The sequence below is a fragment of the Zunongwangia sp. L-65 genome, assembly GCF_056859415.1.
In genome coordinates this window covers 115,343-157,713 of sequence record NZ_JBSXOK010000075.1, presented here as the reverse complement: position 1 = coordinate 157,713, position 42,371 = coordinate 115,343, and the positions used below count along the sequence as shown (strand labels likewise).

Genomic DNA, 42,371 nt, shown 5'->3' with positions numbered 1-42,371 from the left:
TCATTGTACGTTCTGATTCCGTGGTACAACCTGCAAGGCTCTGGCTAACATAATAGCTATAGCTTCCCGAAGAAACATCGGATAGCTCATAATCCGTACCCGTATAGACCGGACTGCCACCACTGGATACAGAATACCACCAATAGGTGGAACCCGGCACAGGGCTTACCACAGATAAAGTCAAATCACCACCAGCACATAATTCCGCAATGCCACCCACAAGGGAAGGGGAAGTTAGCTCGGGTTTTGACGGGCTCTGCCCTATTTCATAAATATTTAAACCACTTAATGTCTCCAATAATCCACGACCAACGCTTATGCGTATCTTATCAAAAGATTGACTTATAGGCACGCTCAAAACTTGCTTATCAGAGCTTCCTCCTAATAAGGATAAACTAACTAACGAACTTCCTAAATCAATATCTGCTAGTTCCTGTCCGTTTAAAAAGGCCTTAATTTCAACTGAGGATGATAATAGACTAAGATCTAATAGCCCAGTAGCCTGACCTTGCAGAACAATCCTCGCTGATTCCCCAGGTAAACTATTTCTATTAAAAGGCACTTCTAAAAAGGCTTCTTCTAACAAGCTTACATTCGCCCTTAGCTCAGCACGTGAATTATCATCTCCATCTATAGCATTTGAAGGATTTCTTACCACATTTAATAAACTAGCTACATCCAGGCCATTCCCACTAACACCATATAATATATCCAAGGCTTCAGGACAACCAGTTTCTCCGGTATATTCATAATAAAAAGCCTCATAAACATTGAAGCTTGCGGCTAGACCTCCTAATGAGATCTTTACCCCATCATACGCTACTGATGGTACAAATGTTATTTCTCTTTGTTGTGGCCCTGATAATAAACTTGCTAAACTGCTTAGGCGAACTTCATTACCAACGGTGTTTCCTGTATTATTTATGGCACTCCCAACACCGTTAACGGCCTGTATAGTTACATTGTCTAACAGGGATAGTAATTGACTCTCTGATCCTACTTTTAGAGTTACCGGAGTACCTGCCGGAAGTTCTTTTCCAAATCTTAAGCGTAATGAAGCCCTTGAAGAACCGGATAAAGATAACAAGGTATTCATTTGAGCATAAGTTTCCAGATTTTGATCTACAGCTGCATTTGCATTCTTTATATCTCTATTTAAAAGTACAGTGCTACTTGCTTGAAAAGTAGTTGCATACTTTCGCTCTTTAATATCTTGTGCAGAGCAAATCGTTGAAAAACTTAGCAGAAATAATAAAAATATAGAATAATAGGCTATTCCATATTGGGTTAGTAGTTTAGTTAATTTCATACACCTGAGATTTTTTTGACGTATTAAAACCCAGATTAGTATGTACATAATATTCCTACCCCAGCTCTAAAACTAAAGCCAAGTATAAAATTGGAACTATCCAATTTATTACCTAAATGAATAAAAACTTAAAGTAATACTAATCTATACCTAATCTATTTAGGAGGTTATAAATTAATCCTCTAGTAGGGTTTAGAGGTTGGAGTTAATAATGGGGAGAAAAATTAACTCAGGTTTTATTAAAAAATAATATGATAACAAATACGTAGAAGTGTTTTTATATTCTTAACATGTAGTCACTTCTATTATTAATCGAACATATTTTTTTCAATTTAAATACTGACTTAAAAATAGATCTTTACTTGTAAAAAGTAAAGAAAACAGCTGCGACAAAAGTACGACCATCATTTAAAAAGCTAATAATCAAAACATTAAAAATAAATATTTGTAAGATTAAACATACATTTAAATATCAATTAAGAACTAAAATTCATGTTCATCGTTAATTTTAGTAAGATAATCGTAGAAGTTTTCTTCAGAAGTTAAGCCCATTTTTTTTCTTAATCTGCTTTTTTTCTTTTGTACAGACCGGTGTTCAATAAAAGTGTATCTAGCAATTTCTTTTGTATCGAATTTTAGGTAAATCATCGCACAAAATTTCTTATCGGAAATAGTTAAATTGGGATGCTGCTTCATAAGGGCTCTATAAAAATCAGAATAGACTTCTTCAAATCTTTTCAAAAAGGTAGAGTCATTATTTTTAGCCATTATTATAACTTCTTCAAAAGCCTGATTGAGTTGATTTTTTAATTGCATCGTTTCTTTTTCTTTTGCTATAGTGATCTTTTTTAAGTTTGCCCTGGTCATCAAAAAGAAATAAAAAAGGAAACCTGTTAAAGCTATAATTACACAACCTAAAAGGTTTTTAGATGTTATATTTGAATCTTTGTTTTCTTCATAGCTTTTAGGGACTTCGGAGACTTTTCTCAACTTATCGAATAAAGCAATTGATCTTTCATTTTTCAATTTTGATATACTATCTAAAACTTCTTCATATTTTTCGCTATGATAGTTTGCCTTTATAGTATCGTTTAATTTGAGGTAAGTTCTACCTAACTGATCATAAATATTTGGATAAAGCGACCAGTTTGCAGTTTGCTTTTCAATAATATCTAAACTTTTAAGATAGTTGGAAAGTGCCAGTTTATAATTCTGTTCTTTAAAATAAAATTCACCCAGATAATAAAAATGAGGAAATTTTTTAATGTAGTCGTTTTCATTGTTTAGACTTGAGTCCAGAAAAATAAGGGCTGAATCCGATTGATGGATGTGCTGATAATATCCTCCTTTTAAAAGAAGATAATCATTATATTCCTTTGTTCTCTGGGGTTTTAAAAGAGAATCTGCATAGCGATCTGCACGTCTCATATATTTCTTTAAAGAATCAAGATTCTTGGTAACACTATAATAATTACCTAAATTCAGAGTAATTCTCATCTTTAATAGATATTTATCATCCATTAATTGAAATGAGTTTAGTGTATCTAAAATATTTTCAGCCTTTTGTAATTCCACAAAATATTGATCTTGCCAACCATTATGCAAGTAATTGATTGCTAAATTTTCTCTGACTTTAACTTCCAGGATCGGGTCGGTTTTAATATAAGTCTCCTGTAACACTTCATTAAAAAAATATAAACTGCTCTTATTCATTTCCAGACTAAACATGGCTCGGCCAATTTTATAATAGCTTTTTGCTTTGAATTCACTATTATTATTGTTATCTGCCCATTGCATCACCTGATAAGCATATGCTATCGATTCCATTTCTTTAGAAAACTCAAATTTTTTGTCGGAAAGTAATAATAAGCTATCCTGTTTTTGAAATACCTCCTGACCATAGAAAGCAGATGACAAGGATAAAACCGAAACTAAAAATAAAAGTATTTTAATATGAGCGCTTTGAAAAAAGTAATCATGTACCATCTGATAAATACAAAATTAAATTTTGATAATAATAACCTGGACCATCTAAGCAAGAGCATTCCTATAGATTTCCGTTTTTGAAAAACTTGTTCTAGGATTGCCTTACTACGATTGATTATCTACAATAAAAAATCCTTTTTTTGTTTAATAATACTTACGTAAAAACCCAGCTGGTGGACTGAGTTTTTTTCGTAATCATCTACTTCTCAAGTAAATAATAATAAAAACACTAAGTGAATAACCTATAGAATGCATAGGTTATAGTTGATATGCATATGGCCAAAAATTATGGATTATCATATAAACATTAATAAAAATCCAATATCCTAATTTTTTTTACTAAAAACAGATCCTGTTTTGCTAAACGTTTATTAATTTTTTCCATTTATTTTCGAATACCCCATTAAATCCCCCAAAATACGGTTAAAATGAACTGTTACTTTTTCTCAATTATTATCAGGTTTTAGGCTATACATAATTGATTCCAGAAGTTATAAACCTATACTCCAAGCCTTTAATCAAAAAAGCTGCTTTAATTAATATTTATTATAAATTGTTGTAGTAGCAATTTTATGTAGTATCTACTATTTTTAAGATTTTAATACCTGCTAAATTTTAAGGTAGCCGTTCTGATTTCTTAAGAATATAAAGCTCAGGTGTAGAAACGCTTAAGTTTATTATTTAAGCGTTTTCATACGTTTTTTAATTGACCGGTTTTTGGTTTCATCTAACAGTAAAATTTTAAAGTTCAAAATAACATCCTTGAAACTTAAAGAAATAAGTCCTCATATACTTTCATTGTAAACTACTCAGGAATAAATTCTTAAAACATTTATTGTTACATGATCTTTTATTTCGAGATTTCTCTGTTCCAAATTCTCAACCACCAAATATGGCAGTTCACACTATCCCTTTTTGCTTATTTTACGAGAGGTTTAATTTTTTAGCATTAATTTATCTTTATATAAAATTTTATGAGCTTCCGTTAGATTGGCAGATGGCTGCATTTTGAATTTATAAGGCGGAAGAGTGTTTTTAGAATGCTTGTATTTTGGGTAAAAAGGATCAGCTTCAAAAAATTAGCCCAACATTGTCCCTATATCAATTCCGGTAGAATAACTAAGCAATAAGGATAATAGAACATCGAATTTTTATTCAGAATGATATCATTTCAGCCAGGCTTTATGTATGTTTGTCATTCTATTCCTTGTTTTAAATTACAGTTCTTGCTGCTAAGACCATACTACAAATTATGAATAAAAATTTATTGCTTTTCGCCTTCTTCCTTACTGCTTTATTTAGTGCCTGCCATAAAAATGATGATCAGGAGCCGCTACCCAATAGTATCGCAAATCGCACCAACCTTATTTATATTGTAGCCGATAACAATTTAAGTGCTTATGCCAGCCGGGATATTGAAGAAATGATTATGGGGTATAAAAATGTAGACCAACCAGAACTTAATAACCTGCTGGTATATATTGATGATTATTCTACCCCCCGCTTACTCCAGATCAAAAAACAGGGTTCAAAGGTAATTACCGATACCATTTATAATTATACCGAGCATAATTCGGTAAGCAAAGCAGTTATGTCTTATGTTATTGGTCAGGTTTTAGAGGAATACGAAGCTAAATCTTACGGGCTGAGCTTTTGGTCGCACGGCGACGGTTGGCTTCCGGCTACTGACCAGGCAGAAACAACGGTTAATTCTAGAGCTTTTGGAGAAGATAGGGATAATAATATGTATGGCGAAGGCAAACGAATGGATATTTTAGACTTAAGGAAAACACTGGAAGAATTTCCTAAATTTGATTTTATTCTTTTTGACGCCTGTGATATGCAAAGTATCGAAGTAGCCTACGAATTAAAAAATACCGCCGATTATTTTATAGCTTCTGTTACTGAAGTTCCCGCCTATGGTGCTAATTACGCAGATATGGTGCCCGCGCTATTTTCTGAGACTAGAACCGCTGAACAAATTGCGGAGGCCTATTATCTGGAATATTACGAAAATTACGATAAGGGTTTGAACGAAGAAGTCCCTAGCCGCAAGTTTGATATTAAAAATTCTGCGGCAACTACGACAAAGACTGTTAGTACCACCAATAAATATCCATATGGCATAGCAATTTCGGTCATTAAAAGTAGTGAATTGGATTTTCTTGCCGAGGCGACAAAAGCAATTATCCAGGCCGAAAAATCTAAAGGACAGCCAATAAATACAAAACAAGTAACTAATTATGATAGTAATTACTATAACTTTTATTATGATTTGGGCAGCTATATTTCCAGCTTAAGTTCTGCAGATCCCGGTATATTTCAGCAATGGGAAGATATTCTGGCAAAGGTCGTTCCGCTTAATCTGCACACTCCTACGGTTTACTCCTCCTATGCCAATGATTATAAAGGAGGAATCATTTCTATCCGAAATTCTTCAGGAATTAGCGTTTTTATTCCCAACAATAATAATTTTGCCGATGCCGTACACTGGGAAAAATATCCTGAACTCACACAGGCCTATCAGGTAGATCGGTTCTATTCATATTACCTGGATTATTACCATAATTACCGTTGGTCTGTAACTATGGGATGGTAAATCAAAAAATTAGGGCTAAGGTGTAAAAGCTATTTTCACTAAGCTTTTCCAAAAGTATAAGCGCAAGAATCCGATAAGCACTGTTGGATTTTTAACGCCTATATTCTATGGTAAAAGATTAAAATACAAGCATAATTTTGTAAAAAATCAAAGTCCGGTTCTTCGATTTTGTTAGTTTTATATAGCATTTCATTAGATGTTAAACTTAAAAAATGATAAATTACCTGCTTAACGCACATAAACCTAAGTACCTACACTCATTTATTCCTCTAAATTTTCATTAATTTAATTATATGATTTTTCCTTAGTTTTATGGGAAGTATCATACCCAAGTACTAATACGCTTATGATGCATTTATTAATAACCGAATTCTAAAAATGATGGATAAAGACATAGACAAAATCTTAACAGCTAAATCTGAGCAGGTAAAAAAACTTCAGGAAATTGTAAAGAAAGCGATTGAGGAAGAAACATTAATCACCAACAACCTGCTAAACCCACCAAAGGAAATACTTACCCGGGGTCAAACAATTTCTGATAAGGTTGCTAAATTTGGAGGCAGCTGGGCATTTATAATTTCTTTTTTTATCGTTCTGGTCGTATGGGTTCTTTTTAACACCTTAACCCCAGCAAGAGATAATTTTGATCCTTATCCATTTATATTAATGAATCTTATTCTTTCCTGTATCGCAGCGCTGCAAGCTCCGGTAATTATGATGAGTCAGAACAGGCAAGAAGAAAAAGACAGAAAAAGAGCTGAAAATGACTATTTGATCAATTTAAAGGCAGAATTAGAGATCAAGGCATTAAACCAAAAGATTGAACTTTTAATACAGGAGCAGGTACAAACTTTATTTGAAAGTCAGGAAGTGCAGTTGGAAATTTTAAAGAAACTTGAACAAAAATTATGACAACATCCTTTTTTACCGATTTTAAAACCGTAATAATAATAGGGATCATTATCGCAATAACCTTCTCTTTAGCGCTGGTTTTTAAATTTTTATCCAGAAAAAAAATAAATAAACTCGTTAAAACAAAGCATATAGACCCAACAAGTTATCTTTTTGCTACAAACTTAATCACCGCAATAATTTTTATTATAGGTATTTCCCTGGCTCTAATTCAAATACCTGAAATGAAAACGCTGGGGCATTCGATTTTAGCGGGAGCAGGTATCATATCGCTTGTCGCGGGCCTGGCTTCTCAGCAGGCCTTAAGCAATATAATGAGCGGGTTTCTTATTGTGTTATTTAAACCTTTTAAAATAAATGATAGAATTACTTTTAACCAAACCTATACCGGAACGGTAGAGGAAATCAATTTAAGGCAAGTGATCCTTAGGGATTTTGAGAATAACAGGATTGTGGTTCCTAATTCCGTAATAAGCTCGAATGTGATCGTGAATTCTAACTTAAATGACACAAAAATCTGTAAAATGATCGAAATTGGTATTGGTTATAGTTCTGATATAGGAAGAGCTCTAAGCATAATGGAAGAGGAGATTAAAAAACATCCGCTCCATATCGATATTAGAACACCAGAGGATATAGAAAACGGCATTCCAGAAGTAACATCCAGGGTTATTGCATTAGCAAACTCGTCCGTTACTTTAAAAGCATGGGCTTACGCAGATAATACGGCCAATGGGTTTAGTATGTATTGTGATTTACTCCGTTCCATCAAAGAACGATTTGATAAGGAAAATATTGAAATACCTTTTAACTACCAAAACCTAATTATAAAAAAAGAGGATTAAAAATAGACTCCTCTCATAGTTATGACTTCCCTTTTTCGTTTAGGAAACATTGTTATAATTAGGACGGATTATCTTTTAAGTTCTTAAGTGACCTGTTTAGACTTCGAACAGAGATTCCCAGATAGGCAGACAGATCTGATTTTGAGATTTCAACATTATTCTGTTTTTGCATTTCAATAATCTTTTTCAGAGAATGTTCAATGGCATATAATTTTTGGTGTGAGGCCTTTTTACTGGTATTGATTATTCTCTCTGCAAACGAATGAATGATTATTTTATTTAGAGCAAAATTTTCATTCAACAGTTTTAAAAAATAGTTTTTGGAAATCTTAAAAGCTTCGACTTCAACGATCGCTTTTACCGAGCATAAACAGGGCTCATCTCTTATGATTTTGAGTTCCCCAAGTATTTCACCGGTACTTAAAAACTCCAGGATATATTCCTTTCCGTTTTCCTCTTCAAAATAGACTTTGCAAATTCCCGATTTTATCAAATACACATTTCTAGTAATCTTATATTGTTCCATTAAAATTTTATCGGCCTTAAAAGAGACCAATTCAATCTCGTCATTATCATTGGTAAGTTTAAAATGATCCTGTATAAATTTTAAAAAATCCTTATTTACCCTAACCATTTTTTCGTGGGACAAATGTCCTTGATTAAAAATTAATTTGAAAAGAAGTTTGCATCTCAAACAAAGATAAGGATGATAATGAATATAGAAACAATAGCCCTGGATGCGGATGATACTTTATGGGTGAATGAGCCCTATTTTCAGGCTACAGAAAAAGAATTTTGTGCTTTATTAAAGGATATCATGCCCGAGGATAAAATTTCAGCGGAACTCCTTAAAACCGAAGTGAAAAATCTCGAGTTGTATGGTTACGGTATTAAAGGTTTTATGCTTTCCATGATCGAAACATTATATAAAATCACCGATGCAAAAACCGATATAAAGCTTGTTCGGAAAGTAATCGATTTGGGCCACGATCTCATTCAACAACCAGTAGAACTTATAGAAGGGGTTGAAGATACATTGGAAAAATTAAGTAAGAAATATAAACTGGTATTGGCTACAAAAGGAGATCTTTTAGATCAGGAAAGAAAATTAAAAGCTTCTAAGCTTGGTAAATGGTTTGTACACATCGAAGTTATGAGCCATAAGACTCCTGATAATTTTCGTAAACTAATTCGTCATTTAGAGATCCTGCCAAAAAACTTTCTTATGGTTGGGAATTCGATACAATCAGATATTATTCCGGTATTAGAAATCAACAGTTATGCTGCACATATCCCCTATAGCATTACCTGGAATCATGAAAAACATGAAAAAGAACTGGAACATCCAAACTTGTTAAAACTAGAAAAAATCGAAGATCTCTTAAACCATTTACTTTAATGAAGAAGCATATCGACCTGGACAACTATGATAGAAAAGAACAGTTTAAATTCTTTAAAGATTTTGAAGAACCTTTTTTTGGACTAACTACTCATTTAAATTGTGAAAACATCTATAATTACTGCAAAAAAAAGAAAATTCCCTTCTTTGCTTATTATTTATATCAAACCAATAAAGCAGTTAATCAAGTTAACAATTTTCGGCAAAGAATTATAAATGATCAAATTTATCAATTTGATGTTATCCATATTTCTACAACTATAGCCAGAAAAAACAAGACTTTTGGTTTTTCGTATCTTAAGCACAGTGAGCACTTTAACGAATTTCTTGATCAATTCGTTAAAGAAAGAAAAAGAATAGAAAACTCTGATTTACTTATGCCGGCAAATATGGATGAGCAAGTAATACATTATTCTGCTATTCCCTGGATTAATTTCAGTTCTATCTCAAATGCAAGAAAATTTTCCATTAACGATACTTGCCCAAAAATTACATTTGGAAAAATCCATAAAAGTAAAGAAGGCCTTATGATGCCAGTTTCAATTCACGCCCATCATGCGCTTGTGGATGGTTATCACGTAGGTCAACTGGTCCAAATAATCCAAAACAATTTTAATAACAATGAATAAGAGGCTATCCCCCTTATCCTTACTGTTTTATGACGTTATTGCTCTAGCTTATTTAAATAAAAAAGACTGCCTTTTTCAGACAGTCTTTTTTGTTTTCAGACGATTATCGTAATTACCACCTATCGATCTCTTTCTTCAATTCTTCTTTGGACTTACCGGTTCTTTCCTGCAGTCTTCCAAGCATTTCATCAAATTTCCCCTCAGAGTAGGTTGCATCGTCATCAGTTACTTTCCCGTACTTCTGCTTAAATTCACCTTTTATCTGTTTCCATTTTCCTTCTAGCTGATCATTATTCATAACATTTGTTTTTATTGGTTAACAATATAAAGTTACAATATCAATCAGCTGATTAATCATAAGAAATCGCCATATTTTACTTAAGCTTTTGTTATTTTTAACCCGAAAAAAATGATGATGAAAAAATTAGCAATATGGGGCCTGACGGGACTATTTTTTTGTTCCTGCGCCACCACCAGAAAAATTGAAGATGACAGATTACAAATTCGTTTTCTGGACGAATATGTTATCGACAAAGATCTTAAAATAGACAACACTAAAGTTGGTGGTCTATCAGGGATCGATTATAAGGATGGTAGCTATTATTTTATTGTCGATACACCATCAGACGCCCGTTTCTATCAAGCCGAAATTAAGCTTTCCGGAAATAAAATTGATACCGTAAACTTTAAAAAGACGGTAATGATCGAAAAGACTGCTGAATTCTTCAAAGATCATACTTTAGATCCTGAAGCCATTAGGTTTTTACCCGAAGAAAATCAAGTGTATATTAGTAGTGAAGGGAGCATTAATAACCAAAAAGATCCTTCTGTTTTTATTTTAGACGAAAGTGGAAATTTTAAGGATGCTTTTGAAATTCCTAAGCATTTTACTGCTCAAGGCGAACAAAAACCCAGACATAACGGGGTTTTTGAAGGTTTGGCGCAGTCTTATGATGGTAACGGATTTTGGGTGGCTACTGAACTTCCGCTGGAAAAAGATGGCCCCAAACCTAAATTATTTCCTACAAAATCATTTACCAGAATTACTTATTTCGACAAAGACATTAAAAAAGCAACCAATCAGTTTGCCTATCGATTGGATGGTATATCAAAAATTCCATGGATGTATTTTGCTGTAAACGGAGTTACCGAGCTGTTAGAGTATAAGGAGGGAAATTTTTTGGTATTAGAACGCGCCTATTCTGCCGGTCATGGCTCACATAGCAACACCGTGAAAATTTTTGATGTTGACACTAAGAGGGCGACAAATATTTTAGAAAAAGAATCACTTAAAAAAGCTAGTTTTTCGCCAGCCAGAAAGCGTTTGGTATTCGATTTTAAATCGGTTAAAGATCAACTAACCGATAAAATCATCGATAATATAGAGGGAATGTGTTTTGGCCCAAAACTCGAAAATGGTAAACAGTCTTTACTACTAATTTCTGATAATAATTTTAATAGCTTCGGGAGACAACTAACACAGCTTATTTTAATGGAAATTGATTTTAAGGATTAACACAATTAGCTTGGTCTAAAATTTAAAAACAAAACGGGAAAAAATCATGACACCAAATATCAAATATCTTTTCTTAAGTCTTATATTAATAGCTATTTCCTGCCAGCAAAGCCCACAAAAAAACCAGGAAAAAGCGGAGCCGAAATTTGATGAAATAAGCACGTATTATTTTATAAGGCATGCTGAAAAAGATACTACCGATAGAGAAAACCGCAATCCTACATTAACTGAAGAAGGGAAGCAACGAGCTGAAAATTGGAAAAATGTTTTTACTGCCGTAGATTTTGATGCTATCTATAGTTCTGATTTTATTAGAACCAAAGCAACGGCTCAACCTACTGCACAAAGTAAAGGACTCAAAATTGAAATCTACGATCATACCAAATTAAATTCCGAAGCATTTAAAGAAGCTACTAAAGGAAAAAAAGTACTGGTGGTGGGACACACCAATACTACCCCCTATTTCGCCAATGCTGTTTATGGAGAAGAATATTTTAATAATGATATTGATGAAACAGAACATGGCAAATTATTTATTGTTCAGGTACATTCAAATGGAAAAAACTCTATTCAGCAGTTAACCATAAACTAATTTGAGTTCAATTTAGAAATCCCTGATGCTGAGTAAATATTGCAAAAGATTTATATCTAAGCTTGCATTTTACTTGTATTCCTTGCAAATTTCGATGAAAATTCACTTGATGAACAAAACACCTGTACTAATAAGCTTAGGCTATAAATTAATTTTAAGTTGTAAATATTTTTGAAAATATTTAGAGTATGGAATTTCGGAATGGCGAAAATAACTGTTATTTAAATGACCGATAATCACTAAAAAAGGGAATTGAAAAGCAAAAAGCCGTGAAAATCAATTCACGGCTTTATCCAACCAATTGCGCCAAAACTAAATTCAGCATCTTAAGTGTTGTTATAAGTGTTTTATCCTTGCAGAATATTAATTGCTTTGGTGTTTACAAATTCTTTGATTCCAAAACCACCATGTTCTCTACCATAACCAGAGTTTTTAACTCCGCCAAAAGGCATATTAGGTTGCGCCACACCAAAAGAATTAATAAAAACCATTCCGGTATCAAAATGCTTTTCAGCTAACTGGATAGCTTTCTTCTCATCCTTAGAGAAAATTCCACCACCAAGACCAAACCTACTATCGTTCGCAATTCTCATCGCATCTTCGTCGTCCTTTGCTTTAATGACAGAGGCTACCGGTCCGAATAATTCATCATCATATGCTGGCTGTCCAGGATTCACATTTGCCAATACAGTTGCTGGGTAAAAGAAGCCATCTCCGTCTGGAATTCCACCGCCACAAAGAACTTTAGCGCCATTTTTCACACTTTCTTCCACCTGCTCATGTAATTTCTCCCTCAAGTCCTTACGTGCCATTGGGCCAATTTGTGTATCCTCTTTTGTTGGATCACCAAATTTTACATTTTTCATTTTTTCTACGAAAGACTCTAGAAAAGCATCGTAATTTTTCTCGGTTACCACAAATCTTTTGGCTGCTACACAAGTTTCTCCGTTATTATAAATTCTACCTTTTACACTCCATTCTACAGCAGTTTCCAGATCTGCATCATCTAATACCAAATACGCATCGTTAGAGCCTAGCTCTAGTACTGTTTTTTTAAGATTTCCTGCGGCTTTTTTAGCCACTGCTCTACCCCCATTAGGACTTCCGGTAAAGGTTACTCCTCTTACAAAATCATTATTGATAATATCATCAGATTGATCATGATCTATAATCAATACGGTAAATAAACCTTTAGGTAAACCGGCTTTCTCAAAGATTTCCTCTAACATCAAACCAGATCCTGTTGTACCCTCAGCATGCTTTAATAATACTCCATTACCAGCCATTAAATTAGCAATAGCGTATCGTACGACCTGGTAAGCAGGGAAATTCCATGGTTGTATTCCGTAGATAACTCCAATAGGAGAATACGTAATGATTCCACGTCCTCCATCAGGAAGTTCACGCTCAGGTTCGTTAGCTAACTCTTTTTGACCATTTCCTGCGGTGTATTCACAAATAGCTGCACAAAGATCAATTTCTTCCTCAGCTTGTGAAACAAGTTTCCCCATTTCGCTGGTCATAAGCTTAGAAAACTCCTCTTTATAATCTTTTAATGTGCTTCCTATTTTTTTAAGCACTTCTGCTCTTTCCGCTAAAGAATATTTTTTCCACTTCACAAAAGCTTCGTGACATTTTTTTACGGCTTCGCTCGCTTCTTCATTGGTCATTAACGGATAATCCTTTAGGCTTTTGCCTGTAGTTGGATTAACAGTTGTAATTGTTTTGTTTTTAATTAATGTACTCATAGCTTTTAATTTTTTTCTAAGGTACATTACCATGAATGGCCTGGCTGATAAATCCCCGTTAAAGCTTTTCGAATTTCAAGTTAATTGAGAATTATTAACAGAAAAATTGTGTTCATTAAATCTTTGTTCACAATAGAGCAAATTAGACTTTATTTTGTTAAATTTATTTTCCATTTCTCAACATTTATGCGAAGATTACTTTCCTTATTTCTGGTATTAAGCGCAATATCCTGTGCTTCTAAAATGAAATTAAGAGGAGAAGCCGTTCAGCAATTTACTCCGCTTCATAACAATGATGCCGTTGTTGTTATAGAAGAATATAAAAAGATACCCGATTCTATTCCTACAAAAACTATTGGGGAGTTTCACTTAAAAGATGGTGGATTAACGGTAGATTGCAGCTACGAACATGTATTGGACCTGGCCAAAAATGAGGCTCGAAAATTTGGCGGCAATGCCATAAAAATTACGGAACATAAATTACCCAATGCATTATCCACCTGTCATCAGCTTAAGTTTAAAATCCTTAAAATGGATGATATTTTTCCTTTTCAAGAAATGCTTATTTGGAGTAGCGAACATTCATTGGACTGGAAATATTTTAAAGGTGCTCCAAAAATAGAACGCCCTTCTTTTCTTTGCGCTACTTTAAATGTAGATTATAAGAATTATAAAATTGGCGGCAAAGGTAGCATTGAAGTCTTACCCATCATTGTTCTTAACTGTAGTTATATTCAGCCTCAATACCAAAACCAGCATCAATTAGAATACAATCAGCTTAAGTTTGATTTACTAGAGCTTTACGCCCGAAAAATGCGTAAGGCTTTTAACGAAGCCAATATCGACTCCCAGATGAAATGGCAAAAGTTCGCTGAAAAAATTTATAATGATATTTTTAACGATTTTGAAACCGAAATCTATTACCTGGAAACCGAAACTAATTTTGGTTTGGAATATACAGAAACCTTACGTTGGAAATATCGTTTAAAAGGAGACCTGGCAGAAACTAGTTCTTTTAGCACCGATACTATTTAATCTTTTTAAAATTAAAAAATGGCGACAAACTGGGATGCGCAATTATATAATACCAAGCATGATTTTGTATTTAATTACGGAAGTGCTTTAATCGAACTATTAAAACCGAAAACAGGGGAACTTATTTTGGATTTGGGCTGTGGTGCGGGTCAGCTTACTGCAAAAATTGCCAGTAGCAGCACCGAAGTTATTGGAATGGATGCATCTGAAAGCATGATTGCAAGTGCTAAAAAGAATTTCCCCGATCTTGATTTTAGAGTAGCTAATGCCGAAAATTTTAATTTTACCGAAAAATTTGATGCTATTTTTTCTAATGCCGCCTTACACTGGATAAAAGATTATAAAGCGGCCGCCATAAATATGCTAAGACATTTAAAGAAAAATGGACGTGTAGTACTGGAATTTGGCGGTAAAGGAAATGTGCAAAAAATTGAAACAACGTTAAAAGAGGTATTATTAGAAAAAGGATATCAAAATCAGGCGAATATTAACTTATGGTATTTCCCATCGGTTGCAGAATATACGACTGTTCTGGAACAAACAGGATTTGACATCCGTTTAGCCGAATTATACGATCGCCCCACCAAATTAGCCGATGCTGAAAGCGGAATTACAGACTGGCTTTCGATGTTTGGAAAGAGATTTTTTGAAGGTATTCCCGATGTTGAGGCTGAAAGTATTAAGAACGAAGTGCAAACAAGATTAAAAACAACACTTTTAAAAGAAGATGGCTGGTATGCCGATTATCGAAGGTTACGAATAATCGCATACAAAAACACATCCAATGGATTTTAAAAATATTGATTATCTAAAATATGGTAGCAATATTCAGCAACTGGCGTATCGTGAACTTTCAGATTTAAAAATCTTTTCAGTTTTACAAGAATTTCAGCCTGTACTTACAGGAACCATTCCGTTAGATATTGCCATTGCTTCCAGCGACCTGGATATTTCCTGTGCGATAAAAAATCATGATGAATTCAAACAAAAACTGTTTGAGTATTATAAAGAGCAACTCCAATTTAGTTGTAGAACGACATCAAGATTCGGGGAAACGGCCAGTATTTGCAGTTTCAAAGGCCAAAATTTCGAAATCGAAATCTTTGGACAAAACCTTCGGGTAGCAGAACAAAATGCCTATCGTCATATGATTATCGAACATAAAATCCTTCAGGAAAACGATGAAAAATTCCGTAGAGATATCATCAAACTTAAAGAAAGAGGACTAAAAACAGAGCCTGCCTTCGCAAAACTGCTTGGGCTGGAAGGTAATCCTTACCAGGCGCTTCTAGATTACAAAGCAAACTTATTCTGAAATATTAACCTTTACGTCTTCAGTAATTATTTCAGAAAACAATTTAAGCTTACCGGCCTCATAGAGTGCATCCAAATTTTCTAGTGGCGTGGAAAGATCATCTTCAGCATAATTTTTATAATCTACAAAACGTAATCCGTTAACTATTCTTGGGTTAAAAGCCGCTCTAAAACGAATTCCGCCAGCATTCACGTGATAACTGTACGCCAGATAATCTACTGTAAAAGTGCTGGTATTTATCCAATATAAATATTCATCCTCATAATCGGTGCCGCCACCATCCTGATTAAATGTCACTTTGATCTCGTAATATTCTTTTCCTTTGATACTGTCCTTGCCCAGTAAATTTTTATTCACAGCATCGCCATTTAAACCATAAGGAAGTTGCACGAAATAATGTACCGAATTTACCGAATTTGAGTATTTACTAGCTATGGAATCAAGCAAACTAAGTTCCATATTATTCCTGTTCCTTGTAAAGCCGCTATTGGTTACTATATCGGTAATTTTATTTCCTAAAGAATCTTCCTGAAGGCGCTCCAAATGAAACCTACCGTTCTTTCGGCTACTTTTATACTGCTTGTCGCGAAAAGTAAATGAGATATTAGCGGAATCATATTTTTCACCTCCGGCAACTTCAATGGCTTTGTTTATAATTTGATCAGCGTCAAGCTCTTTTTCCTGACAGGAAATAACTACCAATAAAATTATGCAGAGTAGGGTAACTTTTTTCATAGCTCAAAAATAGTCGGCAAAGATAATAAATCCTTTCAGGTAGTCCAGATATTATAGAGCGTGATTGAAGTGAAATGGAAATGAATCACTACCTTTGTTTGTTACGATTTCTTTAAAATCCCTCAATAATCTTTTAAAGCTTACTATTTTTGCAGTCTATAAGAGGTACGTCTGGGATTTTATGCTATTATGCTTTAGAACCTCTAACATAGCAGAACATCGAAAATTATGAAATTTCAATGTAAATGAAACAAGCAAATACTATAAATATAAAAAACCGAAAGGCTAAATTTCAATATGAATTCCTGGATAAATATATAGCCGGAATTAAATTAGCCGGAACAGAAATTAAAGCCATACGCCAGGGTAAAGCTTCGATTGCCGAAAGTTTCTGTGAATTTCAGGACGGTGAATTATATGTGATCAATATGCATGTTGAAGAATATTCTCATGCCACACACTTTAACCATAATCCAAAAAGTGAGCGTAAACTTCTTTTACAGAAGCGGGAATTAAGAAAACTGGAAAAAGAGGTGAAAAACGGTGGATTAACGATTATCCCGCTTCGATTATTTATTAACGATCGCGGACTGGCAAAAATACAAATTACGCTAGCCAAGGGTAAGAAACTTTATGATAAGCGAGAAACCATTAAAGATCGGGATAACAAACGTAAATTAGATCGCATAAAAAAGGAGTATAATTAAAAAACTATACTCCTTTTCGTTTGGAAAAAATAATCTAATCTACTTTAACTCCCCGTAATTAAAAGCCTTATCTAAATTGGCTTTAATCGTTTTACGATGAATAAAGAAGTTTTCATCGTTGCTTCTTTTTAGAACTGCAAAAGTTCCTTTATTTGTGTTTTCTATAGAAATTACTTCTACTTCCATTCCATCCAGTTTTTTATAATTTGGTCGTTCCCCCTGCTTCACCAACATATTTAATTTTGGAAGTTTTAAAGAATGGAACTTTAAATTACTACTGGAATTAATCGTAAAAATATCTCCCTCTTTTACATTTTCAGATTGTTTCTGGCCGTAACTTATGCCAGAAATCAATAATCCTATAAAAACTAAAATATTAAATCTCATAGCGTTAATTTTTCTTTTTGATTTACATCAAAATTAAAAGACTCACTTTAGAATATTATTGGATTGAGATTAAAATCTGATTAGAAATCGTTAATACATTAATAATAAAAGTTAAATTTTACGAAAACATCAAAATATGAATTTATTAATTCTCTGAATCTCAGAAAAATAAAAAATTTTAGATATTCACCTTTTTGACAATACCAAAAAAAACCTGTTTGAGTATAATGCTCAAACAGGTTTTTGCTGTTTTGAAATAATCGTAATAACTATTCTTCTTCTCCGCTAGTTTGCGGTTCCTCCTCTTTAGAGAAATCGGTATATCCGTTTTTAGTAAGAAGATTATACCACTGGATAATTTTTTTAATGTCACTCAGGTATACGCGATCTACATCATAATCCGGTAACACTTCAGCAAAATAATCTTCCAGTTGGGCTTTAGAAGATTTGTGGCTAATTGCTTCACCACCATCTTCTTTTTGCTTTATATTTTCCAGTACCTGTCCAAGCGGTACTTCTTCTGTATAGGTATAAATCGCGATCTCGCTAAGAATGCTTACGTTATGACGCATATTAACGGCGATTTTCTTTCCATCCAAGATTGATTTTGCAATAAATCCTCCTCTGGTTTGTGCAGCAAGCTCATACAAACCTGGTTTTCCTGATATTGCTAAAATTTTATCTAATCCCATAGTGTCTTTTGAATTTGGGTGGCAAATATCACACCCCGCTTTAAATTATCAAAAATATTAACGACCTTTTTTTACGCTAGGAAAGCGCATCTTATAATCCACTTTAATCTTACCTGAAGAAATCTTTTTTAAACGCCCTTTAATCAGTCGTTTCTTAAGGCTAGAAATCTTTTCAGTAAAAAGAATTCCTTCCGTATGATCGTATTCGTGTTGTACTACCCGTGCGGCTAAACCAGTAAAAGTTTCCTTTTTGGTTTCAAAATTCTGGTCCTGATACTCGATAGTTACCTCTGGCTTTCTAAAAATATCTTCTCTAACATCGGGAATGCTTAAACAACCTTCAGAAAAAGCCCACTCGTCTCCGGTTTCTTCGATCACTTTGGCATTAATAAACACTCTTTTAAAGCCCTTTAAATATTCCTTTTCTTCCGCAGTTAAATCGTCATCTTCGGCAAAAGGTGCTGCATCGATTACGAATAAACGAATAGGAACCCCCACCTGTGGTGCAGCAAGCCCCACACCGTAGGCATTATACATGGTATCCCACATATTACTTATTAATTCCTCTAACTTCGGATAGTCCTTATCAATTGGTTTTGCCTTCTTTTTCAATACCGGATCACCGTAGGCAACTATTGGTAAAATCATATATCAATCTTTAATCGCTGTTTAAAATGTAATGTATACTGTTTAAATGATAAATGCCTAATGGAAAAGGTATTATATCATCAGTATTCCTTTATTTTTAATGCTTTTACAGTAGCGGAAGCTATCTATAAAACTTCTACCCTTCAATTTTATTATTTTCAAACTTTCTACTTTCTCCCTTTTCAATAAAGATACGACTGCAGGATAATGGTTGCACTTACCTCATCGACCAAAGCTTTGTTTTGTCGTTTTTTCTTTTTGAGTCCGCTATCGATCATCGTCTGAAAAGCCATTTTACTGGTAAAACGCTCATCGACACGAACCAGCTTCATTTCAGGAAATTTTTCGGTAAATTTTTTAAGAAATTCAGCTATAAAAACTTCACTTTGGCTGGCCGAATTGTCTTTTTGCTTTGGCTCTCCCACCACAACCGTTTCTACTTTTTCTTTTTTAAAATAATCCTCAAGAAAATTTAAAAGAGACGAAGTATCAACAGTGGTGAGTCCGCTGGCAATCATCTGAAGCTCATCAGTAACGGCTATCCCCGTTCGCTTTACCCCATAATCTAATGCCATTACTCTTGCCATACTTCAAAATTTATGCAAAGGTAAGGTTTATATCCATAGCTCCCCAAAAATTACATTGAAGCTCTTATATTTGCTAAAAATTAGATGTATGGATCACTTAAAAACAAAAATCGAAGCAGCCTGGGAAAACCGTGAGCTGTTAAAAGATAAAGAAACTACGGATGCCATTAGAGAAGTCATTACTCTTTTGGACGAAGGTAAACTAAGAACAGCAGAGCCGGTTGAAGGTGGATGGCAGGTAAACGAATGGGTAAAAAAAGGAGTGGTTCTTTACTTCCCTATTCAAAAAATGGAAACCCTTGAAGCTGGTATTTTTGAGTATCATGACAAAATGCCTCTAAAAAAAGGCTATAAAGAAAAAGGAATTCGTGTAGTACCAAACGCAGTAGCCAGACATGGTGCTTACATTTCCAGCGGTGTGATTATGATGCCAAGTTATGTAAATATAGGTGCATATGTAGACGAAGGTACAATGGTGGATACCTGGGCCACAGTTGGTAGTTGTGCACAAATTGGTAAAAACGTTCACCTTAGTGGTGGTGTTGGTATTGGTGGTGTTTTAGAACCATTGCAAGCCTCTCCTGTAATTATAGAGGATAATGCATTCTTAGGATCTCGAAGCATCGTAGTAGAAGGTGTACGTGTCGAAAAAGAAGCAGTACTTGGTGCTAATGTTGTACTTACGGCATCTACAAAAATTATTGATGTAACCGGGGATGAACCCGTAGAAATGAAGGGGATTGTTCCGGCAAGATCTGTTGTAATTCCTGGTAGTTATACCAAAAAATTCCCGGCAGGAGAATTTAATGTACCCTGCGCATTGATTATAGGAAAACGTAAAGAAAGTACCAATAAAAAAACGTCTCTAAACGATGCGCTTAGAGAATATGATGTAGCGGTATAAATGAAAATTCTGGTAATACAACAAAAAATGATTGGGGACGTGCTTACGTCCTCAATCTTATTTGAAGCACTTCGGAAAGCCTATCCCGAAGCGCAATTGCATTACCTTATTTATCCTCATACCAAAGCGGTTGTAGAAAACAATCCGTTTATCGATAAGTTGATAATCGGTAAAAATGAGCTTCCTTTTTATAGATTACTGAAGCAAATTAGATCTGAAAATTACTACGCTATTATCGATGCATATTCTACGGTACAAACATCGATTCTTACCAGTTTATCTGGGGCGAAATATAAAATTGGATTCGATAAAAAATATACCCGCCCATTCTACACTCATGTTTTTAGCCGAAAAATTCAGGCGAAAACAAATGCAGGTGCAGCGATCGAAAAGCGAATGCGCTTACTTACTCCGCTTATTAAAAATGCTCCGCTTCAGCTAAAACCAAAAATCTTTTTGAGTGATGCTGAACGTGAAAAAGCTAAAAGAATTTTGATTGAAGGCGGCGTAGATCTTTCAGATTCTATTTATATGATTGGGGCTTTAGGAAGTTCAGAAAAGAAAACCTATCCGCTCCCCTATTTGGCCAAGCTTTTAGACCAGATGGCAGCCAAAGAAAACACGGCTATTTTATTCAATTATATCCCAAACCAAAAAGAGCAAATTTCAACTTTAATTGGCTATTGCAATGCACAAACCAAGCAGAAAATTTATCTTGATATCTACGGAAAAAATCTCAGGGAATTTTTAGCGCTTACCAGTTTTTGTGATGCGATCATTGGGAATGAAGGTGGCGCTATAAACATGGCAAAAGCTTTAAACATCCCATCTTTTGCGATTTTTTCACCTCCTTTAAACAAAGCGAACTGGAATATTTATGAAGACGGAAAGCAGAATGTTTCAGTTCATTTAAAAGATTTTTCTCCGGAATTATTTGCTGAAAAAAGTCAGGACGATTTGCACAAAGATGTATTTGAGCTTTACGAGAAATTTTTACCAGCTTATATTGAAGAACCACTAGACCAATTCCTAAAATTGAACACTAAATGACCTATCGCTTTTTAATTTATATAAGTCATACTTATGCGTTGCCGATTGGTTTACCGCTTCAGGAAGAAATTAGGAAAAGAAACTACGAGGTAAAATGGTTTACAGAGTTGGATCCTCCCAGATCCTATTTCCCTGAAAATGGGGATTTGATCGAAACAATTGAAGACGCGATAGATTACAATCCAGATATCGTGTTATGCATTACAGATGTTGTTGCCGATTTTCTACCGGGATTAAAAGTGCAGATTTTTCATGGATTTTTAGCCAATAAGCATAGCGACAAAAAGGGTCATTTTAGAATTCGTGGTTTATTTGATCTTTATTGTACGCAAGGACCATCGACGACCATTCCATTTAATGAAATTCAGCAAAAAAAGAATCATTTTTTAGTAAGAGAAACCGGTTGGTCTAAAGTAGATCCTTTGTTTAAGATTGAAGAAAATAAGCGCGAAAAACCTACAATATTGCTTTCTTCTACCTTTTCTCCAAAATACAGCTGGTTGTATAATGAAGAGGTGATCACTGAAATAAAAAGATTATCGAAAACTGGCGAATTTGAGTTTCTGGCTGTGCTGCATCCAAAAATGGATAAAGAGAAAATTGAGATCGTTAAAAAAATGCAGCACGAAAACTTCAAATATTACGATACCACAGATATTATTCCGCTATTTCGCCAGGCAGATATCATGTTTTCAGACACCACATCTGCAATTACCGAGTTTATACTTCAGAAAAAACCGGTAGTGACTTTTAGAAATAATAAACCTGCCAATCATCTTATCAATATTTCTAATGCTGAAGAAATTGAAAGCGCCATTAGAGCAGCTTTTTCACCTTCAGAAAAACTGTTGAAAAACATCGAATCTTACATTTACGACACGCATCCTTATTTTGATGGCAAAAGCAGCGAGCGCGTAATTTCTACCTGTATTGATGTTTTACACACTGATAAATCTGAATTATCCAGTAAACCTTTAAACCTGGTAAGACGCTATCAATTAAGAAAAAAACTGAATTATTTTACTTTAAAAAGCTATAGAAAACCTTTTACTCGATAGTCGAAATTCGATAAAAACGGGAGATATTTTTATGGGTTTAGGAAATTACTTTTTCCAGAATTTAAGCTTTTTCTTTAGCCTTTTTTTCCTCAAAAATTTCTCCTGAAATTCCTGAGTGTAGCCCCACATGGTTTCAAAAACTTCATTTTCGTTCCAGGCTGTAATTATAGCATATTCGTTAGCCATAATCTTGATCATTTCCTTATTTGGCGTAAGGCGAGCGAAATTTTTCATGCGCTGTTTAAAATCCAGTCGCTTAAAATTCATTCGGTTTAAATCGACCAAAAAGAACTCAAATTGATCGCCATCGATTTGTATTAACGTGTTTCCTGGAGAGTGATCTAAAAACTCAATATTTTTTTCATGAAGCTCGTAAGTAAAGCGTGTAAAAGCCCTTAAAACCGATTCTTTTTGTGCTTCATCTTCAAATTTCTCGATATCTCTAAAGGTAAAATCGTATTCTAAATGGTCACAAATGTAATAACTGCGGCCAAAGGTGATCCACTTACACTCTTCAGCATAAGCAACAGGAAAAGGAGTCCCCACCTCTCTGGATAAAAGATATTCAGCATAACTAAAACTACGCGCAGCTTTCGATTTTCTAAAAAAACGATAAACAATTTTATTGATCAGGTTTGGGATCCTAAACGATTTCACATTCACCTGCCTACCATTAAGATCGAAGGTTTTAATGATATTTCGGCCACTGCTAAGCGTTTTCCCTTTCTCTGAAAAATCAGCTAAAATCTGATCTATTTTTCCAGCCTGGTCTTTAAAAGCGTCTGCGTATACGATTTTCATGTTGCAAAATTACGATTATAGAAACTTAAAGACTAATGAAAATATGAATAGTATTATGACCTTATAAAAAACTTAGGAGTTCTTAGGCTAAAAGTCAAATTTTGGTATTTTAGACACGTTTTGCAATCTAAGTTTAATATAAATCAGGATTATCAGTTTTAAACGTTTTTTAGAACATATTTCAAAAAAAACATCTCTAAATCTCTAATATGAGCATCGCTATAAGTTGTATTATCGTAAATTATAACACTGCTAAATTTACACTAGATTGCGTGGCTTCGATTTTTGAAACCCATAAAAACACAGAAGCGATAGAAGTTATAGTGGTAGATAATGCTTCAGAAAAAGAGGATTATTTACTTTTAGAAAGTGAGCTTCAGCAAAAAAACTTTCCGAACACAAAGCTTATAAGAAGCAAACAAAATTTTGGCTTTGGGGCAGGAAATATGATTGGCGTTAATGCTGCCTCGAATTGCAAATATTATGCGTTTATCAATAACGATACGCTACAGCTTACCAATAATTGTCTTTGGGTTTTAAAAGATTTTATGGATGCTACGCCAGATGCCGGTGTATGCTCGCCACAAATGCTGGATGAAGACAAAAATTTTAGAAGTACTATAGATCACTTTTCTTCACTTAGCAGGGAAATTCTAAAACGTGGATTTCTGGAAAAAGTAAATCCCAAAAAATATCCCAGTCGGAAAAAATTCTTTGACAAACCTACAGCCGTAAATTATGTTCAGGGATCGTTTATGTTTTTTAATGCTGAAGATTTTAATAAAATTGGAGGTTTTGACACTAATTTATTTCTATACTACGAAGAATCAGATCTTGGGATACGACTTTTAAGAGAGCGAAAAAAATATGCTTATATTTTTCCTGAAGCGCAATACATTCATTTTAAAAGCGTAAGTATTAAAAAGAGTGTAAATATACTTATTAAACGAGAATTAAAGATCTCCTTACTTTACCATACTCGTAAACATTATAGCTTTTTAGCACATCAATTCTTACTTAATTTTCTACGCATTCGGTATGGTTTAACCTGTGTCGTAAAACCCAAATATTTCCCGTTGTTTAGACTTTTACTTGGCGGCGCCAGTCTTTCTAAATCACTTAAACAAAAACAATCGATTAAAGAGATTTAAAAAAGATCGTCCAATTTTAAGGAATTTCGACTTAAAACTGGTTTCATAAATTTTCTGAAGTATCTTTGCAGGTCGTTAGCAAGGTAACTATGGAAGATAAAAAGACTGAAATTCAAAATTGTTTAGCCGTTCTTAAAAAAGGCGGACTTATTCTTTATCCTACCGATACGGTTTGGGGAATTGGCTGTGATGCCACCAATGCAGATGCCATTGATAAGATTTTTGCACTTAAGAAAAGAGCAGAAAGCAAATCGATGATCTGTTTGGTTTCAGATTTTAAAATGCTGAATGAATATGTAGAAGAAGTTCCAGAAGTTGCTTACGACATTCTAAAATATGCTGCCAAACCAACGTCTATTATTTACGATGATCCGATAAGAGTGGCTGAAAATGTAATTGCTGAAGACAACACCCTTGCGATACGAGTTACCAAAGATCCTTTTTGTAAAGAATTGACCAGAAGATTACGCCGACCTTTAGTGTCAACTTCTGCTAATATTAGCGGGCAACCAACACCGGGTTCTTTTTCCCAAATTAGCCCTGAAATTTTAAAAGGTGTGGACTATGTAGTAAATTTGCACCAGTCTAAAAAATCTTCAAAACCATCGGCTATTATTAAACTTAGTAACGACGGAACGGTTAAAGTAATACGTAAATAGATTGCTAAACCACGAATAAGGTTTTATAAAATTAGCCAAATTTCATAGGTTTTTTTAGACTTTAAAATGAGCGTTTTATAGGTATCTGTATTCGTGGCGAAAAATTAATGTAGTGAAGAATTATAGCGAAGCTTTAGATCATCAAATTTTTAAGGTAATTTCTCAGGCAACCGAAGAACTTCAACTAGACAGTTACGTTATTGGCGGATTTGTAAGAGACTTTATCCTGCAACGTGGCAATGCTAAAGATATTGATATTGTTGCTGTGGGCAGTGGGATCGATTTGGCTCTAAAGGTTTCACAACTTCTTCCTCATAAACCAAAAGTACAGGTTTTTAAAAACTATGGTACTGCTATGCTGCGAGCGTTTGATATGGACATCGAATTTGTAGGCGCCAGGAAAGAAAGTTACGCTGAAGATAGTAGAAACCCTGTGGTTGAAAATGGTACGCTGGAAGATGATCAGAATCGTCGTGATTTTACAATAAATGCCTTAGCCTTAAGTTTAAATACCTCAAATTATGGTGATTTACTGGATCCTTTTGGCGGACTGGCAGACCTAAAATCGCAGTTAATAAGAACACCCCTTGAACCCGGAGTAACCTATTCTGACGATCCGCTTCGTATGCTAAGAGCGATACGTTTTGCTTCCCAGCTAAATTTTGTTATAGAAAAAAAATCCTTAGATGCTATCAAAGAGCATCATAAGCGTATAAAAATCATATCGAAAGAGCGAATTACAGAAGAATTACATAAAATCTTATTATCTAACCGGCCTTCTAAAGGCTTTGCGCTTTTACATAAAACAAAACTTTTAAAAATAATTCTTCCTGAACTTACCGCTTTGGAGGGTATAGACGAAATTGAAGGACAGCGCCATAAGGATAACTTTTGGCATACCCTTGAAGTTGTCGATAATATTAGCCAAAATACTGATAATCTTTGGTTGCGATGGGCTGCTTTACTTCATGATATTGGTAAAGCACCAACCAAGAAATTTCATAAAAAGATTGGATGGACCTTCCATGGACATGAATTTGTAGGATCTAAAATGGTTTTTAAATTGTTTAAACGACTTAAAATGCCATTAAATGATAAAATGAAGCTTGTCCAGAAAATGGTATTAATGAGTTCACGGCCAATCGCAGTGGTCGACGATGATGTAACCGACTCGGCCGTGAGGCGATTAATATTTGATGCCGGTGAAAACATCGATGATCTAATGATCTTGTGCGAGGCAGATATTACCACTAAAAATCCACGTCGCTACAAGAAATATCATAATAATTTTAAGATCGTAAGGCAAAAGATGAAGGAGGTTGAAGAACGTGATCACGTTCGTAATTTCCAGCCGCCTGTTAGCGGGGAAGAGATTATGGAAACCTTCAACATCAAACCCTGTCGAGAAGTGGGTATTATAAAAGATGCCATTAAAGAAGCGATCCTGGAAGGTGATATTCCAAATGAACATGCAGCTGCAAGAGAACTTATGCTAAGCAGGGGTAAAAAACTTGGACTAAAAGAAGTATCAAAGCAAGATTAAAACATCAGGAAATTCCCAATAATTCACTTTAAAAATTTAAATTGTGTATCGAAATTCGGTAAAAATTGCACTTATTTTAGTGTACCTGGTCATCGTAGCAGGTGCCGTAGTAAGAATGACGGGAAGCGGAATGGGATGTCCCGACTGGCCTAAATGTTTTGGTTATTACATTCCTCCTACTCAGGAATCCGAACTGCTATTTCAGGCAGAAAGGGATTATGAAAAAGGTCAGGTAATTATTGTAGACGAAAGTTTAAAAGTAGCTAAAAGCGATTTTACTTCGGCAGAACATTACAACCCAAAAAACTGGGAAAACTACACACGGCATGATTATGCCGTTTTTAATCCGGCACATACCTGGACAGAATATATAAACAGGCTCGTAGGAGCACTGGCAGGATTTGCAGTGTTAATCATGGCGGTGTTATCTTTTAGAAAATGGAAAACCAGAAAACGGCTTTGCATTTTATCCTGGCTTTCGGTTTTTCTAATGGTATTTCAGGCCTGGCTTGGTGCCACCGTAGTGTACTCAGTATTAGCACCGGTTAGAATCACCTTACATATGGTCATGGCTTTGGTTATCGTAGCGATATTGCTTTATATCCTGGCCGATTCTTCTGCTAAAATTTATGCTTTCAAAGTTTCTAAAAGTTTTAAAGCAGTCGTCCTTGTTTCGATCATTTTAAGTTTAATTCAGGTGATTTTAGGAACCCAGGTACGACAGTTTGTAGACGAACAGGTAAAAGTTTTAGGTTACGGTACCCGCGATTTATGGCTGAATAATCCAGAGATCTCCTTTTATATTCACCGCTCCTTTTCGGTTTTAATATTTTTAGTAAATCTTTTTATCTGGTGGAAAAACAAACAAAAATTCTATAAACTCGGTCTAACCAATTGGATCATATTCTTGATTGTGATCGAGATTTTTACAGGAATGGGGATGTATTACCTGGACTTCCCATTTTTAAGTCAGCCACTACACCTGGTGATTGCTTCGGTATTATTCGGAGTTCAGTTTTATTTATTATTAGAATGTTTTAAAAGCAGCAAACCGCTTAAAACTTCTTAACTTTGAAGCTCAAAATTTTCAATTATGGTTTATCGATTTAGAGTAATTCTAGACACGGCAGAAGATGTTTTTAGAGATATTGAGATTTTAAAAACCGATACGCTCGAGGATTTACACAATAGTATTGTGCAGGCGTTTGGTTTTGACGGAACCGAGATGGCTTCGTTTTACTTAAGTGATGACGAATGGACACAGGGCGAAGAAATTCACCAGTTTGATATGAGTGGTGGTGACGATAGCATTCGTTTAATGAATGAAACCGCTTTAGATAGCGTGCTTTCTGAAGACCAGACCAAACTACTTTACGTATACGATTTCTTTAATATGTGGACGTTTATGGTGGAACTAGCGCAAATTGCAGAGATTGAAGAAGGTCGTGATTACCCAAATTTAATGTTTGTACATGGGCAAATTCCTTCTAACGCACCAGATAAAGAATTTAAGGCTGAAGAAGATCCTGCGGCAGACGAGAATTTTAATGACGATTTTGATGTAGACGATTATGACAGTTTTTCTTTCGACGAAAACTGGAACTAATTTTCTATATTTTACGTAGTAATTTTTACCGACTTATAATTTTTAAACTGAATGATCAACTTATATAATGCACAAATTGAATCATTATCGATTCATCGTGTGGGTAACAAAAGCCGTAATGAAAACATTTTTTTATCTGCGGCACCCTATCAGTTAAATGATGAAATCACCCCTTTAATCAAGGAGTATTTTCTGAAGCCTTTTAGGGAAAAAGAAGAGAATTATTATAAATTTAATCATGAGACTGATTTAGAATTTAACGAACTTTACAATCTGTCAAATGCCATTTTTGATAATCCAGAAAATATTCACGAAGCATCAAAAAAAATAACCACCTTACTTTTTGAACAATCAGCACATCCACATATTAAAAGTGGCGAAGTGTATGTGGTATATTTTGAAAATGCGCAGCTGGATAACGAGAAACTTCCAGCTATAGGAATTTTTAAATCGGAATTAAAGCACGATTTCCTGCAATTTCAAGAAAAAGGAAGCATACTGGAAATGATCGTTCAACAGGGGATCAATCTGCAAAAATTAGATAAAGGAGCTTTGATTTTTAATAAACAACGGGCTGAGGGTTATAAGATTTTATCGATCGATTCTAACAAATATGACACTAAATACTGGTTAGAGAACTTTTTGGGTGTAGATGTAATGGCTGATGAAAATTATTACACCAAAAAGTATTTAAAATTCTGTCAGAATTTCGCCAAAGACGTCGTGTTACCTGCAGAAGATAAAAAGGAAGAAGTGATGTTTATGAACCGAAGTATGGATTACTTCGCGAAAAACGATGATTTTGAGGAATCCAACTTCTTAAACTCGGTAATTGATAATCCGGATCTCGTTCCTGAATTTCAGAATTATAAAACCGAGAAAGCGCCAAAATATAAGATCGAAGATCTAACCACCTTCCCTATCGCCAACAAAGCGGTGACTGATGCACGTAAAAAGCTGAAAAACGTGATTAACCTGGATACTAATATTCAGATTAAAATGGATTTTGTAAATGCAGAATCAGCAGACAAGTTTGTTGAAAAAGGTTGGGACGAAGAAAAACAAATGTATTATTACCTGGTGTACTTCAATAAAGAAGAAAAAAGCTAGACAGATCATAAAAAAATAAAGGTCGAAATTGTATAATTTCGGCCTTTATTTTTTATCACTTATTCAAAAACTTCTATAGCTTCAAAGATATAGGCTTCATGATAATCACCAATAATTCCAGAATTCGAGTGAGAGAATACCATTCTACCTTCAGACAGTTCTGATAATCTATAACTAGAAAAAGTAGAACCAAAAACTGTATGATCTTCATTTGCATAACCTCTACCAAAACTCAAATAAATACTTTCAGGATCGCCGATCATTTTTAAAGTAGCCGAAAATTGCTCATGATCTGCACTAAAAAGTCCCTCGTCTAAATGATCGAAACAAAGTACTTTTCCATAAGTGATTTCTACTTCTTTATTAGCCATAAATGTGTACACATCATCACTTACACAATCTGCAGTAATAAAAAAATCATCAGTTTCATCTGAATAGTCATCAATCACTTCTACTAGACGCCATGATTTTTGACTGTCACCATGAATTAATGACATATTGGATTCTGGAAAGTTTGGTATTCGGTTTTCATCGTCACTTGCACAATTCGTAAATGTAAATGCTAATACAATGACGCTTAATAATTTAATTGATTTGTAAAGTTTTACCATAAAGTTTGCTCAAATTTGATGTTCTGATTGAGTCATTTATAAAATATCAAAATCTGCAAACCTAAACAATTTTTTAGGTTTATCGACTTCTCCAAACTTTTTCAGTATTAAAAATTTCAATAGAAATTCGTCTAAAACCGAAAGGTTTTACTGCAACAACCTTTTCATATTTACATCTTCGTAATTACGTTGCACAAAATCTAGCGCAGTTCTTAGAATTTGTCCCATGGTGCTGGCGCGTTTAAATTTCACATCTTTGGTAAAATGGTATAACTCGGTTCGCAACTGATTTACATTTTCCCTGGTTGACACATGATCGTTACTCATACATTTAATCAATCGCTTAAACCGTGCCTGGGTGTTAATCATCCTTTTAGCCAAAAGGGAACGCTCTTCTTTTCTATATTGTTCGATTGAAGACAATTGAAGTCGTTCTGAAACCAGTTTTACCATCTTATAATTCTCTTTAAAAAACTGTGGACGATATACCTTAAATTTCCCTTCAAAACATTGTTGATCAAAATCTATGGCTCGTATTTGATATTGGACATGATCAAAATCGTGAGTTGGGATCACTACATAATTGTACGATCGCATATCGCCCAAAAGCCTAACCGTACAACGTTCATTAAACTTTACGAATTGTTTGGCGATTTGCGCTTTTTCCCATTCCGATAATCTTGGTAAATGATCTTCGATAAAAACATCTCCGGGAATTCCAGCAATATGAGCTTCGATCAGGGTGTCTTTATACACCAAAAAAGTAATACGGTGGGGGGATAATAAATGCTCTAATTCTAAGCCGTAAATTCGGGAAGCATCTGCCTTTTTAACATAGAAATAGGTAAAAACATCGTTTAGGATATTTCTAACTTTTATGCGAAAAGGTTTAGAATTCCCAAAGGTACAGTAATCGATAGCATCAACAGCCAAAAACTCCAACATATCATCGCTACCATCAGAATGCAAGATATTATAGATCTTCTTTAGGCTTTCGTCGATCTCCTGTCGTTCAAATTCAGGATAATAACAGCGTACCCAGTAGGTATCTTCATCATCTTGATCATATACCACTACAGATCCAGAAAATCGCAACAAGTCTTCATAAAACACAGGGATCTTTGTGTTTCGGTTATAGCGTGCCAGATATTTATTGAAACGTTCGTTTACAGGAAAAGAAGGTTTCTTTTTAGACATCAGTTTAGGTTCCATATTCTTGCGCTTTTTAAGTGTTCCGAAGAACGTCTGAAGGTATTTAAAATATTAGGATTAACAGAATTCTAATTTCAGATAAGTTTTAAAAATTAGAAGCTAAAACCTCAATTATCAAGTAAAAATAAATATAGTAAGGGGAAAACTGTAACAAAAATGTAATTTAGTCGTCGTGTAAGAAAAGAAACCATCTATTTTGGAAACAATCCTCAGCATTAATCAATTAACAAAAGTTTATGGTCCCTTAAAGGCCGTAGATAATTTATCCTTTACGATCGAGAAAGGAAACGTGTACGGAATTTTAGGACCTAACGGAAGTGGTAAATCAACCACCTTAGGTATGGTTCTTAATGTGGTAAACAAAACCTCTGGAGACTTTAAGTGGTTTAATGGCTCCGAATCTACACACGAGGCTTTAAAAAAAGTAGGAGCCATCATCGAGCACCCAAATTTTTATCCCTATATGACGGCATCACAAAACCTTAAATTGGTTTGTAAAATTAAAGGTGTACCAGAACATAAAGTTGAAGAAAAATTAGAAATCGTTGGATTGCTGGATCGTAAAGACAGTAAATTTAAAACCTTTTCTCTAGGGATGAAACAGCGTTTAGCCATAGCCTCTGCCCTACTTAATGATCCTGAAATTTTGATTTTAGATGAACCTACTAATGGATTGGATCCACAGGGAATTCATCAGATTCGTGAGATTATTCGTAAAATTGCTTCTAATGGCACAACTATCTTATTGGCCTCGCATCTCTTAGATGAAGTAGAAAAAGTGTGCAGCCATGTGGTGATCATCAGAAAAGGAGTAAAACTATATAGCGGACCGGTTGACGGTATTAATGCCAGCCATGGTTTCTTTGAATTGGAAGCTGAAAATACCGAATTACTTGAGCAGTTATTAAAGCAGCATCCTTCCATCGGAAAAGTAAGTCTTAAAGGAAATTTGGTTACTGCGATTATCGAAGAGCCGATGAGCGCATCTGAAATTAACCGGTATCTTTTTGAAAAAGGACTTAGCCTTAGCTATTTAATAAAACGAAAAGAAAGCCTGGAAGAACAATTCCTTCAACTAACCAATCAAACTAGCGCCTAATGTTACGACTCTTAAATATAGAATTTTTAAAACTTAGATATAGTAGATCATCAAAGATCCTTATTCTCACCTATTTTATCTTAATCACGTTTATCGCCCTTATCGCATCTATAGAATTCCCCATTGGACAGGTCAATTTTAGAATCGCAGATCAGGGAATTTTCAACTTTCCGTTTATCTGGCATTTTAACAGCTATATCGCGGCTACACTAAAACTATTTTTAGCTATCGTTATCGTTTCGATGATGTCTAACGAATATAGTAACAGGACACTAAAACAAAACCTTATCGACGGCCTGTCAAAAAAGGAGTTTATTTTATCGAAATTTATTACGGTGATGGTATTTTCTGTCGTTTCTACTATCTTCCTTTTTGTGGTTTCATTGCTATTAGGCCTTTCTTTTTCAGATTATAACGAGTTTTCGATCATATTCTCTGACCTGGAATATATCCTGGCCTATTTCGTAAAACTGACCGGATTTTTTGCCTTTTGTTTATTTTTGGGAATTTTGGTAAAACGCTCTGCTTTTGCACTTGGTTTTTTGTTTATCTGGTGGATTGTAGAGAGTATATTATACGCGGTTCTAAGATGGCGAATTTTTAGGGGAACTGATGTTGCAGATAAAATCGTTCAATTTTTCCCATTAGAATCGATGAGTAATTTGGTAAAAGAACCATTTTCAAGACTTAACGCTGTAAAATCTGCTGCAAATCAATTAGGATCTGCTTTCGAGAAAGATTACGCCATACATTGGTACCAGATTCTTATTGTATTGGTTTGGACTGCCCTTTTTGTATATTTTTCATATGCATTATTAAAGAAAAGGGATTTGTAATATTTTATAGCTATGAAATTAATTCAGAAATCGGGATTAAGAAGAAAAGAATTTGAATTCCTAAATAACGGTGAGTTAATTGTCAAGGAGAAAAGATTTCTGAAAACAACCGAATTTTCCGTCAACATAGAACACATAGGGACTAAAAAACATATTGAATCTCATTCCAGAACCGGATTAAAAATCGTTGCATCATTCTTTTTTCTAATTGCTTTTAGCAGTTGGATCGCTCCTTTTTTTGAGGAGAAAAGTGAAATTTCTGAAAATATTTTATTGGCAATAAGTGGTTTATTTATATTTGGTTTAGGGGTAAGCTGTTTTTATGCACCTCTTAATAATTTTCTTACTTTACATGGTGGCCAGGTCAATATTCAATTCTTTTTAGATAGTCCATCACGACAAAATGTGGAAGATTTTGCCGATCGTATTATTAAAATATCAAAAGAGAAAATTAAGAAAAAATATACGCGAATCGATCCTGATATTCCTGAAGATGTTTTCATGCAACAACTACATTGGTTATTGAACAACGATTATATAAATGAACAGGAATATGCCGAAAAGAAGAATGATTATAAAATATCTAAACTTACCAGATAATTGCAAAATTTCATTTATTAATCTTTAGCCTATTATTTCTTAAGCCGCATTTGAATAGGCACATTTATTGCTTAACTTCGTAAGGCTAAGAAAAAGAACGCATGAAATTTAAGATTGAATCTGACTATAAACCTACCGGAGACCAACCTAACGCGATAAAACAACTGGTTGGCGGAATCGAAAAAAACGACCAGTTCCAAACCCTTTTGGGGGTGACCGGTTCCGGAAAAACTTTTACCGTTGCAAATGTTATTGAAGAAGTACAAAAACCAACGTTGGTTTTGGCACATAACAAAACACTTGCCGCACAGTTATATTCAGAATTCAAACAATTTTTCCCAAATAATGCGGTGGAATATTTTGTTAGCTATTACGATTATTATCAGCCGGAAGCTTTTATTCCCTCTTCCGGAACCTATATTGAAAAAGATCTTTCCATAAATGATGAAATCGAAAAACTACGCTTAAGCACGACCTCTTCCCTTTTAAGCGGAAGAAGAGATGTAATCGTGGTCGCCTCGGTTTCCTGCCTGTATGGTATTGGTAACCCGGTAGAGTTTCGTAAAAATGTGGTTTCCATTGAACGGGATATGGAAATCTCCAGAACAAAATTTCTGCACAGCCTGGTGCAAAGCTTATATTCCAGAACGGAAGCTGAATTTGTTCACGGAAATTTCAGAATAAAAGGGGATACCGTTGATGTTTTCCCTAGTTACGCAGATAATGCGTTCAGAATTCATTTTTTTGGTGATGAGATTGAAGATATCGAAGCTTTTGATCCTGCTACCAATGATGTTATCGAAAAATATGAGCGCTTGAATATATATCCTGCCAATATGTTCGTGACATCGCCTGATGTTCTTCAGAATGCGATTAGAAACATTCAGGACGACCTGGTGAAACAAGTCGACTATTTTAGGGATATCGGAAAACATCTTGAAGCAAAAAGACTGGACGAAAGAACTAATTTTGATTTAGAGATGATTCGCGAACTGGGTTATTGTTCTGGTATCGAAAATTACTCGAGATATCTTGATGGTCGCCAACCCGGCACACGTCCTTTCTGTCTTTTAGATTACTTCCCGGATGATTTCTTAATGGTTGTAGACGAATCTCACGTTACCATTCCCCAAGTTCATGCTATGTATGGAGGTGACCGTTCCCGTAAAGAAACTTTAGTAGATTATGGTTTTAGGCTTCCCGCTGCAATGGATAATCGTCCGCTGAAATTTGAGGAATTCGAAATACTTCAAAATCAGGTGATTTATGTAAGTGCTACTCCGGCTGATTACGAACTTCAGAAAAGTGAAGGGGTTTATGTAGAACAGGTAATTCGACCAACCGGACTTTTGGATCCGGTGATTGAAGTTCGCCCAAGTCAAAACCAGATCGACGATTTGATCGAAGAAATTCAAATACGGGTTGAAAAGGATGAACGTACGTTAGTGACTACCTTAACCAAAAGAATGGCGGAAGAACTGGCGAAATACCTGACCAGGATCGATATTCGTTGTAGGTATATTCACAGTGATGTAGACACTCTAGAACGTGTAGAAATTATGCAGGATTTACGTCGTGGACTTTTTGATGTGCTTATTGGGGTTAACCTGTTACGAGAAGGGCTGGATCTCCCTGAAGTTTCTCTGGTGGCAATAATTGATGCCGACAAAGAAGGCTTTCTGAGAAGTAATCGTTCTTTAACCCAGACCATAGGACGTGCTGCACGAAATGTAGAAGGAAAAGCAATTTTGTATGCTGACAAAATTACGGACAGTATGCAAAAAACCATGGATGAAACCGAATATAGACGTACCAAGCAAATGAATTATAATAAAGCTCATAATATTACGCCAAAGCCTTTGGTTAAAAAATTAGAGTCTTCTACACTTGTTAAGAAAAAGCTTGAAATATTTGAAGGTGACAACAAGCCGCCAATGCAAGCTGCCGAAGAAGAAGGAGCTTATCTAACAAAACCTCAGATCGACAAAAAAATCCGGGAAAAGCGTAAACAAATGGAAACTGCCGCTAAAGAACTTGATTTTATGGAAGCTGCCCGATTACGTGATGAAATTAAGATATTACAGGATAAATTAAAGGATTTAGCATAACACGCCTTTACAATTAACATATAAAACATTGACTCATAGCATTTTAATTTTTATTTTTAAATAAAAATTAGTTCCCCAGAAACCTCTAGCTTTTTAGCAACCTAAAATTTATTGCTATGAAAAGTTATGTATCAGTATTTTCATTTTTTTTAGTTGTCTTTTCCACCCCGGCTCAGGTAGGTATCAATACAGAAGAACCAAAGGCAAGGTTAGAGATAAAAAGTTCAGATACCGAGGATCCTTTAAATACCGATGGAATTTTGATTCCGCGTATTTCAAGGTTTCCCTCAGATGATCCTACGACAGATCAAAATGGCATGATGGTTTTTCTTGCTACTACTATTCCGGATTACTCAAAGGGATTTTATTTCTGGAATGCTGAAGAATCTTCCTGGTTTCCTATTCAGGGTAATTCTTCCAAAGCTAATTTTTATGAAGCCAAAAAAGAAACTTCGCCAGAAAACATAGCCTCCTCCATTTATCGTAAAGGTAATATTGGTATTGGTACTGATGATATAGAGGCTAAACTACAAATTGACATTGTTGCCAATAGTGATGAAGATATCAAAAAAGGAATGAAAATAGACAATCAAAATTCTGAAGAAAATAACCTGACGACTTATGGTATCGAGAATATCAACCGAAGCTTAACCAACGGTACAAAATATGGAATTAAAAACAATGTAAGCGGATCCGGATCGGGAATTCATTATGGAATATTTAATGAAACATTTCAAAGTACAGGAACAAACGATATCTATGGAATTTTTAATCGTGTAGGTCGTACGTACGGAGCAAAAAGCAATAATTACGGAGTGTATTCTGAAATTGGAAGTTCTACAGCTCAGGGAAATATTTACGGAATTTACAGTAAAGCGCAGGGTGATCGCAATGCCAATATTTTTGCCGGCTACTTTGCGGGTCGCCTGGGAATTGGAGCTACTCCTTCCACAGAATACGTTTTCCCCTCTGAAAAAGAAAAGGAAGAAATGGTATTGGCACTCTCTGAAAATGGAATAATGCGATGGCGACCACCTACCTATTATCCATATGTTTCCTCTACCAGTACTACGGGAACATTTACTATTGAAGATCATCTGGGAATCCTAAGAATAAATGATAATCTAAGTTCGGTTCAGCTTCCAGAAGCCTCTAAGCATAAAGGAAGAACTATAATCTTAGTATCCTGGCCCACTACTTCAGATAAACCTTTGTCTTTTATAGATGGGGATGATTTATTTGATGTTACCACCAACAGTAAAGTTACAAGTATTGAAAGAGGAACAGTACTTACGATTTTAAGTGCAGGGAATAGATGGCTTGTCATTAATAAATACCAATGAATAAAAAAAGCTAAATCTTAAGATTTAGCTTTTTAATATACTTGTTTCCCAGGCTGTTAAACTTTACTGGCAAAAAGACTAACATCTTCCTCTGTAATCTCTGCTCCTCCCAAGATCAATAGTCGCTCTACAACATTTCGTAATTCTCTAATATTTCCTGTCCAGTTGTATTCTTTAAGCTGATTAAGCGCCGCTTGAGTAAAGTTTTTTTTGTTTGTCCCCTGCTCACTGGCAATTTTTTCGGAAAAGTACTCTACCAGTAGAGGAATATCTTCCCTACGATTGTTTAAGGAAGGAACTTCTATCAAAATTACCGCAAGCCGATGGTATAAATCCTCTCTAAACTTTTTATCTTCGATCTCTTTTTTCAGATCCTTATTGGTAGCTGCGACTACACGTACATCTACCTTGATATCCTTATCGCTACCAACGCGTGAAATCTTATTTTCCTGCAAAGCCCTTAACACCTTAGCCTGAGCAGAAAGACTCATATCTCCGATTTCATCCAGAAAAATGGTTCCTCCATTCGCTGCTTCAAATTTACCAGCTCTATCTTTATTTGCTGAAGTAAAAGCTCCCTTTACGTGTCCAAAAAGTTCGCTCTCTATAAGTTCTGATGGAATCGCGGCACAATTCACTTCGATCATCGGCCCTTTGGATCGTTCACTTTTCTGGTGAATCCAATGCGCCACAAGTTCTTTCCCGGTTCCGTTAGCCCCGGTTACTAAAACACGTGCATCTGTAGGAGCAACTTTTTCAATAATTTCCTTAATCCTATTGATCTCTTCAGACTCTCCAATCATCTGAAAGTTTTTGCCTACTTTCTTCTTAAGCCGCGCATTTTCCTGCACCAGTTGTTTTCGGTCTAAGGCATTACGAACAGCATTCAGCAATCGGTTTAAATCCGGCGGTTTAGAAATATAATCGAAAGCCCCCATCCTCATGGTTTGCACGGCAGTATCAAGATCTCCATGCCCCGAAATCATCACAAAGGGAATTTCAGGCTTAATTTTACTGGTCGCTTCCAATACCTCTACACCATCCATTTTTGGCATTTTGATATCACAAAGTACCAGATCGTAATCTTCTTTTTTGATTAATTCCATCCCAGCCAAACCATCTTCGGCTTCGGTAACGTTATAATCTTTATTTTCTTCGTTTAGAATTTTAACAAGCACCCGTCTTATGGCTGCTTCATCTTCTATTAATAATATTTTAGACATTAAAATACGCTAAATTTAAGTCCGCCACGCGCATAGAATGTGTTTACAGAATTAATAGTATAAACGTCATTTCTATCTACATCGCGCAAACGAATATCATTCATAATTGTATGACCGGCATAAACATATAGTCCTAGATGTTCAGTAATGCTATATTCATATCCCAAACCAGCTAATATGACGGTCATAGACATACTATCGGCCAAAGCGGTACTATCCTGAACTGAGGGGGTAATATCAAAATTGTCCTGAACATTGGCATAAAAGCCATCTAAAGTTACAAAAGCCTGCAGAACATTACGGTTGTTAGCGTGATATTTTAAGTTAGTTTTAGGAACTCCCAACATATACGACCATTTAGGATGAAATTTTTGTAATAATGCGCCACAGGCAACGGGAATGGAAAACCAGTAGTCGTGGAATAATGTAATCCAAAAATTATACGGGTTGGTTTAAGTATATCTTCTCCTTTTTTAATCTTGATAAAATATACTGCTCCTTCATAAATGATATCATCACTTAGTAGGTGGTTAGTTGAAAAGTTAGAAGCTGCCTTTGCCCCTGTTTGCAAGCCCATTCTCCAGTCATTATTTAAATGAAAAACATAAGCTAAAGTTGCAGTAATGGATTGAAACCGATCTAAATGAAATGTTTCAAAAGAAGTATCATCATAAAATTTAAAATTTACATTTCGATATTCTATCCCTGGCACTAAATAACTACCTTCTTTCTTCAATTTTATGGGAAAATTGAAAAAAGTTCTAAACCTCCTAAACGAATTATCAGAATCAGATTGGGGAAAATAAGTAAATTCTATCCGTGCCAGATCTGTTAATTGTGCTTTTGCCGAGAATCCAAAAAATAGCAAAAAGAATAGCACTAAAATACTTCTAAAAGTGTTTTTCATGTTAGTCAGTTTTTGGTTGATTCGGGGTATGGATTAAATGAACATCGCGTTGTGGGAAAGGGATGCTTATGCCATTTTGCCTAAAACTATCGTCGATTTTAAAACGTAATTCACTTTTTATTTTTGGATCGGTAAAACTATCACCGATGTAAAAATACACTCCAAACAATAAAGCTGAATCTCCAAAATCTTCAAAAAGCACAAATGGTTTTGGGGTTTTAAGCACTCCTTTTTGCTTATCCACACAATCCAAAAGTATTGTTTTGACCTTTTGAGTATCACTCCCATAAGCTACGCCCACATTTACACATTCTCTGGTGGTACGATGATTTTGGGTATAATTATATACCGTATCACTTATAAATTTATGATTTGGTATAATCATTACTTTATCATCCCTGGTAAGCGCTCTGGTTGTCCTTAATTTAATTTCGAAAACTCTGGCAACTTTATTATCTATTTCTATTATATCACCTACCAATAGGGATTTATCTAAAATGATAAAAATCCCCCCTATAATATCTTGGAAAAGTTCTTGTAAGGCTAAACCTACTCCAACGAATAAAGCGGCTGAAGCGGTTAGTAAAATCGAAATATCAACCCCACTTGAGCTTAGGGTAATTAAAATTACAATAAGATAAACTACGTACTTTACAAACTTAAAAGCACTTATAAACTTTAATTTGTCCTCGTTTAAAAGTTTACCCGCAATAAAGTTACGTATAAGCCTGAGAATAACAGAGGTTAAAATAAATACAAAAATCACCAGTAAAACTACACCTACGGTGAGTTTAAATGGTTGACTAAGCAGGTTAAAGTTTAAAAACTCTTTTATACTTCCCCAAATATCCTGCTCTAATACTTCTGAAATCTGATTGGCCGTTTCGTTTTGCATTCTAATATTTAAGCCACTTATAAATTTCTTTATAACTAGCTTTCTTACCATACATTAAAATACCAACACGGTATATTTTTGCTGCTATCCATACCACTGCCGTATTGGTTAGCAGCAATATAAGAATAGATAGGGAAATTTCCCACCATGGTACTCCAAATGGGATACGCATTAACATAACTATAGGAGAAGTTAAAGGAATCATTGAGAAAATCGTACTTACCGTCCCATGAGGATTTTCTATTACCGCAAAAAATCCAACATAAATCCCAAGCATCAATGGGATAATAACCGGTAGCATAAATTGTTGCGTATCGGTCTCGCTATCTACCGCTGCACCGATAGAAGCATAGATTGCACTATATAAAAAATATCCGCCTAAAAAATAGATCAGGAAATAAACAATTAAACTAAAGATTGGTAGGTTAAGCACATCGGCAACCAATTGGTTCACTTCAGGAATATTTAATTGATGTGTATCTATCTGGCCGGGTTGTGCATTCATTAAATCAATACCAAAATACAATCCGGCTATCGTATATAGAATTCCGCCTAAAATGACCCATACCGTAAATTGTGTGATTCCTGCCAATGAGGTACCCAGTACTTTCCCTAACATTAATTGTATAGGTTTTACTGAAGACACTATAATTTCAATTATTCGGTTTGTTTTTTCTTCAATAACAGATCGCATCACCATATTCCCATAGATGATAATAAACATCATCAATAAGTATCCGGCTGCACCTCCAAAAAACATTCGGAGATAATTCGCCATTTTCGAGGTTGTTTCTCCGGAAAAATTCTGAATTTCTACATCGACCTTTGTTTTTACAGCATCGATCTGTGCTACATCTATACCACGTTGAATCAGCTCATTTCTTTGTAATTTATTGGAAATGATTTTTTCTATATTCTGAACCGTTCCCAAACCGGGAGATTCTTCCCCAAAAAATTCTACCTTTCCCGTAAGATCATAATTATTGTCGGCTCTCGGAATATGTATAAGTCCGTAATATTCACTCTCACGGACGATTTTCTTGGCTTCCTCTAAAGTTTTATCAGAGAAATTTAAATATTGAAGATTTTCATCATCCTGAAATTCTTTTAGAAACAAACCAGTTTCATCGTGCAGTCCAATAATATGCTGTTCACTACTATTCAGCATACTTAAATAAGCAATTAAAGCAAACATTCCTACCAGTATAAGCGGACTAAGAAATGTCATTACGATAAAAGTTTTATTACGAACTCTCGCTAAATATTCCCGCTGAATGATAAGTTTTAAACTACGCATTATGAGTAACCGTTTTGATGAAAATATCGTTTACCGAAGGAATCACTTCTACAAAATGATTGATCCTTGCTTTGGTTAATAAATACTGAATTAAATCATTAGGATTTTCGTGAGGTTGTAACTGAATACTTACTTTAAGATCATCATTAATACTCTTAAAATGAGCTGCACCTACCTTAAATTTTTCCTGAAGCTCGGCCATTAAAGCTGCTTCGTGTTCGCACTCTAATCCTACTTCAAAAGTATTGTTTTTATATTCTTTTTTTATTTCAGAAACCTTACCATCCAATAATTTATTAGACTTATTGATAAGCGCCATATAATCACAAAGTTCTTCTACGCTTTCCATACGATGTGTTGAAAATAAAATTGTAGCGCCTTTTTCTTTTAATTCTAAGATCTCACGTTTAATGATATTAGCATTTACGGGATCAAAACCACTAAAAGGCTCATCAAAAATTAACAATTTTGGATTATGAAGCACCGTAATTACAAATTGTACTTTTTGCGCCATTCCTTTAGAAAGTTCCTGGATTTTCTTATCCCACCATCCGGTAATTTCCAGTTTCTCAAACCAGTATTGCAATCGTTGCTTAGCTTCAGCCTTAGAAAGTCCTTTCAACCTGGCCAAATAGAGCGCCTGTTCCCCTACTTTCATAGACTTATACAATCCGCGTTCCTCGGGCAGATAACCAATATGCTGTATATCTTCTGGGT

Annotated in this window: 44 protein-coding genes (1 of these 44 cut by a window edge); 25 read left to right on the top strand and 19 right to left on the bottom strand. The window is 34.8% G+C overall.

All coding sequences use genetic code 11. The annotated features are described in order from the left end of the window. A partial coding sequence (locus tag AC13DP_RS17295; protein WP_483068190.1) for an immunoglobulin domain-containing protein occupies positions 1-1,309 on the bottom strand: 1,309 nt, incomplete at its 3' end. Positions 1,310-1,792: 483 nt separating this feature from the next. Continuing rightward, a complete protein-coding gene (locus tag AC13DP_RS17290; RefSeq protein WP_347406522.1) occupies positions 1,793-3,136 on the bottom strand; it encodes a tetratricopeptide repeat protein in 1,344 nt (447 codons plus the stop codon). 1,411 nt (positions 3,137-4,547) lie between these two features. Here AC13DP_RS17290 and AC13DP_RS17285 point away from each other — a divergent pair. The 3 genes from AC13DP_RS17285 (at position 4,548) to AC13DP_RS17275 (ending at position 7,651) form a co-directional block, all read left to right on the top strand. After that, positions 4,548-5,894, top strand: a complete 1,347-nt coding sequence (locus AC13DP_RS17285; RefSeq protein WP_347406523.1) for a clostripain-related cysteine peptidase — start codon at positions 4,548-4,550, stop codon at positions 5,892-5,894. Between the two features lie 378 nt (positions 5,895-6,272). Then, complete coding sequence (locus AC13DP_RS17280) at positions 6,273-6,806, top strand: DUF1003 domain-containing protein (RefSeq protein WP_201765793.1); 534 nt, start codon at positions 6,273-6,275, stop codon at positions 6,804-6,806. After that, positions 6,803-7,651 (top strand): mechanosensitive ion channel family protein, encoded by an 849-nt coding sequence (locus AC13DP_RS17275; RefSeq protein WP_228250737.1) that lies wholly within the window; start codon positions 6,803-6,805, stop codon positions 7,649-7,651. Before AC13DP_RS17280 ends, AC13DP_RS17275 begins: the two co-directional genes overlap by 4 nt. Positions 7,652-7,709: 58 nt before the next feature. On the opposite strand, the gene AC13DP_RS17270 is transcribed toward AC13DP_RS17275, so the two are convergent. Further along, a complete protein-coding gene (locus tag AC13DP_RS17270; protein WP_483068189.1) occupies positions 7,710-8,285 on the bottom strand; it encodes a Crp/Fnr family transcriptional regulator in 576 nt (191 codons plus the stop codon). A gap of 78 nt (positions 8,286-8,363) precedes the next feature. Here AC13DP_RS17270 and AC13DP_RS17265 point away from each other — a divergent pair, with 78 nt between their 5' ends. Then, complete coding sequence (locus tag AC13DP_RS17265) at positions 8,364-9,050, top strand: HAD family hydrolase (protein ID WP_272959415.1); 687 nt, start codon at positions 8,364-8,366, stop codon at positions 9,048-9,050. After that, a complete protein-coding gene (locus tag AC13DP_RS17260; RefSeq protein WP_347406525.1) occupies positions 9,050-9,679 on the top strand; it encodes a CatA-like O-acetyltransferase in 630 nt (209 codons plus the stop codon). The genes AC13DP_RS17265 and AC13DP_RS17260 overlap by 1 nt, the downstream gene beginning before the upstream one ends. 112 nt (positions 9,680-9,791) lie before the next feature. On the opposite strand, the gene AC13DP_RS17255 is transcribed toward AC13DP_RS17260, so the two are convergent. Further along, positions 9,792-9,977, bottom strand: a complete 186-nt coding sequence (locus tag AC13DP_RS17255) for a CsbD family protein (RefSeq protein ID WP_013072501.1) — start codon at positions 9,975-9,977, stop codon at positions 9,792-9,794. 111 nt (positions 9,978-10,088) lie between these two features. Here AC13DP_RS17255 and AC13DP_RS17250 point away from each other — a divergent pair, with 111 nt between their 5' ends. Both AC13DP_RS17250 and AC13DP_RS17245 read left to right on the top strand, forming a co-directional pair. Then, positions 10,089-11,195: an esterase-like activity of phytase family protein gene (locus tag AC13DP_RS17250; RefSeq protein WP_483068188.1), complete on the top strand. Its 1,107-nt coding sequence runs from the start codon at positions 10,089-10,091 to the stop codon at positions 11,193-11,195. Positions 11,196-11,241: 46 nt separating this feature from the next. After that, positions 11,242-11,787, top strand: coding sequence for a SixA phosphatase family protein (locus AC13DP_RS17245; protein WP_483068187.1), 546 nt, complete (start codon positions 11,242-11,244; stop codon positions 11,785-11,787). Positions 11,788-12,134: 347 nt separating this feature from the next. Here AC13DP_RS17245 and AC13DP_RS17240 read toward each other — a convergent pair whose 3' ends face one another. Then, on the bottom strand, positions 12,135-13,535 hold the full coding sequence (locus tag AC13DP_RS17240) for an NAD-dependent succinate-semialdehyde dehydrogenase (protein WP_483068186.1): 1,401 nt from the start codon (positions 13,533-13,535) through the stop codon (positions 12,135-12,137). A gap of 243 nt (positions 13,536-13,778) precedes the next feature. Between AC13DP_RS17240 and AC13DP_RS17235 the strand changes: the two genes are divergently transcribed. From AC13DP_RS17235 to AC13DP_RS17225, 3 genes are read left to right on the top strand one after another with little or no spacing between them, the layout of a single operon-like run. Then, the gene (locus AC13DP_RS17235; protein ID WP_483068185.1) at positions 13,779-14,570 is read left to right on the top strand and encodes a hypothetical protein; all 792 of its coding nucleotides are present in this window, start codon (positions 13,779-13,781) and stop codon (positions 14,568-14,570) included. Between the two features lie 18 nt (positions 14,571-14,588). Then, positions 14,589-15,365, top strand: coding sequence for a methyltransferase domain-containing protein (locus tag AC13DP_RS17230; protein WP_483068184.1), 777 nt, complete (start codon positions 14,589-14,591; stop codon positions 15,363-15,365). Next, positions 15,355-15,885, top strand: a complete 531-nt coding sequence (locus AC13DP_RS17225; RefSeq protein ID WP_483068183.1) for a DUF4269 domain-containing protein — start codon at positions 15,355-15,357, stop codon at positions 15,883-15,885. Before AC13DP_RS17230 ends, AC13DP_RS17225 begins: the two co-directional genes overlap by 11 nt. Here the strand turns inward: AC13DP_RS17225 and AC13DP_RS17220 are convergent. Further along, positions 15,877-16,620 (bottom strand): DUF6503 family protein, encoded by a 744-nt coding sequence (locus AC13DP_RS17220; protein WP_483068182.1) that lies wholly within the window; start codon positions 16,618-16,620, stop codon positions 15,877-15,879. The genes AC13DP_RS17225 and AC13DP_RS17220 overlap by 9 nt on opposite strands. Positions 16,621-16,865: 245 nt before the next feature. Here AC13DP_RS17220 and smpB point away from each other — a divergent pair, with 245 nt between their 5' ends. Then, entirely contained in the window at positions 16,866-17,327 is a 462-nt protein-coding gene (gene smpB / locus AC13DP_RS17215; RefSeq protein ID WP_013072509.1) for an SsrA-binding protein SmpB, read from the top strand. Between the two features lie 39 nt (positions 17,328-17,366). On the opposite strand, the gene AC13DP_RS17210 is transcribed toward smpB, so the two are convergent. The 4 genes from AC13DP_RS17210 to ruvX form a co-directional block, all read right to left on the bottom strand. Then, positions 17,367-17,714 carry a hypothetical protein gene (locus AC13DP_RS17210; RefSeq protein WP_013072510.1) on the bottom strand — a complete coding sequence of 116 codons (348 nt, stop codon included), beginning with the start codon at positions 17,712-17,714 and terminating at the stop codon, positions 17,367-17,369. A gap of 269 nt (positions 17,715-17,983) precedes the next feature. Next, positions 17,984-18,406 carry a DUF5606 family protein gene (locus tag AC13DP_RS17205; RefSeq protein WP_013072511.1) on the bottom strand — a complete coding sequence of 141 codons (423 nt, stop codon included), beginning with the start codon at positions 18,404-18,406 and terminating at the stop codon, positions 17,984-17,986. A gap of 57 nt (positions 18,407-18,463) precedes the next feature. Beyond that, positions 18,464-19,054, bottom strand: coding sequence for a peptide deformylase (def, locus tag AC13DP_RS17200; protein ID WP_483068181.1), 591 nt, complete (start codon positions 19,052-19,054; stop codon positions 18,464-18,466). A gap of 182 nt (positions 19,055-19,236) precedes the next feature. Beyond that, on the bottom strand, positions 19,237-19,641 hold the full coding sequence (gene ruvX, locus AC13DP_RS17195) for a Holliday junction resolvase RuvX (RefSeq protein ID WP_013072513.1): 405 nt from the start codon (positions 19,639-19,641) through the stop codon (positions 19,237-19,239). An 88-nt stretch (positions 19,642-19,729) separates the two neighbouring features. Here ruvX and AC13DP_RS17190 point away from each other — a divergent pair, with 88 nt between their 5' ends. The 3 genes from AC13DP_RS17190 to AC13DP_RS17180 are packed head-to-tail and all read left to right on the top strand — an operon-like array spanning position 19,730 to position 22,653. Continuing rightward, entirely contained in the window at positions 19,730-20,545 is an 816-nt protein-coding gene (locus tag AC13DP_RS17190) for a 2,3,4,5-tetrahydropyridine-2,6-dicarboxylate N-succinyltransferase (RefSeq protein ID WP_013072514.1), read from the top strand. 27 nt (positions 20,546-20,572) lie between these two features. Beyond that, entirely contained in the window at positions 20,573-21,595 is a 1,023-nt protein-coding gene (locus AC13DP_RS17185; protein WP_483068180.1) for a glycosyltransferase family 9 protein, read from the top strand. Continuing rightward, positions 21,592-22,653 carry a UDP-N-acetylglucosamine 2-epimerase gene (locus tag AC13DP_RS17180; protein ID WP_272959140.1) on the top strand — a complete coding sequence of 354 codons (1,062 nt, stop codon included), beginning with the start codon at positions 21,592-21,594 and terminating at the stop codon, positions 22,651-22,653. Before AC13DP_RS17185 ends, AC13DP_RS17180 begins: the two co-directional genes overlap by 4 nt. Positions 22,654-22,698: 45 nt before the next feature. Here the strand turns inward: AC13DP_RS17180 and AC13DP_RS17175 are convergent, their stop codons facing one another. Then, on the bottom strand, positions 22,699-23,454 hold the full coding sequence (locus AC13DP_RS17175; protein ID WP_272959139.1) for a lipopolysaccharide kinase InaA family protein: 756 nt from the start codon (positions 23,452-23,454) through the stop codon (positions 22,699-22,701). Between the two features lie 209 nt (positions 23,455-23,663). On the opposite strand from AC13DP_RS17175, the gene AC13DP_RS17170 reads away from it, so the two are divergent. The 6 genes from AC13DP_RS17170 (at position 23,664) to AC13DP_RS17145 (ending at position 29,523) form a co-directional block, all read left to right on the top strand. Continuing rightward, positions 23,664-24,605 carry a glycosyltransferase family 2 protein gene (locus AC13DP_RS17170; RefSeq protein WP_272959138.1) on the top strand — a complete coding sequence of 314 codons (942 nt, stop codon included), beginning with the start codon at positions 23,664-23,666 and terminating at the stop codon, positions 24,603-24,605. An 89-nt stretch (positions 24,606-24,694) separates the two neighbouring features. Continuing rightward, positions 24,695-25,264 carry an L-threonylcarbamoyladenylate synthase gene (locus AC13DP_RS17165; protein ID WP_272959137.1) on the top strand — a complete coding sequence of 190 codons (570 nt, stop codon included), beginning with the start codon at positions 24,695-24,697 and terminating at the stop codon, positions 25,262-25,264. A 112-nt stretch (positions 25,265-25,376) separates the two neighbouring features. Further along, positions 25,377-26,807 (top strand): CCA tRNA nucleotidyltransferase, encoded by a 1,431-nt coding sequence (locus AC13DP_RS17160; RefSeq protein WP_483068179.1) that lies wholly within the window; start codon positions 25,377-25,379, stop codon positions 26,805-26,807. Between the two features lie 43 nt (positions 26,808-26,850). Then, the gene (locus tag AC13DP_RS17155; RefSeq protein ID WP_013072521.1) at positions 26,851-27,876 is read left to right on the top strand and encodes a COX15/CtaA family protein; all 1,026 of its coding nucleotides are present in this window, start codon (positions 26,851-26,853) and stop codon (positions 27,874-27,876) included. A gap of 24 nt (positions 27,877-27,900) precedes the next feature. Next, a complete protein-coding gene (locus AC13DP_RS17150; RefSeq protein ID WP_013072522.1) occupies positions 27,901-28,413 on the top strand; it encodes an IS1096 element passenger TnpR family protein in 513 nt (170 codons plus the stop codon). Between the two features lie 51 nt (positions 28,414-28,464). Next, positions 28,465-29,523, top strand: a complete 1,059-nt coding sequence (locus tag AC13DP_RS17145; protein ID WP_483068178.1) for a nucleoid-associated protein — start codon at positions 28,465-28,467, stop codon at positions 29,521-29,523. A 59-nt stretch (positions 29,524-29,582) separates the two neighbouring features. Here the strand turns inward: AC13DP_RS17145 and AC13DP_RS17140 are convergent, their stop codons facing one another. Together AC13DP_RS17140 and AC13DP_RS17135 are read right to left on the bottom strand one after the other, a co-directional pair. After that, positions 29,583-30,134, bottom strand: a complete 552-nt coding sequence (locus tag AC13DP_RS17140) for a hypothetical protein (RefSeq protein ID WP_483068177.1) — start codon at positions 30,132-30,134, stop codon at positions 29,583-29,585. Between the two features lie 147 nt (positions 30,135-30,281). After that, positions 30,282-31,346 (bottom strand): hypothetical protein, encoded by a 1,065-nt coding sequence (locus AC13DP_RS17135; RefSeq protein WP_013072525.1) that lies wholly within the window; start codon positions 31,344-31,346, stop codon positions 30,282-30,284. A gap of 196 nt (positions 31,347-31,542) precedes the next feature. On the opposite strand from AC13DP_RS17135, the gene AC13DP_RS17130 reads away from it, so the two are divergent. From AC13DP_RS17130 to AC13DP_RS17110, 5 genes are all read left to right on the top strand, one after another. Beyond that, entirely contained in the window at positions 31,543-32,445 is a 903-nt protein-coding gene (locus AC13DP_RS17130; protein ID WP_347406538.1) for an ABC transporter ATP-binding protein, read from the top strand. Then, a complete protein-coding gene (locus tag AC13DP_RS17125) occupies positions 32,445-33,281 on the top strand; it encodes an ABC transporter permease (RefSeq protein ID WP_483068176.1) in 837 nt (278 codons plus the stop codon). The genes AC13DP_RS17130 and AC13DP_RS17125 overlap by 1 nt, the downstream gene beginning before the upstream one ends. 12 nt (positions 33,282-33,293) lie before the next feature. Beyond that, positions 33,294-33,881 (top strand): hypothetical protein, encoded by a 588-nt coding sequence (locus AC13DP_RS17120; RefSeq protein ID WP_483068175.1) that lies wholly within the window; start codon positions 33,294-33,296, stop codon positions 33,879-33,881. 101 nt (positions 33,882-33,982) lie between these two features. After that, positions 33,983-35,989, top strand: coding sequence for an excinuclease ABC subunit UvrB (uvrB, locus tag AC13DP_RS17115; protein ID WP_013072529.1), 2,007 nt, complete (start codon positions 33,983-33,985; stop codon positions 35,987-35,989). A 116-nt stretch (positions 35,990-36,105) separates the two neighbouring features. Next, positions 36,106-37,332: a hypothetical protein gene (locus AC13DP_RS17110; protein ID WP_483068174.1), complete on the top strand. Its 1,227-nt coding sequence runs from the start codon at positions 36,106-36,108 to the stop codon at positions 37,330-37,332. 56 nt (positions 37,333-37,388) lie between these two features. On the opposite strand, the gene AC13DP_RS17105 is transcribed toward AC13DP_RS17110, so the two are convergent. The 6 genes in view from AC13DP_RS17105 to AC13DP_RS17080 are tightly spaced (at most 1 nt apart) and all read right to left on the bottom strand, a layout consistent with a single transcriptional unit that may run on beyond the window. After that, positions 37,389-38,555: a sigma-54-dependent transcriptional regulator gene (locus AC13DP_RS17105; RefSeq protein WP_483068173.1), complete on the bottom strand. Its 1,167-nt coding sequence runs from the start codon at positions 38,553-38,555 to the stop codon at positions 37,389-37,391. After that, complete coding sequence (locus tag AC13DP_RS17100; RefSeq protein ID WP_483068172.1) at positions 38,555-38,902, bottom strand: hypothetical protein; 348 nt, start codon at positions 38,900-38,902, stop codon at positions 38,555-38,557. The genes AC13DP_RS17105 and AC13DP_RS17100 overlap by 1 nt, the downstream gene beginning before the upstream one ends. Then, positions 38,875-39,462, bottom strand: a complete 588-nt coding sequence (locus AC13DP_RS17095) for a hypothetical protein (protein ID WP_483068171.1) — start codon at positions 39,460-39,462, stop codon at positions 38,875-38,877. Before AC13DP_RS17095 ends, AC13DP_RS17100 begins: the two co-directional genes overlap by 28 nt. 1 nt (position 39,463) lies before the next feature. Beyond that, on the bottom strand, positions 39,464-40,357 hold the full coding sequence (locus AC13DP_RS17090) for a mechanosensitive ion channel family protein (RefSeq protein WP_483068170.1): 894 nt from the start codon (positions 40,355-40,357) through the stop codon (positions 39,464-39,466). 1 nt (position 40,358) lies between these two features. Next, the gene (locus AC13DP_RS17085; RefSeq protein WP_228250711.1) at positions 40,359-41,654 is read right to left on the bottom strand and encodes an ABC transporter permease; all 1,296 of its coding nucleotides are present in this window, start codon (positions 41,652-41,654) and stop codon (positions 40,359-40,361) included. Further along, positions 41,647-42,371 carry the 3' portion of an ABC transporter ATP-binding protein gene (locus tag AC13DP_RS17080; protein ID WP_013072535.1) on the bottom strand. It continues 205 nt past the right edge of the window, so only the last 725 of its 930 coding nucleotides appear in the window; its start codon lies off the right edge, out of view — the gene reads right to left on this strand; it ends in the stop codon at positions 41,647-41,649. The genes AC13DP_RS17085 and AC13DP_RS17080 overlap by 8 nt, the downstream gene beginning before the upstream one ends.

Bases quoted from the DNA above. Each gene is read 5' to 3' on its own strand.
- AC13DP_RS17120 (WP_483068175.1), top strand. From the start codon at position 33,294: ATGAAATTAATTCAGAAATCGGGATTAAGAAGAAAAGAATTTGAATTC.
- AC13DP_RS17140 (WP_483068177.1), bottom strand. From the start codon at position 30,134: ATGGTAAAACTTTACAAATCAATTAAATTATTAAGCGTCATTGTATTA.
- AC13DP_RS17105 (WP_483068173.1), bottom strand. From the start codon at position 38,555: ATGTCTAAAATATTATTAATAGAAGATGAAGCAGCCATAAGACGGGTG.
- AC13DP_RS17210 (WP_013072510.1), bottom strand. From the start codon at position 17,714: ATGAGATTTAATATTTTAGTTTTTATAGGATTATTGATTTCTGGCATA.
- AC13DP_RS17275 (WP_228250737.1), top strand. From the start codon at position 6,803: ATGACAACATCCTTTTTTACCGATTTTAAAACCGTAATAATAATAGGG.
- AC13DP_RS17135 (WP_013072525.1), bottom strand. From the start codon at position 31,346: ATGGAACCTAAACTGATGTCTAAAAAGAAACCTTCTTTTCCTGTAAAC.
- AC13DP_RS17265 (WP_272959415.1), top strand. From the start codon at position 8,364: ATGAATATAGAAACAATAGCCCTGGATGCGGATGATACTTTATGGGTG.
- AC13DP_RS17245 (WP_483068187.1), top strand. From the start codon at position 11,242: ATGACACCAAATATCAAATATCTTTTCTTAAGTCTTATATTAATAGCT.
- AC13DP_RS17205 (WP_013072511.1), bottom strand. From the start codon at position 18,406: ATGGGATTAGATAAAATTTTAGCAATATCAGGAAAACCAGGTTTGTAT.
- AC13DP_RS17095 (WP_483068171.1), bottom strand. From the start codon at position 39,462: ATGAAAAACACTTTTAGAAGTATTTTAGTGCTATTCTTTTTGCTATTT.
- AC13DP_RS17270 (WP_483068189.1), bottom strand. From the start codon at position 8,285: ATGGTTAGGGTAAATAAGGATTTTTTAAAATTTATACAGGATCATTTT.
- AC13DP_RS17240 (WP_483068186.1), bottom strand. From the start codon at position 13,535: ATGAGTACATTAATTAAAAACAAAACAATTACAACTGTTAATCCAACT.
- AC13DP_RS17235 (WP_483068185.1), top strand. From the start codon at position 13,779: ATGAAATTAAGAGGAGAAGCCGTTCAGCAATTTACTCCGCTTCATAAC.
- AC13DP_RS17170 (WP_272959138.1), top strand. From the start codon at position 23,664: ATGAGCATCGCTATAAGTTGTATTATCGTAAATTATAACACTGCTAAA.
- AC13DP_RS17090 (WP_483068170.1), bottom strand. From the start codon at position 40,357: ATGCAAAACGAAACGGCCAATCAGATTTCAGAAGTATTAGAGCAGGAT.
- AC13DP_RS17290 (WP_347406522.1), bottom strand. From the start codon at position 3,136: ATGGAATCGATAGCATATGCTTATCAGGTGATGCAATGGGCAGATAAC.
- AC13DP_RS17285 (WP_347406523.1), top strand. From the start codon at position 4,548: ATGAATAAAAATTTATTGCTTTTCGCCTTCTTCCTTACTGCTTTATTT.
- AC13DP_RS17280 (WP_201765793.1), top strand. From the start codon at position 6,273: ATGATGGATAAAGACATAGACAAAATCTTAACAGCTAAATCTGAGCAG.
- AC13DP_RS17220 (WP_483068182.1), bottom strand. From the start codon at position 16,620: ATGAAAAAAGTTACCCTACTCTGCATAATTTTATTGGTAGTTATTTCC.
- AC13DP_RS17225 (WP_483068183.1), top strand. From the start codon at position 15,355: ATGGATTTTAAAAATATTGATTATCTAAAATATGGTAGCAATATTCAG.
- AC13DP_RS17085 (WP_228250711.1), bottom strand. From the start codon at position 41,654: ATGCGTAGTTTAAAACTTATCATTCAGCGGGAATATTTAGCGAGAGTT.
- AC13DP_RS17250 (WP_483068188.1), top strand. From the start codon at position 10,089: ATGATGATGAAAAAATTAGCAATATGGGGCCTGACGGGACTATTTTTT.
- AC13DP_RS17260 (WP_347406525.1), top strand. From the start codon at position 9,050: ATGAAGAAGCATATCGACCTGGACAACTATGATAGAAAAGAACAGTTT.
- AC13DP_RS17175 (WP_272959139.1), bottom strand. From the start codon at position 23,454: ATGAAAATCGTATACGCAGACGCTTTTAAAGACCAGGCTGGAAAAATA.
- ruvX (WP_013072513.1), bottom strand. From the start codon at position 19,641: ATGGCAAGAGTAATGGCATTAGATTATGGGGTAAAGCGAACGGGGATA.
- AC13DP_RS17230 (WP_483068184.1), top strand. From the start codon at position 14,589: ATGGCGACAAACTGGGATGCGCAATTATATAATACCAAGCATGATTTT.
- AC13DP_RS17150 (WP_013072522.1), top strand. From the start codon at position 27,901: ATGGTTTATCGATTTAGAGTAATTCTAGACACGGCAGAAGATGTTTTT.
- AC13DP_RS17180 (WP_272959140.1), top strand. From the start codon at position 21,592: ATGACCTATCGCTTTTTAATTTATATAAGTCATACTTATGCGTTGCCG.
- AC13DP_RS17185 (WP_483068180.1), top strand. From the start codon at position 20,573: ATGATTGGGGACGTGCTTACGTCCTCAATCTTATTTGAAGCACTTCGG.
- AC13DP_RS17145 (WP_483068178.1), top strand. From the start codon at position 28,465: ATGATCAACTTATATAATGCACAAATTGAATCATTATCGATTCATCGT.
- AC13DP_RS17190 (WP_013072514.1), top strand. From the start codon at position 19,730: ATGGATCACTTAAAAACAAAAATCGAAGCAGCCTGGGAAAACCGTGAG.
- AC13DP_RS17100 (WP_483068172.1), bottom strand. From the start codon at position 38,902: ATGTTGGGAGTTCCTAAAACTAACTTAAAATATCACGCTAACAACCGT.
- uvrB (WP_013072529.1), top strand. From the start codon at position 33,983: ATGAAATTTAAGATTGAATCTGACTATAAACCTACCGGAGACCAACCT.
- AC13DP_RS17110 (WP_483068174.1), top strand. From the start codon at position 36,106: ATGAAAAGTTATGTATCAGTATTTTCATTTTTTTTAGTTGTCTTTTCC.
- smpB (WP_013072509.1), top strand. From the start codon at position 16,866: ATGAAACAAGCAAATACTATAAATATAAAAAACCGAAAGGCTAAATTT.
- AC13DP_RS17255 (WP_013072501.1), bottom strand. From the start codon at position 9,977: ATGAATAATGATCAGCTAGAAGGAAAATGGAAACAGATAAAAGGTGAA.
- def (WP_483068181.1), bottom strand. From the start codon at position 19,054: ATGATTTTACCAATAGTTGCCTACGGTGATCCGGTATTGAAAAAGAAG.
- AC13DP_RS17165 (WP_272959137.1), top strand. From the start codon at position 24,695: ATGGAAGATAAAAAGACTGAAATTCAAAATTGTTTAGCCGTTCTTAAA.
- AC13DP_RS17125 (WP_483068176.1), top strand. From the start codon at position 32,445: ATGTTACGACTCTTAAATATAGAATTTTTAAAACTTAGATATAGTAGA.